We start from the raw sequence: 57,671 nt of genomic DNA, 5'->3' as shown, positions 1-57,671 counted from the left end.
ACGCTGGCGCGTGAAACCAGCCAAATGCCACCGGAGCAGCCGCCCCATGACTGACCTCAGTAACCGTCGCCCACTAAAGATTCGCGATCAGCAGATAATGCGCCGCTTTGCCGCCTGGCTCAGCCGACGCAGCGTGACGCCAAACCAGATCTCGGTGCTCAGCGTGGTCTTTGCCCTGGGTGGCGGCGCGGCGCTGGTATTGGCTGGGCAAAGTCTGGGGGGTGAACGCTCCCTGTGGTTTATTGCTGCTGCGCTGCTGATTCAGCTACGGCTGCTGTGCAACCTGTTCGACGGCATGGTCGCCATGGAAGGCGGCAAGCAGACGCTGGCCGGCGAGCTGTTCAACGACGTGCCCGACCGCATTGCCGATCCCCTGCTGATCGTTGCCTGCGGCTTTGCCCTGCCGCATTATCCCAGCGCCATGTGGCTGGCCTGGCTGGGCGCCCTGCTGGCGGTGATGACCGCCTACATCCGCGTACTGGGCGTTTCGCTTGGCCTGCCCGCGGACTTTCGCGGCCCCATGGCCAAACAACAGCGCATGGCGCTATTGACCCTGGCGGCGATCGTTTCGGCGCTGGAAATATTCTGGGGCCATTACGGCATGGTGCTCTGGATCAGCCTGATCGTACTGGTGGTGGGCAGCGCAATGACCGCGTTGCGCCGCCTGATTGGCGCCTATCTGCGCCTGCAACAACGTGGAGCCAACTGAGATGGATATCGGCCTGCCCTTCATGCTCGATCTCACCCCCAATGCGCTTGGGGCCATGCTGGTAGTGCTGGCCATGCTGGTCGCTGCGTCCATCATCCAATGGCGGCTGCGCTCACGCTTAAGCCCCGAAGCGCATCTGGAGCTCAAGCAGCGCATCAACTCCTGGTGGGTGATGGTCGCGGTGGTCTTTACCGCCTTGATGATTGGCCAGGTCGCCTCGCTGATCTTCTTCGCCATCCTCAGCTTTATCGCGCTGCGCGAGATTTTCTCGATCCTGCCCGTGCGTATCAGCGACCGCCGCCTGATCCTCGCGCTATACCTCATGGTACCGCTGCAGTACTACTGGATTGCCAGCGACTGGTACGGCATGTTCATCGTGTTCATTCCGGTCTACCTGTTCCTGCTCATCCCCTTCGGCCTGCTGATGCTGGGTGAAACCAAGGGCTTCATCCGCGCGGTAGGCTCTTACCAGTGGGCGATCATGACCACGGTATTCGCCATCAGTCATGTCGCCTACCTGCTGATGCTGCCGGCAGACCAGAATTCCTCGGGCGGCGGCGTCGGCCTGGTGCTCTACCTGGTCTTCCTGACCCAATTCAACGACGTGGCGCAGTACATCTGGGGCAAGAAATTTGGCCAGCGCAAGATTGTGCCCACCATCAGCCCCAACAAGACCTGGGCCGGCTTCCTCGGTGGCGTTGCCACCACCACCCTGCTTGGTGGCCTGCTCGCCCCCTGGCTGACGCCACTGAGCTTCTGGCAGGGCCTGGCCGCCGGCCTGCTGATCGGCATCGCCGGCTTCATCGGCGACCTGACCATCTCGGCGGTCAAGCGCGATCTGCGCATCAAGGACACCAGCCAGTTGATTCCCGGCCACGGCGGTATTCTCGATCGCATCGACAGCCTGATGTACACCGCGCCGCTGTTCTTCCACTTCCTCGTTTACACCAGCTACTGAGGCCGCCATGCCGTTCTTTCAACGCCTGCCCAAGCGGCTGTTTTTTCTACTGGTCGTCAAACCCGTGGTCTACCTGCTGCTGGGGCTCAACATCTACTCGCCCCAACGTCTGCCCGCACGCGGCCCGGCGATTCTGGCCGCCAACCACAACAGCCACCTGGACACCCTGGTGCTGATGGCGCTCTACCCACTTAGCCAACTGCACCGCGTACGCCCGGTCGCCGCAGCCGACTACTTTCTGCGCAACCGCTTTACCAGTTGGTTGTCACTTAACGTGATTGGCATCATCCCGCTGGATCGCCAGGGCCAGGTCGACAAGGAAAAGGTGTTTGACCTCTGCCAACAGGCACTGGCCAACGAAGAGATACTGCTGCTGTTCCCCGAGGGCAGCCGCGGCGAAGCCGAGCAGCTGCAACCGCTACGCAAGGGCATCTATCACCTGGCCCGCAGCCACCCCGGCACCACAGTCACCCCCATCGCCATGCACGGCCTGGGCCGCGCCCTGCCCAAAGGCGAATCCATGCTGGTACCGTTCAACTGCGATGTGGTGATTGGTGAGGCGCTGGTGCCGGGTGAGGACAGCAATGTGTTTATGCAGGAATTGCAGGCGTCGTTGGAGGAGTTGTTGGCTGCTTGTATTACCCGACGGGATGCGCAGTGGGAGGATTGAGGGCTTAAAGGCCGCCAATGCGGTCTTGAGCCATAGCCGAGAGAGATTTGCGCCTTAGCCAGCTTCCCCCTCACACCCACCACAACACTCACCCCAGCCCCGCTGCCGTGACGTATGGCCAATACCCGGATTAAAGCTGTTGGTCGGGTCGAGTTCGCGGTAGAAGCCGGCCAGCGCGGGTTTGGCGACATAAAGGTGGCCGACGTTGTGCTCGGCCGGATATTCGGCGCGGCGCTCGTCCAGTAGCGCCCACATGCGGTGCTCCATGGCGAGCGGGTCGACGCCCTTGCGTACGATGTAATCCTGATGAAAGACGTGGCAGAAGAAGTGCCCGTAGTACAGCTTGTGCACCATGTCCTTTTCCATCTCGGGCGGCAGGCTTTCTACCCAGTCGCGGTCGTTACGGCGCAGGGCGATATCCAGAGCGACTATGTCTTCCACTTCGTTGCGGTGCACTTCGCGGTAGCGAATGGCGGCGCCGGCGACGGCGAAGCGGTGCAGGAAGGCGCGGCGGCCTTCGTCTTCATCACACTCAAAGAAGCTGCCGCTGTCGCGTCCGGCGAAAAAGCGGTTGAGGTGCTCGCGGGTCTGCTCGGCAGTGTCGTTGTCGACGCGCAGCAGCAGGTGATGCTCAAAGCGGTCGCGGTACTCGCGCATGCGGGCGGGCAAGTGGCTGGGCAGCAGGTCCATGGCTTTCTGGATGATGCGATCGCTTACGCCACGCAGGCCAATGCGCTCGAACAGCCCATCAACACGGCTCTTGAGCGCAAAGGCGGCGGGCACCTTGGCGGTGCCGAAACGGTCGATGATCAGATAGGTATCCTTGCCGTAGCGCTCGCCAATGTCGAAGGCGGTGCGGTGGATGTACTCCCCGGCAATCGGCAGGCTGGGCAAGCTGGTCAGCAGATGGCGGCGCAGCTCGGTCAGGTTCTGGGGGTCGTTGCTGCCGATGTAGAACACCGTGCTGGCTTCCTTGACGAAGGTATCCAGGCGCACGGCAAACAGGCACAGCTTGCCGGCCGAGCCCGAGGCTTCAAACAGCCGTGAGGGGTCAGCGTTGAAGCGCGCGGGCGTGTCGGCATCCACATCGCGCACATGGTTGGCGTAGCCGCCATCGGAGGCGTTGGCGGCTTCGTTGCGTACAGCGGCCGGGCTGTAGTCACCGTTTTGCAGACGCGTCAGTATTTCTTCCGGGCTGTCGCCCAGCTCGATACCCAGATGGTTGACCAGGGCCAGGCTACCGTCGGCCTGCATCTGGGCATAGAGCGCCAGCTCGGTATAAGCCGGGCCACGGCGTACCAGGGCGCCGCCGGAGTTGTTGCACACGCCGCCGAGCACCGAGGCGCCGATGCAGGAGGAGCCGATGACCGAGTGCGGCTCGCGGCCCAGCGGGGCCAGTTCGCGTTCCAGCCGGTCCAGGGTGGCGCCGGGCAAACAGACTACCTGCTCGCCCTGGTTGACCAGCTGCACGCCATCCAGCCGCCGGGTGCTGATCAGCACTATGTCGCGATCATAATTGTCGCCATCCGGTGTGGAGCCGCCGGTCAGCCCCGTGTTGGCGGCCTGCATGATAACGATGCAATCGGCCGCCACCGCCGCCTGCAATACCTGCCACTGCTCCAGCAGCGTGCCCGGTTGCACTACCGCCAGCACCTGTCCTTCGCCGGTGCGATGACCCTTGCGAAAGCGCCGCGTCTGTTGCTCGCCGGTCAGCACATGACGCCGACCGACCAATGCACGAAAGCTTTCCAGCAGTTGGCCGCGTTCGCGGTTCCCGGCAGTATTCATAGCTCGCGCACCAGCATCTCGGAGGTAATATCGGCGATGGATTTGGCCCCGGTCAGCACCATGGCCACGCGCATTTCCTTCTCGATCAGCTCAAGCAGGTTGCTCACGCCGGCTTCACCGTCGGCCGCCAGGGCGTAGATGAAAGCACGGCCGAGCATGGCGCAGTCGGCGCCCAGCGCCAGCATGCGCACCACATCAAGCCCGGTGCGCACACCTGAATCGGCGAAAATTTTGATCTGCCCCTTTACCGCGTCGGCAATCGCCGGCAGCGCGCGGGCGGTAGAGAGCACGCCGTCGAGCTGACGGCCGCCGTGGTTGGAGACGACAATACCGTCGGCGCCAAAGCTGACGGCGTCGCGCGCGTCGTCGGCATCGAGAATGCCCTTGATCACCATGGGGCCGTCCCAGAATTCGCGGATCCACTCCAGGTCCTGCCAACTGATGGAGGGGTCGAAATTGGCGCCCAGCCAGCCGATGTAATCGGCAAGGCCGGTCGGGTTGCCGCGGTAGGTCGAGATGTTGCCCAGGTCGTGCGGCTTGCCGAGCAGGCCCACGTCCAGCGCCCAACGCGGGTGAGTTGCCGCTTGCAGCATGCGCCGCACCGCAGCATTGGGGCCGCTCATGCCCGAATGCGCATCGCGGTAGCGCGCGCCCGGCACCGGCATATCGACGGTAAATACCAGGGTGGTCACCCCGGCAGCCCTGGCGCGCTCCAGCGCGTTCTTCATGAAACCGCGATCCTTCAGCACATAGAGCTGAAACCACATGGGCCGGCTGATCGCCGGGGCCACCTCTTCGATAGGGCAAACCGAGACGGTCGACAAGGTAAAGGGAATGCCCTTGGCGTCTGCGGCGCGCGCTGCCTGCACCTCCCCGCGCCGCGCATACATGCCGGTCAGCCCGACCGGCGCCAGCGCTACCGGCATGGCCAGGGTTTCATTGAACAGTTGGGTCTGCAGGTTCAGCTCGGACATGTCGTTCAGCACCCGCTGACGCAGCGCGATGTCGGCCAGGTCTGCAACGTTGCGCTTGAGCGTGTGCTCGGCGTAGGCGCCGCCATCGATGTAGTGGAACAGGAACGGCGGCAGGCGGCGTTTGGCTGCGGCGCGGTAATCGGTGGAGGCAGAAATGATCATCAGGTATATCCCGTAAGGTTCTGTTGATGCCGGGCCTGCGCATTGCAGAGCCCGGTCACTAGCGCAATCAGCCGACCTGCAGCGGATCGCTCACGCCCAGCCAGTACACGGCAATCAGCGCGATGATGCCGGTCATCAGCACATAGTAGAGCGTTGGCCATACAGTGCGGCGCAGCGTGGTACCTTCGCGGCCCAGCAGGCCGACGGTAGCAGAAGCGGCAACCACGTTGTGAATGGCCACCATGTTACCGGCTGCCGCGCCAATCGCCTGGGCCGCCACTATCAGCGCGGTCGACAATCCCAGGTTGCTGGCCACGCCAAACTGGAACTGGCTGAACATCATGTTGGACACGGTATTGGAGCCAGCCAGGAAGGCGCCCAGCGCGCCGATGGCCGGAGCAAACAGGGGATAAATACTGCCAACGCTGTCGGCCACGTAACGCGCCATCACGATAGGCATGCTCGGCAGGTCGGCGGCGTTGACCCCGGAATTGATCAGAATGCGCACCATGGGCACGGTGAACAGCAGTACGAACCCGGCGCTCAGCAGCACGCCGCCGGATTCCTTCATCGCCTTGCCCAGATCGCGCAGCTGCATGCGGTGCAGGAAGAAAGTCGCCAGTACCACCATCACCAGAATACCGCCCGGCAGGTACAGTGGCTGGATCCCCGCGCTTACGCCGGTTTCACCCAGCAGATCGTTGAAGTTGACGGCAACCGATTTGAAAGCAGCGGTCACCGGGGGGAATACCCGGCTGATCACCAGCAGCAGACCTACCAGCAGGTAAGGCAGCCAGGCGCGTAAGCTGCCCATCGGGCGCGCAGTCAGCTCTTCGAGCTTCATCTCGATGCTGCCCATCCACGCTGCTGGCCACTCTGCGCGCGGAGCAAAATCCCAAGTGGTTTTGGGGACCAGAAAGCCGAAGCGTGCGGCGGTGGTCACCACGGCCAGCCCCACCAGGCCACCCATCAGCGCCGGGAACTCGGGGCCCAGCAGCATGCCGGTGAGCATGTAGGGGATGGTCACCGAAACGCCGGCAAAGAGCGCAAAGGGCAAGACCTCGAACACCGCACGCCAGCTCCTGTCCTTGCCGAAGAAGCGCACCAGCATGATCACCATGACCAGCGGCATCACACTGCCGACCAGTGCGTGAATGACCGCCACCTGGCTGGTGATCAGCTGCAGGTACGCCTCCCAGCTGGAGCCATTGGCGGCCAGTTGCTCGCCGATGGCGACGTGATCCAGTCCGGTGCTGACGCCAACGATGATCGGCGTACCCACTGCACCAAAGGACACCGGCGTACTTTGCACCAGCATCCCCATGAGCACCGCCGCCATCGCCGGAAAGCCGATGGCCACCAGCAGCGGCGCGGCAATCGCGGCGGGCGTGCCAAAGCCGGAGGCACCTTCGATAAAGCAGCCGAACAGCCAGGCAATGATGATGGCCTGGATGCGCCGATCCGGGCTGATGGTGGTAAAGCCGGCGCGAATCGCGGTGATACCGCCGGAATGCTTGAGCGTATTGAGCAGCAAAATGGCGCCGAAGATGATCCACAACAATCCCAGGGTGACGACCAACCCCTGCAGGGTGGAGGCCAGCACCCGGTTGACGCTCATGTCCCAGCCGAACAGGGCGATGGCCGCGCTGACCAGGTAAACCAGTGGCATGGCGCGGCGTGCGGGCCAGCGCAAGCCGATCAGCAGAATGCCGGCCAGCAGTATGGGAGTGAAGGCCAGCAAGGCCAGAAATCCGGATGACATGGAGCGCTCCTGTGGTGGTTCTAGTTGTTGTTTGTCGCGGTTTGCGCCAATTGGTAATACCAATTTACAATTCAGGGCAGTCAGATTATGAAAGCCGTGGCCTGCTGTCAAACCCGGGGGACTAGACTTTGGTATACGCTGATCTATCGGCGGGTTGCAGATGCGGCCAGGGATGGCCACAATTCCACAATTGGTAAGACCAAAAGGAACGCAGATGGAAGTGGGGCAGATACGTCAGCGCAGGCTGGCAGACAACATCGTTGAGCAGCTGGAAACCATGATTCTAGAGGGCACGCTGCAGCCGGGCGAGCGCCTGCCAGCCGAGCGTGTGCTGGCCGAGCAGTTTGGCGTATCGCGCCCGTCGCTGCGCGAAGCGGTGCAAAAACTGGCCGCGCGCGGATTGTTGGTCAGTCGTCAGGGCGGCGGCAATTACGTCAGCGAGAATCTGGGCTCCAGCTTCAGTGATCCACTGCTGGGGCTACTGGAAGGGCGTCCGGAGGCGCAGCGCGATCTGCTGGAGTTTCGCCACACGCTGGAGGCCGATTGCGCCTACTACGCCGCCCTGCGCGCTACCGACCTGGATCGCCAGCACCTGCAGAGCGCCTACGAGTCGCTGCAGGCCTGCTACGCCCCCGAGAGCAAAGCCAGCCGCGCCGAGGAAGGCGCCGCCGATGCGCGCTTTCACCTGGCCATTGCCGAGGCCAGCCACAACATGGTGCTGCTGCACACCATTCGCGGCCTGTTTGACCTGCTCAAGCGCAACGTGGTGACCAATATCGGCGGAATGTACGCGCTGCGCAGCGAAGCCCGGCTGATGCTGGTGGAGCAGCATCAACAGCTGTTCGACGCCATCATGCAGGGCCACGCCGATGATGCAAAACGCATCGCCAGCGAACACATCACCTACGTTCAGGGGGTTTTGGCGCAGAGTCACGAAGAAAGCCTGCGCCTGGCGCGCGCGCAGCGCCGCGACAAGCCGCAAAATCGCTAGAAGCCGACCGACAGGACTGCCGCGCCTACTCCGTCGGCTGCTCGCCCAGCCAATCGGCCAGCACCTCGGCGTTATGTTCGCCCAGTAACGGCGGCGCCTTGCGATATTCCACTGGCGTACGCGACAGGCGAATGGGGTTGGCCACCAGTTTCACCTCCCCGGCCAGCGTGTGCGGCAGGCTGATTTCCACCCCACGCGCCTTGATCTGCGCATCATCAAACACTTGCGCCAGATCATTGATCGGCCCGCAGGGCACACCGGCCTGCTCCAGCTCGGCGATCCATTGCGCAGTGGTACGAAACACCGTGGCCTGACGAATCAGCGGAATCAACAGCTCGCGGTTGGCGACCCGCTGGGCGTTGCTGGCAAAGCGCGCATCGCTGGCCCATTCAGGGTGGCCGGCCACCTCGCAGAAACGACGAAACTGACCGTCGTTGCCGACGGTGAGAATAAAGTCGCCATCGGCCGTCGGGAAGTCCTGGTAAGGCACAATGTTGGGATGGGCGTTGCCCAGGCGCTGTGGCGGCTTGCCGGTGGTCAGGTAGTTGAGCGCCTGGTTGCCCAGACAAGCCACCTGCACATCCAGCAGGGCCAGGTCGATATGCTGCCCCAGGCCGCTGCGCTCACGCTCATTCAGCGCCGCCAGAATGGCGTTGCTGGCATAAAGACCGGTGAGAATGTCGGTGAGCGCCACACCCGCCTTGACCGGGCCGGCACCTTCTTCATTCTCAGCCCGGCCGGTGATGCTCATCAGGCCACCCATGGCCTGAATCATGAAGTCGTAGCCGGCACGCTTGGCGTAAGGGCCATCCTGCCCGAAGCCGGTTACCGAGCAGTAGATCAACCTTGGGTTGAGTTGCCGCAGGCTGGCGTAATCCAGCCCGTAGGCGGCCAACCCGCCGACCTTGAAGTTCTCGATCAGCACATCTGCCCTGGCCACCAGCTCGCGCACCTGTTGCTGGCCTTCGGGCAGGGTGAAGTCGATAGTGACCGAGCGCTTGTTGCGGTTGGCCGAGAGGAAATAGGCCGCCTCGGAGGTGTCCCGCCCCTCGGCATCGCGCAGGTAAGGCGGCCCCCAGGCGCGGGTATCATCCCCTACTCCCGGCCGCTCCACCTTGACCACATCCGCCCCCAGATCCGCCAGCATCTGCCCGGCCCAGGGGCCGGCGAGCACGCGGGACAGGTCAAGGACGCGCAAACCAGACAGGGCGCTCATGGGGTTAGCTCCAAGCGGCAAGCTTCAAGCAGCAAGCTGGCCGTGCAGGTTTAAGGAAGTTAGACGAGAGCTACTCTCGAAGCGGCTTAAGGCTGAGCAAGCGGCAGCCAATACCAGGGCGACAAACCAGAACCCGCGAGGCCCGGCTTGCCGCTTGTGGCTTGCAACTTGAAGCTGCTTGCCGGCGTTAGAAAAACGCCTGCAAGCCCGTCTGCGCGCGGCCGAGAATCAGCGCGTGCACGTCGTGGGTACCTTCGTAGGTGTTGACCACTTCCAGGTTGACCACGTGACGGATCACGCCGTATTCGTCGGAGATGCCGTTGCCGCCGAGCATGTCGCGGGCTACGCGGGCAATATCCAGCGATTTGCCGCAGGAATTGCGCTTCATGATGGAGGTGATTTCCACCGCAGCGGTACCTTCATCCTTCATGCGTCCCAGACGCAGGCAGCCTTGCAGCGCCAGGGTGATTTCGGTCTGCATGTCGGCCAACTTCTTCTGCACCAGCTGAGTCTGGGCCAGCGGGCGACCGAACTGCATGCGGTCCATGGTGTACTGCCGCGCGGTGTGCCAGCAGAATTCGGCGGCGCCGAGCGCACCCCAGGAGATGCCGTAACGGGCCGAGTTCAGGCAGGTGAAGGGGCCTTTGAGGCCAGTCACGTGCGGCAGCATGTTTTCTTCCGGAACGAATACATCTTCCATCACGATTTCACCGGTGATGGAGGTACGCAGGCCAACCTTGCCCTTGATCGCCGGGGCGCTCAGGCCTTTCCAGCCTTTCTCCAGAATAAAGCCGCGAATCACGTCGTCATCGGTCTTGGCCCAGACTACAAACACATCGGCGATGGGGCTGTTGGTGATCCACATCTTGGCACCCTTGAGCAGATAACCGCCCTCGGTGGTGCGCGCGCGGGTGACCATGGAACCCGGATCGGAGCCGTGGTTGGGTTCGGTCAGACCAAAGCAGCCGATGTGCTCACCAGATGCCAGCTTGGGCAGGTATTTCTGCTTCTGCTCTTCGCTGCCGAATTCGTTGATCGGCACCATCACCAGCGATGACTGCACGCTCATCATCGAGCGGTAGCCGGAATCCACCCGCTCCACTTCGCGGGCAATCAGGCCGTAGCAGACGTAGTTCAAGCCGCTGCCGCCGTACTGCTCGGGAATGGTTGCGCCCAGCAGGCCCAGCTCACCCATCTCACGGAAGATCTCGACATCGGTCTGCTCGTTGCGGAAGGAGTTGAGCACACGCGGCATCAGCTTGTTCTGGCAGTACTGGCGCGCACTGTCGCGCACCATGCGTTCTTCTTCGGTCAGTTGCTGGTCCAGCAACAACGGATCTTCCCAGTTGAAACTTGCTTTGGATGCGGCCATGAGCACTCCGATATTCAAGGTGTAGGAACAATGCCCCCTGCGGGGCCCTTTAATGGCGATAACTGTACGCACAGGGGAATAGGCTAACAAGCGTCTTTTGCGCAGACATCTGTGCTAAATTGGAACTCCAAAACCCAGCTGCAGGCTACAAGCAGCAAACCACAAGCTAGCCTGCGGCGCCCACACATGCTTGCAGCTTTAAACTTATAGCTTATAGCTGCTCCGAAGGAGCCTTCGTGCGCCGCAAAATTCCCCCTACCCAGGCCCTGATCTGTTTCGAATCCTCGGCCCGGCATGAAAGCTTTACCAAAGCCGCCGAGGAGCTGTCACTGACGCAAAGCGCGGTTTGTCGGCAGATTGCCAATCTCGAGGAGTTTCTCGATATTCAGCTGTTTCGCCGCACCCGGCGTGGCGTCAAGCTGACGGATGCCGGGCAGACCTATAGTCGGCGTATTGCCAGCCGGCTGGATGCAGTGGAGCGCGATACATTATCGGTCATGGGTAATCAGGGCACCGCGACCCTGGAGCTGGCACTGGTGCCGACCTTTGGCACCCAGTGGCTGCTGCCGCGTCTGGGCGAGTTCTTGCGCCAGCACCCGCAGATCACCGTCAACCTGACCAACCGCACGCGGCCCTTCCTGTTTGCCGATACCGAGTTTGACGCCGCCATCTATTTTGGCGACGGCGACTGGTCGGGTACCCAGACCGACTTTCTGATGAAGGAGTCGCCCATCCCCGTGTGCAGCCCCGCGCTGATCGCGCCGCAACTACAACTCAGCCCCGAGCAGATCGCCAACCTGCCGCTGCTGCAGCAAACCACCCGGCCCTACGCCTGGCGGCAATGGTTTGCGGCGGTGGATATGCGCGTTGAGCACGACCTCAACGGCACCCGGCTGGAATTGTTCTCGATGCTCGCGCAGGCCGCCATGCATGGCTTGGGGGTGGCGCTGATCCCGCCCTTCCTGATCCGTCAGGAGCTGGCCGACGGCCGCCTGATCAGCCCTTGCGCGCGCAGCTTTGACAGTAACAACAGCTACTTTCTGGTGATTCCCGAACGCAAAGCGGAGTCGGCCGCCCTGCTCGCATTCAGGGACTGGCTGGTAACTGAAGCCGAGCGCTATCGCCTGAACCCTGAGGGCGCCAGCCACTGAGCCATTCCCTTTCCCTCCCGCTGGTGCTGCCTCCGCAAGTCGTGAATTGTGAGCAAAAAAAGGGCCTCCGAAGAGGCCCCGAGCACAACTTGAAATCACTTCACCAGCCTTACTGGCGCACACCCTCGACACTGATGATCAGCTCGACATCCTGCGACGCCGGCCCCAGATCCATGGAGATGTCGAAGTCCTTCAGCGTCAGCGTGGTGGTTCCGGAGAAACCGGCACGATAGCCGCCCCAGGGATCTTCGCCCTCACCAATGAACTTGGCGTCCAGCACCACGGGCTTGGTCACGCCGTTGAGGGTCAGGTTGCCGGTAATATTGGCCGTGTCGTCACCGGTCATTTCCACCTTGGTCGACTCGAAGGTCGCAGTAGGATGCTCCGCCACGTTGAGGAAGTCGTCGCTGCGCAGGTGCTTGTCACGCTCGGCGTGATTGGAATCGACACTGGTGGTATCGATGCTCACCTTCACCGCACTGGCTTCGGGCTTGTCGGCATCCCAGCTGAAGTTGCCGCTGAAATCGTTGAAGCGACCGTAGATCCAACTGTAACCCAGGTGGCTGATCTTGAAATTGATTGAGGCGTGCTGTCCCTCCTGATCGATTACATAATCCGCCGCGTAAACTGAGCCCGAAAGAGCCATCAAACCGCTCAGTGCCAACCCTGCAACTGTCTTTTTCATGCTAACTCTCCTTGGTGTTTTTCAGCCGCATGCCCAGCATGCGGCGCAGTGTGTCGTCACGATCCAGCAGGTGGTGCTTGATTGCGCCCAGCGCATGCAAGGCCACCAGCCCAAGCACGCCCATGGCTACCCAGTAATGCACGGCGCCAGCACGATCTGCCTGTTGCGGCAGCCCGGTTACCAACGCCGGCACCTCGAACCAGCCAAACAGGCTGATGCCCTGCCCCTTGGCGGTGGATATCAGGTAACCGCTAATCACGATAATAGCCAGCAACAGATACAACAGCAGGTGCACCAGCGCCGACAGAGCAATTTCCCATGGCTTGTGGCCGGGGATTGCCTCTGGTTTGCGATTGATCAGCCGCCACCCCAGGCGCACCAGCAGCAATGCCGCCAGCAGCAGACCAATACTCTTGTGCCAAAACGGCGCGCTGGTGTAGTAGGGGCTGTAATAGGTTAGATCAGTCATCCACAAACCCAAGGCAATCAGTCCGAACACAGCCAGCGCCATCAGCCAATGCAGGCAGACGCTGAGGGTTCCGTAACGCTGGGCGGTATTACGCAGGGGCATGAGTGGCTCCGAATACTGTGGGCACATAATCCCATCGAAGTTAACTGACTATAAGCGCAATATTTGGTTCTAATACATCAGGTTTCCATATGTTTCAGTTACAAAAAAGCCTCCCTATGCGGCGCATGAGAGGCTTGCAAACCCGCCTTTATCTACCGAACCGGGCTCAGAAGAACAAACGCTTGAGCTCGTGCCCCGGATCACTGGCGCGCATGAAGGCTTCACCCACCAGAAACCCGTAGATTTCGTGAGCGAGCATCAGCTCCACATCGGTACGATGCAAGATGCCGCTTTCGGTGACCAGGGTCTTGCCGCGTGGAATCTGCGGCAATAGCTCCAGCGTGGTATCCAGGGTTAACTCAAAGGTATGCAGATTGCGGTTGTTGATGCCGATCAGCGGTGTATCCAGCTTCAGCCCCCGCTCCAGCTCGGCCGCGTCGTGCACTTCTATCAGCACGTCGAGCCCGTTCTGCTTGGCCGTGCTAGCCAACTCGTTCAGTTGCGCATCGTCCAGGCAGGCGGCGATCAGCAGAATACAGTCGGCGCCCAGCGCACGAGCTTCCACCACTTGATAGGGATCAACCATGAAATCCTTGCGAATGACCGGCAGCGAGCAGGCGTTGCGGGCCAGCTGCAGGTAATCGTCGTGGCCCTGGAAGAAATCGACATCGGTCAGCACCGAGAGGCAGGCAGCGCCGCCCTGCTCGTAGCTTTGCGCAATGGCTGCCGGATCAAAGTTCTCGCGCAGCACGCCCTTGCTTGGCGAGGCCTTCTTGATCTCGGCGATCACCGCTGGCTTGCGGGCAGCCGCTCGGCTCTGTATTGCCGCAGCAAAGCCGCGTGTAGCCGAGGCCGCGGCAGCCAGTGCCTCAAGCTCCTGCAGGGAAACCCGCGCGCTGCGTTCGGCCACTTCCTCGTGCTTGCGCGCGACGATGTTCTGCAAAATGGTTGGCACCGTCATTGCGCAGCCTCCTCTCTGAACACCTCGGTAAAGGCGATCAGCTCGTTTAGTTTTTCCCGGGCGAGCCCGGAGTAGAGCGCATCGGAGGCCAGCTTGACGCCCTCCTGCAGCGAGGTGGCGTGATCTGCCGCGTAGAGCGCGGCGCCGGCATTGAGAATGATGATATCGGCCGCCTTCTCGCCCGCTTCGGTGGTACGTTTGCCCAGGGCGTCGCGAATCAGCGCCAGCGAGGCTTGCGGGTCCTCGACGGTGAGGCCAATCAGGCTGCGACTCTTGATACCCAGCTCTTCCGGACTGACATCGTACTCGCGCACTTCGCCATCCTTGAGTTCGGCAATATGGCTGGTGGAGGCCAGGCTCAGCTCATCCAGCCCGTCCTTCGAATGCACCACCAGGACGTGCTCGCTACCCAGACGCTTGAGCACTTCTGCAATCGGCCGGCACAGGGTTTCGGTAAATACGCCAATCACCTGATGCTTGACGCCGGCCGGGTTGGTCATCGGCCCCAACATATTGAAAATGGTGCGCAGTCCGAGTTCCCGCCGTGGGCCTATGGCGTGCTTCATCGCGCCGTGGTGCGCCGGGGCAAACATGAAGCCCACCCCCACCGTCTCGACACAGCGGGCGACCTGTTCAGGCGTCAGATCCAGATTCACGCCGGCCGCTTCCAGCAGATCGGCACTGCCACTCTTGCCCGATACCGCGCGGTTGCCGTGCTTGGCCACCTTGCCGCCAGCAGCAGCCACAACCAGGGCAGCTGCGGTGGATACGTTGAAGATGTTGGCGCCGTCGCCGCCAGTGCCGCAGGTGTCGACCAGACGTTCGGCATTGATGTTGACGCCCGCAGCCAGCTCGCGCATGACCATGGCCGCGCCGGTGATTTCATCCAGGGTTTCGCTTTTCATGCGCAGGGCGACCAGAAAACCGCCAACCTGCGCATCGGTGCACTGGCCGGTCATGATCTGGCGCATCACGTCCTGCATTTCTTCGGTACTCAGATCGAGCTGATCTACCGCCTTGGTGAGGGCTGTCTTGATGTCCATAGACTCTCCTTTGCTCCGCATCAGCCGCGCAGGCCACCTTGCTGCCTGAGAAAATTATCCAGTAGTTCGTGACCCTGATCCGACAGAATCGACTCGGGGTGGAACTGTACGCCCTCAATCATGAACTCGCGGTGACGCACGCCCATGATCTCATCTACATTGCCCTGCTCGTCCTGAGTCCAGGCGGTGAGCTCCAGGCAATCGGGCAGCGTCTCACGGCTGATCACCAGCGAATGGTAGCGGGTGACCGTCAGGGGGTTGTTCAGCCCGGCAAATACGCCCAGACCTTCATGGTAGACCGGGCTGGTCTTGCCGTGCATGACTTGACGTGCACGCACCACATCACCGCCAAAAGCCTGGCCGATGCTCTGGTGCCCCAGGCAGATGCCCAGAATCGGCAGCTTGCCGGCAAAGTGCTTGAGCACTGCGACAGAAACGCCCGCCTCGTTGGGCGTGCAGGGGCCGGGTGAGACCACAATGCGCTCCGGGGCCAGTGCTGCAATCTCGGCAACCGTCAGCTCATCATTGCGGATCACCTTGACCTCGGCACCGAGCTCGCCCAGGTACTGCACCACGTTGTAGGTAAAGGAGTCGTAATTATCGATCATTAACAGCATGCTTCTGCTCCTTTACCGGGCGGCCTGTTCGGCCAGGGCGATAGCGCGAAACATCGCGCGGCGCTTGTTGATGGTTTCTTCCCACTCCAGCGCGGGGACCGAGTCGGCGACAATGCCGGCGCCAGCCTGCACATGCAGCTCGCCGTCCTTGATCACCGCAGTGCGGATGGCAATCGCGGTATCCATGTTGCCGTTCCACGCCCAGTACCCGACGGCTCCACCGTAAACGCCACGCTTGACCGGCTCCAGCTCGTCGATGATTTCAATGGCGCGAATCTTGGGCGCACCGGACAGAGTGCCGGCCGGCAGTATGGCGCGCAGTGCATCCATGGCATTGAGCTCCGGCTGCAGATGCCCCTGTACGTTGGACACTATGTGCATCACGTTGGAGTAGCGCTCGATCACCATTTTCTCGGTCAATCGCACCTTGCCGATCTCGGCAACGCGGCCCACATCATTGCGGCCCAGGTCGATCAGCATCAGATGCTCGGCAATTTCCTTGGCATCCGAGAGCAGGTCCTGCTCCAGGGCCAGATCTTCTTCCTCGGTGGCACCACGCGGACGGGTGCCGGCAATCGGTCGCACCGTGACTTCACCCTCTTCCACCCGCACCAGCACTTCGGGCGAGCTGCCAACCACATGGAAGTCGCCAAAGTTGAAAAAGTACATATAAGGCGTGGGATTCTGGCTACGCAGCGCGCGGTACAGATCAATCGGCTCGGCCTTGAATTGAACGCTCATGCGCTGCGAGGGCACCACCTGCATGCAGTCGCCGGCCAGAATGTATTCCTTGACGGTCTCGACCGCGCGTTCGAAATGCTCGCGGGTAAAGCTGGCGCGGTAGTCCAGGTCGATATCCACCGGCGCGTTCAGGTCCAGCAACTTGCGCGGCTGCATGGGCTGGCGCAGTTGCTCCAGCAGCTCGTCCAGGCGGGTGTTGGCCTGGGCGTAGGCGTCGCTCTGCGCCGGGTCGGCCAGCACAATGGCGTGCAGCTTGCCGGCCAGGTTGTCGAAGACCACCACCTCATCGGACACCATCAACAGAATGTCCGGCGTGCCCAGCACATCGGGGTTAACGCTCTTGGCCAGCCGCGGCTCGACATAGCGCACGCAGTCGTAACCGAAATAACCTACCAAACCGCCGTTGAAGCGTGGCAGGCCGGGAATGGAAGGTACCCGGTAGCGCGCCTTGAACTCTTCGACAAAGGCTAGCGGGTCGGCGCACTCGTGGCGCTCCTGCTCTACGCCGGCGGTGAGCACCGTAGCAGTGTGGCCATCCACACGCAGTACGGTACGCGCCGGCAGACCGATGATGGAATAGCGCCCCCATTTCTCGCCGCCCTGCACCGATTCGAGCAGGTAGGAGAAGGCGCCATCGGCCAGCTTCAGATAGGTAGAAAGGGGTGTTTCCAGGTCGGCCAGCACCTCGCGCACTACGGGTACGCGGTTACAGTCCTGAGCGGCCAGGCGAAGAAATTCGTCTTGGGTCATGATCAGCCTCATGGGCAAAAATTGTTGTCACACACAAACCAGGGGTGCCCGCGTATCACGCAGGCGAGCGCACATCAGACACGCCAACGCCAGCGGGCGAGCGCCTTGATAACTCTCATCAGTTTGCGGTTGCTGACAAACACGGCTGATCCATCTTGCAGAAGGGATAACGCAGCAAGACTATATGAGCGCATCGAGTGAATCAACCAGCAAGTCCGGGTTTTCCACGGCGATGGGCTGGCCGTGGTTGTAGCCGTAGGTGACTGCCACCACAGGCACGCCGGCGGCTTTGGCCGCTCTGACGTCATTGCACGAATCGCCGACAAAGAGCGCCTGAGCCGCCGTTACGCCGGCCTGCTGCAACACCCAGTGCAGGGCCGCTGGGTCGGGTTTCTGTACCGCCAGGGTGTCGCCGCCCACCAGCCAGTCGAAGCTGCCGGCCAGCCCTTTCTCGGCCAGCAGCCCGGGCAGAAAGCGCTCGGGCTTGTTGGTCACCAGCGCCAGCTTGACGCCCTCGGTCCGCAAGGCGCTTAGCAACTCGGCAGCCCCCGGATAAAGCTCGGTGCGCTCGTGGGCGCCGGAATAGCAGCGCAGAAAGTCCGCCAACGCCTGCTCGGCCTCGGCATCACCTACGCCCTCGTGCTGCAGATCGCCAGCCAAAGCGCGACGCACCAGTACCGCTGCGCCGTTGCCGACCCAATTGCGCACCCGCTCGATGCCGGCCGGCGCCCTGCCCCTGGCCGCCAGCATCTGATCTACCGCGGCCGCCAGATCCGGCACCGAGTCCATCAGGGTGCCATCCAGATCGAACATCACCAGCTGCGGCAGCTCGCCGGCAAACAGCGCGCGCAAAGCCTGCATGATCAGCGCGCGGCCTGCGCCAGTTCGCTGCGCATGCGCTCGATCACCGCCTTGTAATCAGGCGCATTGAAGATGGCCGAACCGGCCACGAAGGTATCGGCACCGGCTTCGGCAATACCGCGAATATTGTCAGCGGTCACGCCCCCGTCGATCTCCAGGCGAATATCACGACCACTGGCATCAATCAGCGCGCGCGCCTCGCGCAGCTTGTCGAGCGTGCCGGGAATGAACTTCTGCCCGCCAAAGCCAGGGTTCACGCTCATCAGTAACACCATGTCGACCTTGTCCATCACGTACTTGAGCGCATCCAGCGGGGTAGCCGGGTTGAACACCAGCCCAGCCTTGGCGCCACCCTGCTTGATCAGTTGCAGCGAGCGATCAATGTGCTCGGAGGCTTCCGGATGAAAGGTAATGTAGGAAGCGCCAGCGTCAATGAAGTCGCCGATGATGCGATCTACCGGCTTGACCATCAGATGCACATCGATGGGCGCGGTGACGCCGTGTTTACGCAGTGCCGAGCACACCATGGGGCCGATGGTCAGATTGGGCACGTAGTGATTGTCCATCACATCGAAGTGCACTATGTCCGCGCCGGCGGCCAGCACGTTGTCGACTTCTTCGCCCAAACGCGCGAAGTCAGCGGACAGAATGGAAGGGGCGATGGCGTAATCAGGCATGACGGACCTCAGCAACAGAGCAATGGAAATGCCGGCCAGTTTACCCCAAGCACGCCGCGCCTGCGCTGTTATACTCAGGCCGAAGTCGCCATAGGAGCCTGCCAGATGCGCGCCATGCTGTTGTCACTCGTTCTGTTGCTGCCGCTGTGCGCGTCGCCCGCCCACGCCCAGACGCAGGACGAGCAAGGGCCATCCAGCGATGCAACCGGGGCGCCCGCTGAAGCGACCACGCGCGGCGACCCACCTTCGCGCCGCGCGCTCTATGAACAGGTACTCGAGCGCGAACTGCCAACCCAGCAGCAGCGGCAACTGGACTTTGGCGGCGAGTCGCAACTCGGCTTGTTTCTGCCCGCCGCCAGACCCAAGGCCTTGGGTGGCATCTTGCTGATTGCCGGGCCGGGCGAGCATGCCGATTGGCCACAACTGATAGCACCAGCGCGGCGCCAGCTCAGCGATGCGGGCTGGAATACGCTCTCGATCAGCCTGCCGGATGCACCGGCACCGACCGAGACGCGGCTATTGGTTAGCGCTCCGGATAGCGACCAGGCCAAGGTAGATGAACAGCAACCTGCCGAGACTGGTTTGCAGTCCCCCGATAACCAGCCGGATCAACCGCCCACCGAAGCCGACGCCGCAGCCAGCGCAACCGCCTACGCCCAGCGCTGCACCCAGCTGATTCAGGCTGCGTGGCAAGTGCTTACCGCCGAGGGCGACAAGTACGTGGCCGTGATCGCTCGCAACGAGGCGGGTTATTGGGCATTGCGCGCGGCCAGCCCGCCAGCCAACGGTCAGCCGCCGCACAGCATGGTGATTTTTGCCCCCAGGGATCCCGGTCTGACGGCGCAGCCCGCGCTCGGCCAGATGCTGGAGGGCTGGGACAAGCCGCTGCTGGAAATGGTCAATACCGGCAACCCGCAGGGCGCAAGCCAGGCCAAAGAGCACCAGCGCATTGCCCAGCGCAAGGGCTACCCGGCTTACCAGCAATGGGATATCGACTACCTGAAGGACTCGGTGCTGGCTGATGCGGTTCTGCAGAAGCGGCTACAGGGTTGGGTTGAGCGCGCCCTGCTGCAGCAACCTGTCCCGGCTATCGACTTACCGGAATCCACGGTAGCGCCTTAGCGTCTCGTAGGCTTCCTGAATGCGCCGGATCTGCTCGCCTGCGCCCGACAGCATCGGCTCGCCCTCGCCCCGGGCAATCAGCTTGTCGGGATGGTGCTTGCTGAGCTGCCGGCGGTAGGCTCGCTTGATCTGCTCGGGGCTGGCATCCAGTTCCACCTTGAGCAGCGCCGCAGCCTGGTGCAGGCGATCCTGGCTGGCGACCGGCGAGCGTCCTCCGGCACTGCTCCCTGAGTTACTACCCGCTGAGCGCTGTTGTCGCTGATGCTTCTGGTGCATGCGCTGCTGCTCGGCGCTGCCCACTCCGGCCTTGCTTGACCAGGCGTCAAGCAGTGCACGCGCCTCCGCGCTCAACTGGCCAGGTAACACCGCCATGCGCCAGCAGCTATCGAGCAACTCGGCGGCGCGCCCAGGCTCGCGACGGCAGAACTTGCGCACCAGACGGGTCAGCTCGGGCCCGGCGTTCTTGCCGGCATTGAAGTCACGCATGGCGGCCAGCCGCGCCGGCTCATCGAGGCGGTATTGCTGCATCAGATCGCGAGCCAGTTGCAGGTGCGCCTGGGTCACCCGACCATTGGCGCGCGCCAGGCGCCCCATGCAGCGGAACAGTACCTGCTCGAAACGGCTGCCCTGGCTGCGCAACTCGGCCAGCTTGCGCGGCAGATCAGCCCAGCGACGCAGACGCCAATGGCGATCCAGGGCGTGTCCCAGCACAGCGCCCAGCATGGCGCCAGGCAGCCCACCGGCAAAGCCCCCTACCGCCGCCCCCAACACTGTCACTGGCCAAAGCATGTGCTTAACCTGCCGCCAGTCGGTCGGCGTCGGCCAGACGCTGCGGGGTGCCCACATCGATCCAGTCGCCGGAGAAATATTCGCCACTGACCAGCCCCTGCTTTGCCGCGTCACGCAACAACGGCGCCAGCTTGAAAGCAGCAAGCGGCTGCTCGGCCAGCAAGGCCGGATGCAATACGGCAATGCCGCTGTAGGTCAAACCCTGCTCGCCCCCCTGGGGGTTGCTTATCAAACCGTCGCGCAGGATGAAATCGCCCGCGCTGTTGTGTTCGGGATTGTCGATCAGTACCAGATGCGCCAATGTGCCGGGCGGCAATGCCAAACCGGAAAAATCGTAGCGCGTCCAGATATCGCCATTGACCAGAATGAAGGGTTGCTCACCCAGCAAGGGCAGCGCCTGACGAATACCGCCGCCGGTTTCCAGCGCTTCGCCCTCGGCAGACCATTGAATCTGCACGCCCAGCGCTTGACCGTCGGCAAAGCGTTGCTGCAGCTGTTCTCCCAGCCAGGCGTGATTGATCACCAACTGATTGATACCGGCCTGTGCCAGCGCCTCGATATGCCACTGGATCAGCGGCTTGCCGGCGACCGGCAGCAGGGGTTTGGGCGTGTGCAGCGTCAGCGGGCGCATGCGCTCGCCCTTGCCGGCAGCGAGAATCATGGCTTTCATGCGGGTAACCCGAGGCTATCCAGCAACTGCGCCAGCGGCTGCAGACGCGCATCCTCGGCGCACGCCTGGCGCAGGTAGGCGATAAAGCGCGGCGCATCTTCCAGGTAATGCGGCTTGCCATCGCGATGACAGATACGGGCAAAAATGCCCAGCACTTTCAGATGCCGCTGCACGCCCATCAGCCGCGCGTGATCCAGAAACTCGTCCAGACTAGATGGCACCGGCACGCCGGCGGTCGCAGCCTGCTGCCAGTAACGCGTGAGCCAGGCCTTGCGCTCGCTCGCGGTCCAGCTGAAGAAGGCGTCGGCGAACAGCGAGGTGGCGTCGTAACTGACCGGACCATAGAGCGCATCCTGAAAGTCCAGCACGCCCGGCTCACCTTCGGCGGTCATCAGATTGCGCGGCATGTAATCGCGGTGCACATAGACCTGGGCTTCACCCAGATTGCTGTCGAGCAGCAGGGATTGCAGCTGTTGCCATTGCTGGCTCTGCTCGGCGCTGAATTCCCGGCCAAGTTCACGCGCGACGTACCAGTCAGGGAACAGTGCCAGCTCACGCCTCAGCACCGTTTCATCATAAGGCGGCAGCACATCCGGCCGGCTGGCCAGCTGCCAGCGCACGAGCACGGCGATGGCAGCCTCGAACATGCGCTCCAGCTCCTCCGGCGCCACGCCGGCCTGGATGCTCTGCAGATAGGTGCGACTGCCCAGATCCTCGAGCAGCAAAAAGCCCTGTTGCAGATCGCTGGCCAGAATGCGCGGCACCCGCACGTCCGCGTCCTGCAGCAAGCAGGCAATACGCACGAAAGGGGCGCTGTCTTCATGCTCGGGTGGCGCATCCATCACAATCAGGCTGCGCTCTGCGGACTGCCACCGGAAATAGCGGCGAAAACTGGCGTCTGCGCTGGCCGGTGCCAATTCACCTTCTGCGACCGCCCCCCAACCCTGTTGGGCAAAGGCCTGAGCCAGGGCGTCGGGCAGCCAACTTTGCATTTGTGCACGTCTTGTATCCATTTAGGCTCTTCTTCTCGTCACTATTTCTGATCGCTATAACCAGATCATAACCACATCATGCCCGCCAGGCCGCACCCTGGCCCCGGCTCGGCCGAGGCCCATTCTCTATCGAGTGGCACCGTCCACCAAGCGTTCCGCCCAATGGGGGACTTTTTCCGCGCTTTCCTAGCTCTGGCAGCGCCCTATGCTTTATTATCCGGTATCTTGCTGGTTAGACACAGCATGCAGATCGCAATCTCCTCGCACAAGGCGTCGCGAGCACGCACCGACTGGAAGCCCGGATAACTACATAATGGCCTACCGTACTCCTCCTTTTCGCTCTTCGTTCCCCATGCTGCTGGCCAGCTCGTTGCTGCTTGCTCAACCCATCAGCGCCGTTGCTGCCAATCAGGTGCAGTGCCGTGCCAGTGGCGCCAGCTGGAGCTGTGAACCCCTGCCGGCACGCGGCGAAGTACCGCCACGGCCGCCGCAGGCCGCCCCGGTGCAGACCGCGCCCGCTCCGGAGCCTACCGGCATGGCGGCACCAGCAGTGGCAACCACCGCGGCTGCCGCTGGAGTTGCCGGTACGCGCAGCAATGATTTCAGCCATCTGGACTGGGTCCCGCGCGAGCAACTGAGTGCTGAGCAGCAGGCCGCCATCGCGCCCTACTGCGGCGGCACCTACGTGGAGCCCGAGCGCAGTGGTCGCGATGACGAAACGCCCTTCGCCGAGCTGCCGATCTACGCCTCCGCCGACTCCAGTCGCTTCGAACAGGGTAGCCAGACCGGCGTTCTGGAAGGCGATGTGCTGCTGCGCCAGGGGCGTTTGCAGGCCAGATCAGACCAGGCCAGCTTCGACCAGCCCAACAGCACCGCCCGCCTGCAAGGCAACGTACAGCTGCGCGATCAGGGCGTTCTGGTATTGGGCGATGAGGCCAGCATGCGTATCGACAACGGCGAAACCCGTATCGACAATGTCGAGTACGTAGTGCATGCCGCCCACGCCCGTGGTACCGCAGACAAACTGATGCGCCGCGATGACGCCGTGATCGTGATGACCGATGGCAGCTATACCACTTGCGAGCCGGGCCAGAACACCTGGTCGCTGCACAGCAAGGACATCGAGCTGGACCGCGAAAAGGGCTGGGGCGAAGCCAAGCACGTGACCCTGAAGGTCAAGGACGTGCCGGTGTTCTACTCCCCTTACCTGTACTTCCCGCTGGATGACCGCCGCCAGACCGGCCTGCTGGTCCCCTCGATCAGCCATTCGACCGACAATGGCACAGAGATCGAGACGCCTTACTACATCAACATTGCGCCGGAGTACGACGCCACTCTCTATCCGCGCTATCTGTCCGAGCGCGGCATGCAGATGGAAGGCGAGTTCCGCTACCTCAAGCCTGACAATGAAGGCAGCCTGTCGGCAGCCTTCCTGAACGACACCCAGTACGACGACAATCGCTGGCTCTACGGCTGGCAGCATCAGGGCGGCATGAGCAGCCGCTGGACCACCGAGGTCGACTATACCGACATCAGCGATCCCTTCTATTTTCAGGACCTGAACTCCGCCCTTGATGTGCGCAGCGATACTTACGTCAATCAGCGCGCCGGCGTTACCTACCGCGGCGACAGCTGGCGCCTCCAGGCTGCCGTGCATGGCTACGAGCTGGCCACCATCACCGCGCTGACGCCTTATGAGCGGCTGCCGCAATTGCGCCTCGACGGCGCCGACTGGCTGGGTGACAGCGGTCTGCGCTTTGGTTACAAAGCCGAATACACCTACTTTGATCGCGATCTGGACGATGGCTTCATCACCGGTGAAGACGGTATCCAGCTCGATAATCTGGGCAATCCGATTCTTACGCCGGACGAGAATCTGGTGGGTCTGCAGCGGGCTACCGGCCATCGCGTCATGGTCAGCCCCAGCCTCAGCTATCCCTGGCGCAACAACTGGGCCTTTGTTACCCCCAGCGTGCGCACCCAGAGCACTTATTACGACCTGAGCTTCGATGAAAAGCAGTCGCCAGACTACGACCCGATACTCAACCCGGATGTCTACTTCGACTACGACCAAGCCAATAAAAACCCATCCAGCACCATTCCAGTGGCCAGTCTCGACAGCGGCCTGTACTTCGACCGACAGACCAGCTGGTTCGGCAACAACCTGCGCCAGACCCTGGAGCCGCGTGCTTTCTACCTGTACGCGCCCTATGAGAATCAGGACGATCAACCGCTGTTCGACACCAACCAAAACACCTTCAGCTACAACTCGCTGTTCCGTGATGACCGTTTCAGCGGCAACGACCGCGTCGGCGATGCCAACCAACTATCCCTGGGCGTGACCAGCCGCGCCCTCGAAAGTGATGGCACCGAGCGCGCCCGCGGCAGCTTCGGCCAGGTGTTCTATTTCCGCGATCGCGAAGTGCAATTGCTGGAAGCCGACGGCAGCGCTTCGGAAGCAGAAACTTCATCCTCTTCGGCCTACGCGGCCGAGCTGATGTATCAGGTCAGCGATGCCTGGCGCCTGAACGCCGATGCGCTCTGGGATCCGGACAACAATGACAGCAACGCCGGCAGCTTCATGGCCAATTACCAGCCCGAGCCGCGCAAGATCCTCAACATGGGCTACCGCTATCGCAACAACGTGAATACCTTCAATGCCTTGACCGGCACCTTTGATCGCGATGTGGATCAGCGTATCGACCAGTCCGACCTGTCGTTCATGTGGCCGCTCAATCCCCAGTGGAGCCTGATCGGTCGCTGGCAGCACGACTTCGCCGAAGATCGAACCCTCGAGGCGTTTGGTGGTCTGGAGTACGACAGCTGCTGCTGGAAACTGCGCGTGGTCAACCGCTACTGGGTCGACTACAACGAGTTTGAATCGGTCGCACAGGATGAAACCAACCGCGGTATCTTCCTGCAAATCGTCCTCAAGGGCCTTGGCAACGTGACCGGCAATGACGTCGAAAGTCTTCTCGACGATGGAATCCCAGGCTATAGAGAGCGTGAAAATAATGCATTGTAAGTTCATACCGGCCATTTTCAGCCTCTGCGCTGCCATGCTGTTTGGTAGCGCGGCGCAGGCCGATGTCGTACCTCTGGACCGAGTGGCCGCCATTGTCGACAACGACGTGGTCATGGTCAGCCAGGTAAACGAGCGCATGCAGGCGGTACGCCAGCAGTTGCGCCAGAACGGCACCGAACTGCCGCCCGAAGACCAGTTGCAATCGCAGGTACTGGACCGTCTGGTGCTCGAAAGCATTCAGCTGCAGATGGGTGAGCGCGCCGGCATTCGCATCGACGATGCCGCGCTGAATCAGGCCATGCAGCAGATTGCCGCCCGCAACAATGTAACCCTGGAGCAGTTCCGTGCCGCCCTTGAGCGCGACGGCATCAGCTACAACCAGGCGCGCGAGCAGATCCGCCGCGAAATGATCATCAACCGGGTACGTCAGCGTCGCGTGCGCGACACCATCCAGGTCACCGATCAGGAAGTACGCAACTTTCTCAACTCCGAAGTGGGCAAGTATCAGACCTCTGCTGATTTCCGTCTGGCGATGATAGTGCTGCCGCTGGCTGAAAGTGCCAGCCAGGCTGACGTGGAGAAGGTCGCCAAGGCTGCGGGTGATATCTATCAACAGCTGAGCAGCGGCGCCGATTTCAACGCGCTGGCCGCCAGCCGCTCTGCCGGTGACACGGCCCTGGAAGGCGGCGAACTGGGTTGGCGCAAGGCCGCTCAACTGCCAGGCCCCTTTGCCAATGCGGTAGGCCAGCTTGAAGTAGGTGAGGTCACTCAGCCGATGCGCTCTCCGGCCGGTTTCCACATTCTCAAGCTGCTCGAGAAGCGCGGTGGCGACGGCATGCTGGTGCGGGAATACGAGGTACGTCACATTCTGATCAAGCCCAGCGAAATCCGCTCCGAAGGCGAAGCTGCTCAACTCAGTCAACGCTTGTATGAGCGCATCAAGGCAGGCGAACCCTTTGCCGAGCTGGCCAAGGCCTACTCGGAAGATCCCGGCAGCGCACTCAACGGCGGCAGCCTCAACTGGGTTACCGCCGATAGCCTGGCACCTGAATTTGCCGAAGTCATGACCAGCATCCCGGAAAACCAGGTGTCAGTGCCCTTCCAGAGTCAGTACGGCTGGCACATTCTTGAGGTTACCGGCGAACGCGAAGTCGACATGACCGACGAGATGCGCGAGCAACAGGCCATCAATCTGATCCAGAGCCGCAAGTATGAAGAAGAGCTGCAGACCTGGCTGCTGAAGATCCGCGACGAAGCCTACGTCGAGACCAAAATCTAGTGAGTCTGCCCTGCCTTGCGATAACCGCCGGCGAGCCGGCGGGTATCGGTCCTGACCTCTGCATTCAGATTGCCCAGCAACCCAGCGCCCTGCAACGCGTGGTCATCGCCGATCCGGAGTTGCTGCGTAGCCGTGCCGCCCTGCTCGGGCTACCGCTGGAAATCGACATTTACGATCCCGCAGCCTTGGCCACCCCGCAGGCCGCAGGGCAACTGAGCGTACTGCCGGTGGCGCTGGCAGCCCCCTGTCAGCCCGGCAAGCTGGACCGTCGCAATGCCGAGTATGTACTCAACACCTTGACGCTGGCCGGGGAAGGCTGTGTTGCCGGGCGCTTTGCCGCCGTGGTAACCGCCCCGGTGCACAAGGGCATCATCAACGAGGCTGGGGTGCCCTTTTCCGGCCACACCGAGTTCTTCGCCGAACTGACTCACACCGAGCAGGTGGTGATGATGCTTGCCTGCCCCGGCCTGCGGGTTGCCCTGGCAACCACCCACCTGCCACTGCGCGCGGTCGCGGACAGCATCAGCGGGCCGCTGTTGAAGCGAGTCATCGGCATTCTGCACGCCGACCTGGTCAGCAAGTTCGGCATAGTCGCGCCACGTATACTGGTGTGCGGCCTGAACCCGCACGCCGGTGAAGATGGCCACCTGGGCCGTGAAGAGCTCGACATTATCATTCCGGCACTGGACGAGCTCCGTGCCCAGGGCATCGACCTGACAGGTCCGCTGCCGGCCGACACCCTGTTCACCGCCAAGCACCTGGACCAGGCTGACGCGGTACTTGCCATGTACCATGATCAGGGCCTGCCGGTACTCAAACACAAGGGCTTTGGCCAGGCAGTGAATATCACCCTGGGCATGCCGATCATTCGCACCTCGGTGGATCACGGCACCGCGCTCGACCTGGCCGGCACCGGCCTGGCAGATGCCGGTAGCCTGCTGGTCGCGCTGGATACCGCCGCGCAGATGATCGCCGCCCGGAGAGACTCATGAATCAGTTTCCGCAACACAAGGCGCGCAAGCGCTTCGGCCAGAACTTTCTGCACGACGCCGGCGTCATCGATCGCATCATCCGTGCCGTCGCCCCCCGCGAGGGGGAGCATCTGGTCGAAATCGGTCCCGGCCAGGGCGCCATCACCTCCGGCTTGCTGGCCAGCGGCGCTCAGTTGGATGTGGTCGAGCTGGACCATGACCTGCACCCTATCCTGATGGGGCAGTTCGGCTTCAACGAGCGTTTTCGCCTGCACAAGGGCGATGCCCTCAAGTTCGATTTCAGCCAACTGGCCGAAGACGACCGCAAGCTGCGCGTGGTCGGCAACCTGCCCTACAACATCTCCACACCGCTGATGTTTCATCTGCTGGCACAGTCGCACTGCATTGGCGATATGCATTTCATGCTGCAGAAAGAGGTAGTGCAGCGCCTGGCTGCCACCGCCGGCATGAATCACTACGGCCGCCTGGGCATCATGGTGCAGTACCACTGCGCCGTTGAGCATTTGTTCGACGTTGGCTCCGGCGCCTTCAAGCCGGCGCCCAAGGTCGACTCGGCGATTGTGCGCCTGACCCCGCACAGCAGATTGCCGCACCCGGCCGACGACGTAAAAGTGCTTGAGAACATCGTGCGCGAGGCCTTCAACCAGCGTCGCAAGACCCTGCGCAACACACTCAAGCCATTACTCAGCGCCGAGCAGATCGAAGCCGAGGGGCTGGACCCGAGCATTCGCCCCGAACAGGTGGATTTGGCCGGCTTTGTGCGCCTGGCGAACCACCTGGCCCGCCTGGAGGCAAACGCATCATGAGCAACGCCGCAACCTATGCCATCGAAGTCACTGTGCAAACCCGCTACCTGCGCGAGCAGTCCGACCCCGCCGCTCAGCGCTTCGCCTTTGCCTACACCATTACCATTGCCAATCAGGGCGTGCTGCCGGCGCAACTGCTCAGCCGCCACTGGCTGATCACCGACGGCAACAGCAAGGTGCAGGAAGTGCAGGGCCCTGGCGTGGTAGGCGAGCAGCCCACCATCGCCCCCGGTGCCAGCCACACCTACACCAGCGGTTGCCTGCTGGACACTCCAGTCGGCACCATGGAAGGCAGCTATGAGATGCGCGCCAGCGACGGCCACGAGTTTGTGGCAGACATTGCTCGCTTTCGCCTGGCCAAACCCAACGCACTGAATTGAGCACGCGGATTCCGGTATGACGACTTACGCCGTTGGCGACATTCAAGGCTGCCTCAAGCCACTCCAATGCCTGCTGGCAGAAGTCGACTTCAATCCTTCCAGGGACGTGCTCTGGTCGGTAGGCGACATGGTTAACCGCGGCCCCGACTCCCTCGCGACCCTGCGCTATCTGAACAGCCTGGATAATGCCTGTATCGCCGTGCTGGGCAACCATGATCTGCACCTGTTGGCAGCGGCCTACGACGACCGCCGCCTGCGCAAGTCCGATACCCTCAAGGCGCTACTCAAGGCGGATGATCGCAAGCAGTTGATCGAGAGCCTGCGCCAGCGCCCGCTGGTGCATCACGACGCTGAACTCGGTTATGTGATGAGCCATGCCGGCATTCCGCCGATCTGGAGCGTGAAGCAAAGTCTGGACCTGGCGAGCGAAGTGGAAACCGTATTGCGCTCGGACAAGCGTCTGCCGGGCTTTCTGGCTGAGATGTACGGCAACGAGCCGTCCCGCTGGAAAGACAACCTGAAGGGCATGGCCCGGCTGCGGGCGATCACCAACTATCTGACCCGCATGCGCTTCTGCAAACCCGATGGCACCCTGGATCTCAAGTCCAAGGAGGGGCTGGAAACCACACCGAAGGGCTACGCACCCTGGTTCCGTTACCCGCGCAAGGATGCCGGGGTGAAGATCCTGTTCGGCCACTGGGCCGCTCTGGAAGGGCGCACCGGCACTCAGGGCGTACATGCGCTGGACACCGGCTGCGTCTGGGGGGCACGCATGACCCTGATGAATCTCGACACCCAGGAACTGCACTACTGCGACTGTGGCAAATAGCCTGAGCGTAGGGCCTGATTTCAGGCGTATGCAGACTGGCGAGCCCTCTGCGATAGAATGGCAACAGACCCTGACACGACGGAGCCAGCAGTATGAGCGACTTTCAACGTATTGATCCTGCCACCGCCAGCAATCTGCTGCAGGACGGCGCACAGCTCGCCGACATCCGCGACCCGCAAAGCTATCAGGCCGGACACATACCGGGGGCGGTGCGCCTGGACAACGACAACATCGCGCAGTATGTGGCGGCAGCCGACAAGGCCACGCCGCTGGTTGTCTGTTGTTACCACGGCAACTCCAGCCAGCCGGCAGCGGCCTATCTGGCCAGCCTCGGTTTCAATGCGGTTTACAGCCTGGACGGCGGCTTTGAGCTGTGGCGCCAGCAGTTTCCCGATCAGGTCAGCCACGACTGAGCGCGCCGCGAAAAAAAACTCGCTTTCCCCTTTCCCTGCCAGCCGGTATGCATCTATCCTGAATTCAGGAGATTCACAAAGAGCAAGTCGGTCTGCCGGCTTCCGATAACTACGGGAGCCTGCCGGATCCGTCGTCCGGCCAGCCATACTGGTCGCCCGGTGCCTCCGACAGACTCCCCGACCATGCCCGTCGTCTCTGCGTTTTGGGGGAATCACGCATCAGGATATGCCGTCGCCCGGTAAAGCGCGTCAGGCGGGCTGTTGCCCGGAAGTCCAGACCTCATCCCTGGTAACAGCGAGGTCGTGTCATGAGCATATTCAGTCATTTCCAGAACCGCTTCGAAGCCACCCAACAAGAAGAGTACAGCCTTCAGGAATACCTGGATCTGTGCAAGACCGACCCCTCTGCCTACGCCTCTGCTGCCGAACGCCTGTTGATGGCGATTGGCAAACCCGAACTGATCGACACCGCGCTGGACCCGCGCTACTCGCGCATCTTTTCCAACAAGGTGATCAAGCGCTATCCGGCCTTTGCCGACTTTCACGGCATGGAAGACGCCATTGAACACATAGTGTCCTTCTTCCGTCACGCCGCCCAGGGCCTGGAAGAGCGCAAGCAGATTCTCTACCTGCTGGGCCCGGTGGGTGGCGGCAAATCCTCGCTGGCGGAAAAGCTCAAATCGCTGATGCAACAGGTGCCCTTCTACGCCATCAAGGGCTCACCGGTGTTCGAATCCCCGCTGGGGCTGTTCAATGCCGAAGAAGATGGCGACATTCTGGAGGAGGACTTCGGCATTCCTCGCCGCTACCTCAACAGCATCATTTCGCCCTGGGCGGTAAAGCGCCTGCACGAATTCAATGGCGATATTTCGCAGTTCCGCGTGGTCAAGCTCTACCCCTCGATACTGCAGCAGATTGCCGTGGCCAAGACCGAGCCGGGCGACGAAAACAATCAGGACATCTCCTCGCTGGTCGGCAAGGTGGACATTCGCAAGCTGGAGGAATTTCCGCAGAACGATCCCGATGCCTACAGCTACTCGGGCGGCCTGTGCCGCGCCAACCAGGGCCTGCTGGAATTTGTCGAGATGTTCAAGGCGCCGATCAAGGTGCTGCACCCGCTGCTGACCGCCACCCAGGAGGGCAACTACAACAGCACCGAGGGCATGGGCGCCATTCCTTTCAATGGCGTGATTCTGGCCCACTCCAACGAATCGGAGTGGCACACTTTCCGCAACAACAAGAACAACGAAGCCTTTATTGATCGTATCTACATCGTCAAGGTGCCCTACTGCCTGCGCGTCAGTGACGAGATCCAGATTTATCAGAAGCTCCTTAGCAACAGCTCACTGGCTGCCGCCCACTGCGCGCCGGACACGCTGAAGATGCTGGCCCAGTTCACCACGCTGTCGCGCCTCAAGGAGCCGGAGAACTCCAATCTCTACTCCAAAATGCGCATCTACGACGGCGAAAATCTCAAGGACACCGATCCCAAGGCCAAGTCGATTCAGGAATACCGCGACTCCGCCGGCGTGGACGAGGGCATGAATGGCCTCTCGACCCGTTTTGCCTTCAAGATTCTGTCCAAGGTATTCAACTTTGATACCACCGAAGTGGCCGCCAACCCGGTGCACCTGCTCTACGTACTGGAGCAACAGATCGAGCAGGAGCAGTTCCCCAGCGAGGTGAGCGAGCGCTATCTGCGCTTTCTCAAGGAGTACCTGGCGCCGCGCTACGTCGAATTCATCGGCAAGGAAATCCAGACCGCCTACCTGGAATCCTACAGCGAGTACGGCCAGAACATCTTCGACCGCTACGTGCTCTACGCCGACTTCTGGATTCAGGATCAGGAATACCGCGACCCGGAAACCGGCGAGATTCTCAACCGCGCCTCGCTCAACGAGGAGCTGGAGAAAATAGAGAAACCCGCCGGCATCAGCAACCCCAAGGATTTCCGCAACGAGATCGTCAACTTCGTGCTGCGGGCGCGCGCGCAGAACAACGGCAAGAACCCCAGCTGGCTGTCCTACGAGAAACTGCGCGTGGTGATCGAGAAGAAGATGTTCTCCAACACCGAAGATCTGCTGCCGGTCATCAGCTTCAACGCCAAGGCCTCCAACGAAGACCAGAAGAAGCACAACGACTTTGTCACCCGCATGGTCGAGCGCGGTTATACCGAGAAACAGGTGCGCCTGCTGTCGGAATGGTACTTGCGCGTGCGTAAGGCGCAGTAACGGCGGCGCGTTACTGCGCAGCTTCAAGCCGCAAGCTCCAAGCGACAAGCGGATCAGCGCGGTCCTGGAGCTGCGAAGGAGTTGAACTCAGCACAGTCAGCGCTTTTGTTTGCAGCTTGAGGCTTGTCGCTTGAAGCTCGCCGCAAGGCGCTGGCCCCGGAGGGGCCCAATGAGTTACGTGATTGACCGACGTTTGAACGGCAAGAACAAGAGCACCGTGAACCGCCAGCGGTTTCTGCGGCGCTACAAGTCGCATATCAAAAAGGCCGTTGAGGAGGCGGTAGGACGGCGTTCGATCACCGATATCGAGCACGGCGAAAACATCAGCATCCCTGGCCGCGATATCGACGAGCCGATCTTCCATCACGGCCAGGGCGGCCGCCAGACCCAGGTACACCCCGGCAACCGGGAGTTTTCCACCGGCGACCGTTTTGCCCGCCCGGATGGCGGCGGCGGGGGTGCTGGCGGCAGCCAGGCGGGTGACAGTGGCGAAGGCATGGACGAGTTTGTGTTCCAGATCACCCAGGACGAGTTTCTCGACTTCATGTTCGAAGACCTCGCCCTGCCCAACCTGATCAAGCGCCAGCTTACCGGCACCGACACCTTCAAACCGGTACGCGCCGGCATCAGCCAGCAAGGCAACCACTCGCGCATCAACATAGTGCGCTCGATGCGCGCCGCCCATGCCCGGCGTATCGCCCTCAGCGGTAGCAGTCGCAAACGCCTGCGCGCTGCACGCGAGGAACTGGAAGCACTGCGCCAGGACAGCCCCGACGACCTGATTGCCATACAGCGCCTGCAGGAAGAGATCTCGGTGCTGCGTACCAAGGTGGAACGCATCCCTTTCCTGGACACTTTCGACCTGCGCTACAACCTGATCGTCAAACAGCCCAACCCCTCCTCCAAGGCGGTGATGTTCTGCCTGATGGACGTCTCGGGCTCCATGACCCAGGCTACCAAGGATCTGGCCAAGCGCTTCTACATACTGCTCTACCTGTTCCTGCGGCGAAATTACGAGCGCATCGAGGTGGTATTCATTCGTCACCACACCAGCGCCAAGGAAGTGGACGAAGAAGAGTTTTTCTATTCGCGCGAGACCGGCGGCACCATTGTCTCCAGCGCCCTGCGCCTGATGCAGCAGATCATCGAAGAACGCTACCCGGTCAACGAATGGAATCTCTATTGCGCCCAGGCCTCCGATGGCGACAACTGGAATGACGATTCGCCCATTTGCCGCGACCTGCTGGTCAACAAGATCATGCCGGCCATGCAGTACTACTGCTATGTGGAGATCACCCCGCGCGAGCACCAGACGCTGTGGCACGAGTACGAAGCGGTTGCCGAACACTTCAATGACAGTTTCGCCCAGCAGCAGATAGTCGATGCCGGCGACATCTACCCGGTGTTTCGCCAGCTGTTCCAGAAGAGGATGGCCACATGACCCGGAACCCCATTTCCACCGGTTCGGAGTGGAGCTTCGAGCTGATTCGCGAATATGATCGGGAGATCGGCCGCATCGCCCGTGACGTGTACGGACTGGACACCTACCCCAATCAGATCGAAGTCATCACCGCCGAGCAGATGATGGATGCCTACGCCTCGGTCGGCATGCCGCTGGGCTATCACCACTGGTCCTACGGCAAGCACTTTCTGGCCACCGAAAAGGGCTACAAGCGCGGCCAGATGGGCCTGGCCTACGAGATCGTGATCAATTCCGACCCCTGTATCGCCTATCTGATGGAAGAGAACACCATGTGCATGCAGGCGCTGGTGATCGCGCACGCCTGCTATGGTCACAACTCCTTCTTCAAGGGCAACTACCTGTTTCGCAGCTGGACCGACGCCAGCGCCATCATCGATTATCTGGTGTTTGCCAAGCAGTACATCAGCGAGTGTGAGGAACGCTACGGCATAGACGCGGTGGAAGATTTACTCGACTCCTGCCACGCGCTGATGAATTACGGCGTGGATCGCTACAAGCGCCCCTACCCGATCTCCGCCGCCGAGGAGCGCCAGCGCCAGCAGCAACGCGAGGAGCACCTGCAACGTCAGGTCAACGAACTGTGGAAAACCATCCCGATCAGCCACCACGCACACGAGGATGATGAGCCCAGCCGGCGCTTCCCCGCCGAGCCGCAGGAGAACCTGCTCTACTTTATCGAGAAGAACGCGCCCCTGCTGGAACCCTGGCAGCGCGAGATAGTACGCATCGTGCGCAAGATAGCGCAGTACTTCTATCCGCAGCGCCAGACCCAGGTGATGAACGAAGGCTGGGCCACCTTCTGGCACTACACCCTGCTCAACCATCTGTACGACGAAGGCAAGGTCACCGATGGCTTCATCATGGAGTTTCTGCAATCGCACACCAGCGTGATCCATCAGCCCGCCTTCGACAGCAACTGGTACAGCGGCATCAATCCCTACGCGCTGGGCTTTGCCATGATGCAGGACATCCGCCGCATCTGTGAGCAGCCGACCGAAGAAGATCGCCGCTGGTTCCCCGACATTGCCGGCAGCGACTGGCTGGAAACCATCAAGTTCGCCATGCGTACCTTCAAGGACGAGAGCTTCATATTGCAATACCTGTCGCCCAAGGTGATCCGTGACTTCAAACTGTTTGCCATAGTCGACGACGAAACCGACGACCATCTGGAGGTCGCCGCCATTCATGACGACAGCGGCTACCGTGCGGTGCGCGAACTGCTGGCCGCGCAGTACAACCTGGGTAACCGCGAACCGAACATCCAGGTCTGGTCGGTTGATCGGCGTGGCGACCGCTCCCTCACCCTCAGACACCAGCGCCACCAGGGCAAACCGCTGGGCAAGTCTACCGAAGAAATGCTCAAGCACCTGCACCGACTATGGGGTTTCGATATCCATCTGGAGAGCCACGACGGCGACCGCCTGGTCAGCGAAGCCCACATCCCACCCCGCCCGCAACCGGAGGAGGAGCGGCTTCCGCGGTTTGATCTCAACATACCGCCCATCTGAAAGCGGCAAGCCGCAAGCTGCAAGCTGCAAGCTGACCGTGCAGAAACCACGCCACCTGCTTAGGAAAGGTTCTGGGTTCTGGGTTCTGGGTTCTGGGTTCTAGGTTCTAGGTCCTGCTTGTAGCTTGTAGCTTGTAGCTTGTAGCTTGCGGCTTGCGGCTAACACCGTCAAGCTTGCAGCTCAAAAGGCAGCGTGATATCCGAGGTTTCATGTCCCCCACATATTCCACCTACCTGGTCGGCGGCGCGGTGCGCGATCAGTTGCTTGGGCGCGAGGTAACCGAGCGTGACTGGGTGGTGGTGGGCGCCACCCCGGACATCATGCTGCAGCAGGGTTTTCAGCCTGTAGGCCTGGACTTTCCCGTATTCATCAACCCCAAGAACGGCGAGGAGTACGCCCTGGCCCGCACCGAACGCAAGAGCGGCCAGGGCTATGGCGGGTTCACCTTCCACGCCAGCCCGGATGTCACCCTGGAACAGGATCTGATTCGCCGCGATCTCACCGTCAATGCCATGGCGCTGGATCCCGATGGCAGCATCATCGATCCCTATGGCGGTCAGCAAGACCTGGAGCAGCGGTTGCTGCGCCACGTCTCACCTGCCTTTGCCGAGGATCCGCTGCGGGTGTTGCGGGTGGCGCGTTTTGCCGCGCGCTATGCCGGGCTTGGCTTCACTGTCGCGCCGGAAACCCTGGCACTGATGCGCCAGTTATCGGAGTCCGGCGAATTGCAGGCGCTGACGCCCGAGCGCAGCTGGAAAGAAATCAGCCGCGCGCTGATGGAGCCCAACCCCGAGGTCTTCGTTCAGGTACTGCGTGACTGTGGCGCACTGGTGGAGCTACTGCCGGAAATCGATGCGCTCTTTGGTGTGCCGCAACCCGCCGCCCATCACCCTGAAATCGATACCGGCGTGCATGTGCTGCAGGTATTGCAGATTGCCGCCCGCGATCAACTGCCGCTACCCGCGCGCTGGGCCTGCCTGCTGCATGACCTGGGCAAAGGCTTGACGCCGGAAAGCGACTGGCCGAAACACCACGGCCACGAGCAGAAAGGCGTGAAAGCGGTAAAGGCAATCAATCAGCGCTGCAAGGCACCGCGCGACTGCCAGGAGCTGGCGCTACTGTGCTGCGAGTATCACACCCATTGCCACCGCGCACTGGAGCTGCGCCCACAGACGCTGATCAAGCTGTTCAAGGCGCTGGACATCTACCGTCGCGCCGAGCGCTTCGAGCTGTTTCTCGCGGTGTGTCGCGCCGACGCCCAGGGGCGCACTGGCCGCGAGCACAGCGACTACCCGCAAGCCGAATACCTGCGCGGTGCGGCACAGGCCGCACGCGAGGTGGCTATTCAGCCGCTGCTGGAGAAGGGTTTGCAAGGGGCAGAACTGGGCAAGGCGCTGGAGCAAAGCCGCCTGCAGGCGTTAGCCGATTACAAGGCAGCCCGCGACTGAGCGGCCTGCAACAGGGCATCTGGAGTCAGGCTGCGCTCGTGCCAGATAAAAGCGACCGGCCAGAGTTGCTGCGCCCCCTGCCAGGCAGCCCAGTGCTGGGCATGCGTCAGCTTGCTACCGGGTAAAATCACATCGGGGGCCAGCAAGGCCAGCGGCCAGAGTACAAAGGCATTACGCAGCACTTCCGGGCGCGGCAGCTGCAGACCGGCCTGCACACCGGTGAGCTCGCCGTAGGTGAGTATGTCGATATCCAGGGTGATGCGGCCCGGCACCTTGGCTTCGCGCCGGCCGCAAGCGGCTTCGATGGCCTTCAGCGCGGCGTTGAGGTCGGCCAGTGACAACCGCGTGTCCAGCGCTGCCACAAGATTGTAGAAGCGCTTGCCGAGCATCCCCACTGAATCGCTCTCGAATACTGGCGAAACCTGCAGGTTGCTGCCCAACTCGTTCAAGGCATCCAGGCCGCGCTGCAGGTGATAATCCCGCGCGGCGTTACTGCCCAAGCCAAGGTAAACACGCGTCACGACGGCAGCACCCCACGCTCGATCACCACACCCACGCCGCCGGCAGCCTCTTTCACCGCCGCCGGCTTGGTTACGCGCAAGCGCAGCCAGGGAATATGAAACTCCTTGCGCAACCGGGCAGCCAACTGCTCGGCCAGGGTTTCAACCAGCAAAAAAGCGCTACCTTCGACAAAGTTGATGATGTACTCACTGATGGCCGCGTAGTTCAGGGTGGCCGCAAGGTCTTCGTCGGCCGCGGCGGGGCGTATGTCCCAGGCCATGTCGAGATCGAAAATCAGCGGTTGGCGAATCGTACGCTCCCAGTCGTATACGCCGATCACCGCCTCGGTGGTTAACCCTTTGATAAAAACCTGATCCACTCCAAGCTCCAGTGTCGACTACAATCTTCATTTTCGTTTAGGTCAGCGCCATGCCCGCCAACCTGCTGCTCTGGTGTTGCGTCGCCTATCTGCTCGGCTCGATCTCCTTCGCCGTGCTGATCAGCCGGCTGCGCCATCTGCCCGACCCACGCCAACTGGGCTCCCGTAACCCCGGGGCCAGCAACATGCTGCGCCTGGGCAGCCGTTCCATGGCGCTGGCCACCCTGCTCGGAGACCTGGGCAAGGGCGCGCTGGCAGTGGCCCTGGCATGGCGCGCTGGCCTGCCACTGGCGGAACAGGGCTGGGTCGCCCTGGCCGCTGTCTGCGGTCACGTGCTGCCGATCTTCCATCGACTGCAGGGCGGCAAGGGCGTTGCCACCGCCGCCGGGGTCATGCTGTTTCTGGCCTGGCCGGCCGCCCTGCTGGCCGCACTGGTGTGGCTGGCGGCCTTTTACTGGCAACGCATGGCGTCGCTTGCATCAATGCTGGCCAGCCTGGCACTGCTACCCTGCCTTGCCTGGCAGGCGCCCACCTTATTGTTGCCGGTGACGCTAATGGTGACACTCATACTCCTGCGTCACCGCGTCAATATAGGCCGCCTGCTGAACGGTCAGGAAAACCGCTTCAAGCCTTGACCGACAGCGGTGGCAGCTGATCCATCGGCCAGCGCGCCCGCGCTTCGATACCGGCCACATCCTGCTGCCCCGCCAGCAGCCGCTGACAGCCAGCGTAGGCAATCATGGCGCCGTTGTCCGTACAGAAGGCGGGCCGGGCGTAAAACACCTCGCCTTTCAGACCGGCGGTCATGTTCTCGAGGCGCTCGCGCAAACGCTTGTTGGCGCTCACGCCGCCGGCAATCACCAGGCGCTTGAGGCCGGTCTGCTTGAGTGCGCGTCGGCACTTGATGGTGAGCGTCTCAACCACCGCGGTTTCAAACCCCAGCGCCAGATCGGCCTGCGTCTGCTCGTTGATCTGCCCCGCACTACCGCATTGCTGCCAGGCATTGAGCACCGAGGTTTTCAGGCCGCTGAAGCTGAAGTCCAGCCCCGGGCGGTCAGTCATCGGCCGCGGAAAGACAAAGGCGCCAGGCGTGCCACTTTCCGCCAGCCGGGCAATTTCCGGACCGCCGGGATAGGGCAAGCCCATCAGCTTGGCAGTCTTGTCGAAAGCTTCACCGGCAGCGTCATCCAGCGACTCGCCAAGCAACTGGTACTCGCCAATGCCATCGACCCGCACCAACTGGGTGTGACCGCCGGAGACCAGCAAGGCAACAAAGGGAAATTCCGGTGGCCGCTCTTCCAGCATGGGCGCCAACAGATGACCTTCCATGTGGTGCACCCCGAGCGCCGGCACGCCCCAGGCGAAGGCCAGCGCGCGCGCGCAGGCGCCGCCGACCAACAAGGCGCCGACCAGGCCGGGGCCAGCGGTATAGACCACGCCGTCTACGTCTCCCGGTTGCAGACCGGCGCGCTCGAACACCTCGCGCATCAGCGGCACCAGGCGCTTGACGTGATCGCGCGAGGCCAGCTCGGGCACTACGCCACCGTACACCCGGTGCAGGTCGATCTGGCTGAACAGCGCGTCCGCCAGCAATCCCCGCTCGCTGTCGTACAGCGCAACGCCGGTTTCATCACAGGAGGTTTCTATACCCAGAACGCGCATGCTTTACCTTGAGTCATCGGTTACGAAGAAAGTCGCATTAATGCAACAAGTCGCGCATCATAATCAGCCCCGCGCCCACAGGCCAGTTTTTTACCTTTATGGGCGTCATAGGCTTTGCTTTTTGCCGAGGGAGGCGGTAACATCCGCGTCCCTTGAAATGCAATCGCCGCAGGCAATATCGCCTCCGGCTACGACTACAACGTTTGAGAAAGGTACGAAATGCCTAACGTCAAAGTTAAAGAGAACGAACCCTTCGACGTGGCCCTGCGTCGTTTCAAACGCTCCTGCGAAAAAGCAGGCGTTCTGGCTGAAGTGCGCCGTCGTGAGTTTTATGAAAAGCCCACTACCGAGCGCAAGCGCAAGGCTGCTGCCGCTGTTAAGCGTCACGCCAAGAAGATCCAACGCGAACAGCGTCGTCGCGAACGTCTGTACTGAGTTCCGACCCTCAGCTCTGTCGGGCCTGATCGCAGGCCCAACCAGCATCGCCTCTTCTGGCGTCCTGCGGGGCTGAAGAACATCAGAAGCACGCACTTTTCCGGCCTTCCGCTTTCGGAACGGGCTGGATTTTTGCGTCTTCGCTTCTTTCGGATACTATAGCGCGCTCAACCGACTTGCGTCCGGCTGCATGGCCTGCGCAGCGGCTTTCTTTCGCTGGTGCAAGGCAGAACATGGCCGGGCTGATTCCTCAGGGCTTCATAGACGACCTCCTTGGACGAACCGATATCGTCGAAGTCGTGGGTGCGCGCCTGAAACTGAAGAAGACCGGCAAGAATTATTCGGCCCTGTGCCCGTTTCACAACGAAAAGTCGCCGTCCTTCAGCGTCAGCCCGGACAAGCAGTTCTATTACTGCTTCGGTTGCGGTGCCGGTGGCAACGCGCTCAGCTTCGTGATGGACTTCGAGCGCCTGGATTTTCCCGAGGCTGTCGAAGACCTGGCCAAGCAGGCGGGCGTTGCCGTACCGCGCGAAGAGCGCAGCGACCGCCGCCAGAGCAGCGCCCCGCGCAAGGACAGCCCGCTCTACGCACTACTTGAGCAGGCCGCCGCCTACTATCGCCAGCAGCTGCGCCAGCATCCCAAGAAGCAGCGCGCCGTCAGTTACCTGAAACAGCGCGGCCTGACCGGACACATCGCCAAGACCTACGACATCGGCATGGCGCCGCCGGGCTGGGACAACCTGATGGCGCACCTCGCACGCGACAGCAGCGAAGTTAAGGCACTGATTGACGCCGGCCTGGTGGTGGAAAATGAAGACAGCGGCAAGCGCTACGATCGCTTCCGTGACCGCATCATGTTTCCTATTCGTGATAGTCGCGGCCGGGTGATCGGCTTTGGTGGCCGAGTGCTGGGCGACGACAAACCCAAGTACCTCAACTCCCCGGAAACTGCGGTATTTCACAAAGGCCAGGAGCTGTACGGTCTGTATGAAGCCAAGCAGCAGAACCGGCAGCTGCAGGACATTCTGGTAGTCGAAGGCTATATGGACGTGATTGCCCTGGCCCAGCACGGCGTCACCAATGCCGTGGCCACCCTGGGTACCGCCACCAGCGAAGATCACCTCAAGCGACTGTTTCGCCTGGTGCACAGCGTCACGTTCTGCTTTGACGGCGACAAGGCCGGGCGTCAAGCCGCGTGGCGCGCACTGAATTCGGCGCTACCAGTACTGGAAGATGGCCGTCATGTGCGCTTTCTGTTCCTGCCCGACGGACAGGACCCCGACAGCATGGTGCGCGAGGAAGGCCAGCAGGCCTTTGAGCAGCGCATCAGCAGCCAGGCTCAGCCGCTGACCGAATATCTGTTTCGCCACCTGAGCGAAGAGGCCAATCCAAGCAGCCTGGAAGGCAAGGCGCACCTGGCTGCATTGGCCCTGCCGCTGATTGAAAAGGTCCCGGGCAGCCTGCTGCGCCGACTGCTGCGCCAGTCGCTGGCACAAATCACCGGCATGGATCTGAACAGCGTCAAGCCCGAACCGCACAAACCCGGCCCGGCGCCAAGCGAAGCAGCGCCGCCGGCAGACCTGGACGATGCGCCGCCGCACTGGGACGAAGCCGATTGGCAACCGCCCTCTGATGACTATGCTCCGGTTTATGAACCGAGCATGCCAAGCAGACCCGAACAACCGCGCAGAGCTGCACGCAGCAATGGCCGCAAAGGCGTCGACAGTCCTTTGTTGCAGGCTACGCGCACCCTGCTGCACCACCCCCATCTGGCGGCGCTGGCATTGCAGGCCAACGAACTGGCCGACGAGGACGAAGACGAGGCGCGACTATTGGTCGCACTGCTGGACGCGGCGCAGAAAAACCCCGCTTTGAGCAGCATAGAACTGCTCGCCAGGTGGCATGGTACGGCGCTTGGCGAGCAGCTGAGCCGTCTGGCCGAGCAGGAATGGCTACTGAATAATCCCAGCGCCAACCTTGAACAACAGTTTTTCGACACTATAAATAGGTTATCCGCCGAACAAACCGAGCGGCGCATCGACAAACTCCTCGCAAAATCGGCGAACCAGCCGCTTAGTGCCGAGGAGAAGCAACAGCTGCGGGATCTTCTGGGGCGCCAAAGGGCGCCGAAAACCGACAGGTAACGCGGCCTCAACTGGCGCGGAGCCCGGAGTTCAGGGTATAATCCGCAGCTTACTTTTTTGCACACCAAGGCATCCACAAGGGTTGTTATGTCCGGAAAAGCGCAACAGCAATCCCGTCTCAAAGAGCTCATTGCCCGCGGTCGCGAGCAAGGCTTTCTGACCTATGCGGAGGTCAACGATCACCTGCCCGAGGATATATCCGATCCGGAGCAGGTGGAAGACATCATCCGCATGATCAACGACATGGGCATCACCGTGTTCGAAACGGCACCGGATGCTGACGCTCTGCTGCTGGCGGACAATGATGCCGATGAAGCAGCTGCCGAAGAGGCCGCTGCCGCCCTGGCGGCGGTTGAAACCGACATCGGACGCACCACCGACCCGGTGCGCATGTACATGCGCGAAATGGGTACGGTCGAGCTGCTGACCCGCGAAGGTGAAATCGAAATCGCCAAGCGCATCGAGGAAGGTATCCGCGAAGTCATGGCGGCTATCTCGATGTTCCCCGGCACCGTCGATGACATCCTCGCCGACTACGCTCGGGTCACCGAAGAAGGCGGCCGCCTGTCCGATATTTTCAGCGGTTATATTGACCCTGATGATGACGGTCTGTCTGGTACCGACAACGCCGAAATCCCCACCGCTGCCGCCAAGGACGAGAAAAAGTCCGACGACGACAACGATGATGATGACGACAGCGATGACGACGACAGCTCCGACGACGAAGGCGATGGCGGTCCTGATCCGGAAGTGGCGCGCATGCGCTTCACCGCGATTGGCGAGCAGCTGGAAAAAGTCAAAAAGGTACTGAAGAAGAACCCGCGCAACAGCAGCAAGGTTATTGCCGAGCTGGATGCGCTGGCGTTGCTCTTCATGCCGATCAAGCTGGTACCCAAGCAGTACGAAGCGCTGGTGACCCGCGTGCGCAGCGCGCAGGAACAGATCCGCAAACAGGAGCGTGTGATCATGCAACTGTGCGTGCGGGATGCGCGCATGCCGCGTGCCGACTTCCTGCGCAACTTCCCTGGCAATGAAGTCAACGACGGCTGGGTCGACAGCCTGCTGGCCGAAAAGCCACGTTACGCTGAAGCACTTGAAGCAGCCAAGCCCGATATTCTGCGCGCTCAGAAGAAACTGGTCGGCCTGGAGCAGGAAGCCCAGTTGACCATTTCCGAGGTCAAGGACATCAACCGTCGCATGTCGATCGGTGAAGCCCGCGCCCGACGCGCCAAGAAGGAAATGGTCGAGGCCAACCTGCGTCTGGTTATCTCGATTGCCAAGAAGTACACCAACCGCGGCCTGCAGTTCCTCGATCTGATCCAGGAAGGCAATATCGGTTTGATGAAAGCGGTAGACAAGTTCGAATACCGCCGTGGCTACAAGTTCTCCACCTATGCCACCTGGTGGATTCGTCAGGCCATTACCCGCTCGATTGCCGACCAGGCGCGTACCATCCGTATTCCGGTACACATGATCGAAACGATCAACAAGCTGAACCGGATTTCGCGTCAGATGCTGCAGGAAATGGGCCGCGAGCCCACGCCTGAAGAGCTGGGCGAGCGCATGGAAATGCCGGAGGACAAGATTCGCAAGGTGCTGAAAATCGCCAAGGAGCCCATCTCGATGGAAACTCCGATTGGCGACGATGAAGACTCCCATCTGGGTGACTTTATCGAAGACGGCACCATGGAATCGCCGATCGATTCGGCCACTGTGGAGAACCTGAAAGAGGCGACCCGCGAAGTGCTTTCCGGTCTGACCGCGCGTGAAGCCAAGGTGCTGCGCATGCGTTTTGGTATCGACATGAATACCGATCACACGCTGGAAGAGGTCGGCAAGCAATTCGACGTCACCCGTGAGCGGATTCGTCAGATCGAGGCCAAGGCGTTGCGCAAGCTGCGTCATCCTACCCGTAGCGACCACCTGCGCAGCTTCCTCGACGAGTAAGCCGCTGCTAGTAACCGCACGACCAATGCCCAGCCATGCTGGGCATTTTTATATCCGAAGCGCTACACTAGCGAAATAATATCGTATAGCCATGGATATAGGTTTCAGCGGAATGAATGCAGCCGCAAGAGCAGGCTTGCTCGGTACTCTGGCATTGATCGGCAGCGGCTGCCGCAGTGTCGGCAACAGCCCACAGATCGCCGATCTGCAGCTTACCCAGGTGGGTGTTTTGCTGCTCTCCTGCCTGTTGTTGCTAGCCGCCCATGGCCTCAACCAGCTACGGCGCCGCGCCAACTCCGAACGCCAACAGGCGCTCAGCCTGCTCAATCAGCAACAACACCGCTATCGCACACTGGTAGAGAACCTGCATGTGGTGACATGGGAAATGTCGCTACCCTCCATGCGCTTCATTTATGTATCACCCCATGCCAAGGACCTGCTCGGGATAGATCCCGATCTCTGGCTGCGCCCCGACTTTTTCAGCCAGCAGCTGCACCCGGATGATCGTGAACGCGTGACCGCACTGCTGCATGCCCAGGCCAACACCAACACCAGCCAGAGTTTTGACTTCCGCCTGCTGCATCAGGACGGCAGCGCCTGCTGGGTGCGCGCTATTATCAACAGTGTCAGCAACGAGGAATACGAAGCCATCGCCCTGAATGGGCTGCTGGTGGATATCCAGGAACAGAAAGCCAGCGAAATGGCGCTGCGGCATTCGGAGCAGAAATTCGCCTCGGTTTTCCACCATTGCCCCGACAGCATAGTGCTCGCCGACGCCAGTGACGGCACCCTGCTCTCGGTCAACCAGACCTTCGAGGAGCAGTTCGGCTTCAGCGCCGCCGAAGCCGTGGGCAAAACCTCAACCCAGCTTGGCGTATGGACCCAGCCCGGTCTGGGCGCCACGCTGTTGAAACAATTGAGCAGCCAGACCCAGAGCAATCTGGAGGTCTGCTTCCGCCGCCGCGACGCCAGTGAATTTACCGGCCTGATCTCATCACGCATGGTGGAGCTCAATCAGCAGCGCATTCTAGTCGTGGTGATTCGGGATATTTCCGCGCTCAAGGTTACTCAGCAGCAGCTGGAGCTGTCAGAACAGAAATTTTCCAGCGCCTTCCATGCTTCGCCCGACGGCCTGCTGATAACCCGTCGCAGCGATGGCAAGCTGCTGGATGTCAACGAAGGCTTTACCCGCATCACCGGCTACGATCGCGATCAGGCCGTGGGGCGCTCCACCCTGGAACTGGGTCTTTGGAGCAATCTCGACGATCGCGAGCGCATGTTGACGATGCTCGGCTCGCAGGGCACGGTACGTGACATGCTGTCTCAGGTGACCGATATCCACGGCAACATTCGCGATGTGGAAATCAGTACCGAGGCAGTGGTGGTCAACAGCGAGGACTGCATGCTCAGCATCGCTCGCGATGTAACCGAGCGCCTGAAAATGGAAAGCTCGTTGCGTCAGGCTGCCACCGTGTTCGAGAACACCAACGAGGGTGTCATCATTACCGACGGTGAGGGCATGATCCTTGGGGTCAACAAGGCCTTTACCCGCATCACCGGGCACCCCGAAGACTATCTGCTGGGCAAGCCCATGAGCATCCTCGGCGAAATGACCGAAGACACCCATCTGATAAAGGAAGTCGCACGCACCCTGCGCGACGAAGGCCAGTGGCAGGGCGAGGCCTGGAATCGCCGCCAGAACGGCGAACTCTACGCCGCCTGGATCAATATCAGCCAGGTGCTCAACGTCGACGGCAGCCTCAATCACCTGGTGGCGGTGTTCAGTGACATTACGCCGCTCAAGCATACCCAGGCCCGACTCGACCATCAGGCGCATCACGATCCGCTGACCGACCTGCCCAACCGCACCCTCTTTGAAGCTCGCCTGCGCGAGGCCCTGCACAGCCAGCGGCTCGCCGATCAAACAGGTATTGGCGCGCTGTTGTTCATTGACCTGGACAGGTTCAAACAGATCAACGACAGCCTTGGTCACCCGGTGGGCGACATACTGCTGAAATCGGCCAGCCAGCGCTTGCGCGCGGTATTGCGTGACATTGATACCGTTGCACGCCATGGCGGCGACGAGTTCATAGTGTTGCTGCCCAATCTGCACAGCGAAGAAGACGCCGCCGCTGTGGCCGACAAGCTGTTGGCCGTGTTCCGCCAGCCCTTCCTGGCTGCCGGCCATGAATTCTTCGTCAGCGCCAGTATCGGCATCAGCCTGTTCCCTACCGACGCCAACGACGTCAACAGTCTGATCAAGCACGCTGACGCAGCCATGTACCGGGCCAAGAACCAGGGTCGCAATCGTTACGCCTTTTATACCCGCGAGCTTACTGCCAACGCGCATCAGCGCATGGAGATGGAAAACGACATGCGCCGCGGCCTGGAGCGCAACGAGTTCTCGCTCTATTACCAACCCAAGTTTGATCTGGCAGCGCACCAGCTCTGCGGCATGGAAGCCCTGGTGCGCTGGCATCATCCTCAGCGCGGGCTGGTGGAGCCTGATCAGTTCATCCCCCTGGCTGAGGAAACCGGACTCATTGTCGAGCTCGGCAAACGCATCCTCGACCTCGCGTGCACCCAACTGGCCGCCTGGCGGAACCAGGGCTTGAAGCCACCGCGTATGGCGATCAACGTCTCAGGCGTGCAATTGGTCGGCAATAAACTGGTCGGCGATATTCGCCGCGCGCTGGAGTGGCACGACCTGCCCGCCTCCCTGCTGGAGCTGGAAATCACCGAAGATTTTGTGATGAACCAGAACCGCGAGGCCATCCAGTTGCTCGATGTCTTCAGCAAGATGGGCATTCATCTTTCGATCGATGATTTCGGCACCGGCTATTCATCGCTCGCCTACCTCAAGGAAATGCCGCTCGACACCCTGAAGATCGACCGTAGCTTCGTCTCCGGCCTGCCCGACAGCCATCACGACGCTGCCATCAGCCAGACCATCATCGTGTTGGCGCACAACCTCGGCATGACGGTGGTCGCCGAGGGCGTGGAGACTGCGGCGCAGCTCGCGCTACTCGGCGAGCAGGGCTGCGATATCGTGCAGGGCTACCACATCAGCCCGCCACTGCCGGCCGAACAGTTTTCCTCACGCTTCCTGCAATGTGCGCCTAGTCAGAGACCGTCACAGCCCGTATAATTCCGCCCTGTTATAAAAGCGTGGGCCTATAGCTCAGTTGGTCAGAGCAGGCGACTCATAATCGCTTGGTCGTAGGTTCAAGTCCTACTGGGCCCACCACTTCTTCTTCTGCTCAATCCTGCCGTAACCCCGTATCCGCTCGCCCGGTGATCACACACCATCGCTGCCGCCAATTTGTTAAAACTTCTCTTGCGCTACCCCTGTCGAACCCTGTGTCGCTGATGTTACAGCCGGCCTCCACTTAACTCTGACAGGAGACAACAACGATGACAGCCCCATTCGAATCCTGCATCCAGGCCTGCAGCAACTGTGCAGTAGTCTGCCAGACCTGCGCTTCGGCCTGCCTTGGTGAGAGCGATGTAAGCAAGATGGCGCAATGCATCACACTTGATCTGGATTGTGCCGAGCTGTGCCAGAGTGCCGCCAACCTGATGGCGCGCGACAGCGCCTATGCCAGGGAGCTCTGCCGCCTTTGCGCGCAGGTCTGTCGCGCCTGTGGCGAGGAATGCCGCAAGCATGAAGCCGACCATTGCCAGCGCTGCGCTGAAACCTGCCTGGCGTGCGCGCAGGAATGTGAGCGCATGGCCGCCTGAGCACAGCGCCGCGCGTGTCGGCCAGGCATCTGCCCTGCCTGAACGGCGCGTGCGGCGCCCTTTCTGATTCCCGGTCGTAACCCATGCAGCAGCAACTCCCCCTGTCCGATATCACCCTCCTCCAACTGTCATATGCGGTCTACACTCGTAGGACTATCAACCCGCTTTTCTCTGATCCGGGCGGTGCAGCAAAATTGCCTGAAAACAATGGCTATTGTCAGATCGGGAGCGCAGGTGCCTTTACTTCTTACCATCAGCCTTTATCTCTGGACGCTGCGCGGCTGCGCCCAGGTCGTGACGGCGCTCTGGTTGTTGTGGCTTGGCGCTGCGCCGGCTCAGGCGGCCTTGCCGGTGCTGGTGATCGCAACCAGTGAGCTGCCGCCCTACGTGAGCGCCACCCCGCAAAACAGCTTTCTTACCGACCTGCTGCAAGAAATCGGCAAGGAAATGGATGTCCGTTTCGAGTTTCGCTTCATGCCTTGGCCGCGCTGCGAACTGGCTGTGGAAACACACCAGGCCTGGGCCACCATGCCCTACGTACCCACGGCGGAGCGCAAGCAGAAGTTCCTGTTCTCGCAGCCGCTGTATGCCAAGCGAACAATGCTGTTCTACTACCACAGCCAAGCCGGCAAACCCGACACCCGTCAGTTGCCCACCCGCTTTCAGCAGCTCAGCGAACTCAGCCCCTACCGACTGGGAGGTGTGCGCGGCTACTATTACGAGAAGTTGTTTGCCGAAGCCGGCCTGAGCCTGGAGCTGGCATCCAGCGAAGAGCTCAGCTTTAGAAAACTGCACGCCGGGCGAGTAGATCTGGTGCCCGCAGTGGAGACGGTTGGCTGGGACATAATACGTTCGAACTTCGCGCAGGAACAATCGGCGTTCAGTGTGCTGGATACGCCCCTGGATGTGGGCCACAACTATCTGATGACATCACGCTACTACCCCAATGCCGAGCACTTGTTGGAGCAGTTCAATCAGGCGCTGCAAACGCTGCGGCGCACCGGCATGTATAGTCAAATTGCAATGCGCCACGGCGTGCCGGAAAACGACTGAGGCGATTCAGCGCAAATGCGCGGACAGGGCACTCAATGCCTCCTCAACGCTGCGACTGCAGCCGGCCCAGCTGCAGGCCAGCATGAGGTTTCTGGGCAGATCAAAATCCTCTACCTGATAGCCCTGGGCACAATAGCCCTGATTATGCTCGACCTGCTCCCGCATTGACCTGTGATCTGGAAAATACGCCCATACGGGCTTACCCAGCGCACAGGCAAAACCGACCTCGAATACAGTGCCGGAATCGGGTTCGGGACCACGAAAATGATCGAGATTGGCGAGAACCGCATCGGCGCGGCGAAGCTTGTCGAGATTAGCCTGGCAGATCCACTGGGCGATGTCCGCAGCCTCGGCCGGCGGCTGATCATCCAATGGATAGAGGCCGAGCAACCCGTGCCTGGCGCAAAGGCGCTTGAGCACATCACCGTGCTCGATTGCATCAACTCGGAACACATCAAATCCCGCCAGATATACCGACTTCACGTACTCACTCCTCGCTGCTTCAGGTTGTCGCTGACCACAGTCCGGCAAGCGCTTCACTGTCATCGATATCGATGCAGACCCCGGGGTCCTGCACCTGCAGCACCTTAACGCACTCGCGGTGCTGGCGCACAATTTCGCGCGCACCGGCATCCCCCGCTAGCGACATAAGCTCCGGCCAGAAGGCTCGGCCAAAGATCACCGGATGGCCACGCTGGCCCTGGTAACTGGGCACCACTATGCTCTCGGGCGAGGCCAAAGCAGCCAGATTATTCAGGGTGGTGCGCTCGATGCAGGGCATGTCGGCCAGCAGTATGGCGACCGCATCAGGGCCAGAGATTGCCTGAGCCGAGAGCATCCGCATGCCGGCTACCAGGCTGCTGGCCATCCCTTGAGCAGCCTGAAGATTGCGCACTACCTGGACCTGCGCAGGCACGCCCAGCGCAACGGGGTCGTCCTGCGCGCGCAGCACCAGAATGAGCGGGCTGAACACCCCAATGGCATTGTGCAGACTCGCGTTGAGCAAGCTGCGGCCATCCGCCAGGAGGGCTTGACGCTTGTCGCCGCCGAAACGCCGGGAGTCGCCTGCCGCCAGCATCAACCCCAGCACGCTGGACAGGGTCTGGCTCAGGGTTGCGCGTCCAGCAGCATCACCTCGCGCTCGGCAATCAGGCCTGCCAGCGCCTGCCCCATGGCCTTGTAGTGCGGCGCCTGCCGGTGGGCTTCGATGGCCTGCATGTCGGCCCACTGTTCCACAAATACAAACCGGTGCTCGTCGCTACGATCACGGTGCAACTGGTAACCGCGGCAGCCGGGCTCGGCGCGCGAAGGCGCAACAGCCGCCTGCAGCACTTCGGCGACCTGGGCAGCGCTGCCGTCAATGGCGCGCAATACCGCAACAACGGTAATGGTATCGGTCATCTGTCGAATCTCCTGGAATCTGAAGGAATCGGCCGCTGCGCAGGCGCGTCGGCGGAATGAAAATGCGTAGGTGCCATATCATGAATCGCAGCGGCGCGATGTTTCAGCATGCCGCCCTCACGCGCGTTCAACACGGCGGTGACTTCGGCCAGCACTGCCATTGCCACCGTTTCTGGCGTGTCGCCGCCGAGGTCCAGCCCCATGGGATAATGCAGCCGCCTCTTGTATTGCTCGATTTCGACAGCAGCTGGCATGCCGCGCAGCAGGCGCTCGGTGCGTTCACGCGGGCCGAGCTGGCCGATATAGGCTGCCTGCGAGCGCAGGGCGCAGCCCAGCCAGTGGGCATCCTGCTGAAGGCTGTGGGTCATGACTGCCACGGCGGCGCCTTGCAACAGGGGCAACGGGTCGAAGCTGTCATCCAGCCGGCCTAGCAATACATCATCGGCCTCGGGGAAGCGACTTTCGCGGGCAAAATGGGCACGGCTGTCGACAACGGTAACGCGCCAGCCCAGCTGTTTGGCCATGCGCGCCAGCGGCTGAGCATCGTGGCCACCGCCAAAGATCACCAGCCGGCGTACTGGCGAGAGGTACTCCACCAGCACCTCAGCGTGGCCGCCCTGCCGCGAAAAGCCGTGCAGACTGCTGCGTTCCTGCTCCAGCGCTTGCTGCAGCACGGCTGCCACTGCGGCCTGCAGTGGCGCTGGCACCTCGCCTTCCAGCGCGCCGTTTGACGCCAATAGCAGGCGTTGCCCGAGGACGGCTTCAGGGCTCAGTAATGTTGCGACGGCCCTGGGTTGATCGTCTGCCTGCAACGCGCGCAAGCCATCAAGCAGCAAACCGGTCACCGGTGCACTGATGCGTTCGAAAAGGATATGCACGGTGCCGTTGCAGCCCAGCCCGAAGCTGACAGCTGCGTCGCCGTCTTCCTCGTCTTCTGCGGTACTGTAACTGCGTAATGCCGGACCCTGCTCGGTCAGCCAGAAGGCTGTGCGAGCCACCTCGGACTCCAGGCAACCGCCGCTGAGGGTGCCCTGGGTCTGTCCCAGTGCAGTAATCAGCATGCGCGCCCCGGGGCGGCGATAGGCAGAACCTTCTACTTTCACTACCGTCGCCAGGACCGCATCTTCACCCTCGCTTTGCGCCATGGTCACCGCCTTCAGCAGGTGTGCAAGCTCAGCCATGGGCAGCCTCCACTGACTTGATAGCCACTAAACCCACGATCAATGCCCCGTATTGCCGCGCTTGGCGGCCACATCCGCCGCGGTCACGGCGCCGCCGCTCTGGCCAAAATGCTGCAGTACAAAACTGCTCACCGCGGCCAACTCGGGATCGCTGTAGGCCTGGGCAAAGCTGGGCATGCGCTGATCTACCGCTTGTGCCGCCTCACTATGGCCTTTGAGCAGGATGCCGAGCAGGTTGGTGGCCGCCGGATCGTTCACGGTTTTCAGCCCCGCCAGGGTGGCAACGGGGCTCTGGTTACCGGCGCCATCCCAACGATGACAACTGACGCAGGCATCGGCAAACACCTTGCTGCCCAGGCTCGCTTGCGCTGCACCAGGCATGTGCTGCTGGCGGATTTCGGGCCGCGCGACGCCGGACTGTTGCGCTGGCGTGCTCAACAAATACGTGGCAATGGCCGAGAGGTCATCCTGCTCAAGGTGGCGCAGGCTTTTGCTTACCACCTCTGCCATGGGGCCCGCCGCTACGCCCTTGCCTGGCGCGTGTCCCTGACGCATATAGGCCACCAGTTCCGCCTCGCTCCAGGCACCGACGCCATACTCCGAATCCGAGCTGATGTTGTACGCCTGCCAGCCCTGCACCAGATTGCCGGCCAGCGACTCACTGCTTTTGAGTGCCTGGAACAGATTGCGTGGCGTATGACATTCGGCGCAGTGGCCCGGCCCCTCTACCAGATAGGCGCCGCGATTCCATTGTGTCGATTGCTGTGGGTCTGCGCTAAAGCGCTCGTTGTCATGAAACAGCAGATTCCAGAACACCATGCCCCAGCGCTGGTTGAACGGGAAGCTCAGCGTGTTTTCCGGCGGCGTCTGCTTCACTGGCTGCAGGCTCGCCAGATAGGCTCGGATAGCCAGCACCTCCTCTTCCGGCATCAGCGTATAGGAGGTGTAGGGAAAGGCCGGGTAATAGCGCTTGCCGTCCTTGCCAACGCCGGCGTGCATGGCACTGACAAAGTCGTCATCCGTCCAGTTGCCAATGCCGGTTTCCGGGTCAGGCGTGATATTGGGCGAGTATAGCGAGCCAAAGGGCAGCTTGAACTCGACGCCACCGGCAAAGGGCTTGCCCTCAGGCGTAGTGTGGCAGGCCACGCAGTCTGCAGCGGTGGCCAGATACTTGCCACGCGCAATCAGCTCGGCGTCATCAGCCAGCACCGCAGCAGGCAAGATGCCCAGCCCCAGACAGAGCGCAACCGCAATTTTCCATTCCATCAAGGCTCTCCTCAGACCGGGTAATAACCGGCGCGACTCAGTGGCAGGCGGCGCAGGCGCGTTCCGGATGCAGCCTGTAATGCATTGACCAGCGCTGGACCGATGAGTGCGGTGCCGGTTTCCCCAACTCCGCCGGGGGCCTCCATGCTTGGCACTATATGTACCTCGACCTGCGGCGCCTCGCTGATACGCAGTTGACGGTAGTTGTGGAAATTGCGCTGTTGCACCACGCCCCGCTCAATCAGGATTTCGTTGAACAGCGAGGCCGACAGGCCGAACAGCGTGCCGCCCTCTATTTGCGCCTGCACCGAGGTGGGATTGGTCACCAGGCCGCAATCGATGGCGCACACCAGCCGCGTGATGCGGTAGCCCCTGCCGCCATGCATCGCCATCTCCACTACCGTGGCCATATAGCTGCCGAACACGGCACTGACGGCCACGCCGCGCCCTTGGCCCGCCGCAAGCGTACTACCCCATCCCGCCTTGGCTGCAGCCAGACGCAATACCGCCTGAGCACGGGGCTGCTCACTCATCAGCCCCAGCCGGTAGTCCACCGGATCGGCGCCAGCGTTGCGCGCCAGCTCGTCAATAAAACATTCCAGCGCGTAGGTGCTGCGCAACGGCCCAACGCCGCGCCACCAGGACACCGGCACCACACCGGGCTCCTCGCGAATGTAGTTCACCTGCAGGTTGGGCAGTTGATAAATCGGCTCTATGGCCACTTCAACCGCATCGGCATCTACGCCGTTCTCCGGCAGGCTGCCCATATAGCGGCCCAACACCGAGGCGCCAGCAATACGGTGCTGCCATCCTAAAAGTTTGCCATCGGCATCCAGTGCGGCGGTCAGCCGGTCGGCGTACTGCGGGCGATAGAGGTCGTGCGTCATATCCTCTTCGCGGCTCCAGATCAGCTTGATCGGATAAGCCACCTGCCGCGCGATATCCACGGCCTGGGTAATGAAGTCATAGTCCAGTCGCCGCCCGAAAGCGCCGCCGATCAACTGGTTGTGAATGGTGATCCTGTCTGCTGGCAAGCCACTGATCTTGGCCGCCGTCTGCTGGGCAAACACCGGTACCTGGGTGCCAACCCAGAGCTCACAGGCGTCCGGCCGCACATGGGCTACGCAGGTCATCGGCTCTAGCGGGGAGTGCGATAGGAACGCCTGCTCATAAACGGCCTCAAAGCGACTGGCGGCACCTGTCAGCGCCTGGGTGATGTCACCATGGCTCTGCGCAATCACACCTTCGCGTGAGCTGGCCTGCTGCAATGCTGCATCCAGTTGTGGTGAACTGACAGCGGCGTGCTCGCCCAGATCCCACTCGACCTCCAACGCCTTGAGGCCCTGCTGGCAGGCCCAGTAGTTGGAGGCGGTCACAGCCACCGCATTCTCCAGCGTGATCACATCGCGCACGCCAGGTACCCGCCGGGCATTCGCGGCATTGACGCTGCGCAGCTTGCCGCCGTGCACTGGGCAGGTCAGGGTCGAGGCGATCAACATGCCGGGGACTTGCAGGTCGATGGTGAACTGCGCCTTGCCGTTGACCTTGGCCGGCGTGTCAAGCCGCGGCGCGGCAGTGCCCAGCAATTTGAACTGGTCTGGTGTCTTCAGCACTACCTCGGTGGGCAGCGGTAGCGTGCTGGCGGCATCGACCAACTCGCCGTAGGCCGCTTGCTGCCCTGCCGGGCCAAAAACCTTGCCGTTGTTCGCGTGGCACTGCACCGTTTCTACTCCCCAGCGCGCGGCTGCGGCCTGAATCAGCAACATCCGCGCTGTGGCCCCGGCTTCGCGCAGCGGTCGCCAGGCATGACGAGTGGAGGTGGAGCCACCGGTGGCCTGAAACTGCATCAGCGAATCGGCATAGAGCTCAGTGTCCGGTGGCGCGTCCTCCACCGTCACTGCCGACAACGGCACTTCCAGCTCCTCGGCGACCATCATCGCGATGCCGGTATGCGCGCCCTGCCCCATCTCGATCTTGGGTGAAATCACTGTTACCTGGCCGTCGTGCCCGACCCGTACGTAGGCGCCATAGGCCCGCGGCGATTGATCGCCCAGACGCCCGGCAGCCGTGGCTTCGGCCGCCACACTCTGTGGCACAAAGGCCGGCAGCCAGGTGCTGAGCACCAATCCGCCCAAGGCGACACTGGAGCCCTTTAGAAAGCCGCGCCGGGAGAGTGCCATTGTCGAATCTTCCATCAGTTGCGCTCCTCAGGCCCGGCCAACGTCTTTGATTGCCGCACGAATGCGCGTGTAGGTGCCGCAGCGGCAGATGTTGCCCGCCATGCCTGCGTCGATTTGCGCATCGTCGGGGGATGGAGTCTGTTGCAGCAATGCAGTAGCCGACATGATCTGGCCGGATTGGCAGTAACCGCACTGCACTACCTCATGCGCCAGCCAGGCTTGCTGGACCTTGGCTCCCAGCGCACTGCTGCCAATGGCTTCAATGGTGGTGATGGGCCTATCCCCCACCGCACTGACGGGCAACACGCAGGAACGCACTGCAGCACCGGCCATATGCACGGTGCAGGCGCCACATTGCGCGATACCGCAACCGTATTTGGTGCCCGTCAGGCCCAATACATCGCGGAGCACCCAAAGCAGGGGCATATCGTCCGGCACATCGAGTTGGTGTTGCTCACCATTGATGGATAGCAGCGGCATGGAAACCTCATCAGGGTACGGAATAATTGTTTTTCTACACTCTAGCAGCAGCTTGCACTACGAGACGCGAGGTGCCCGCAGGCGCGCAAGAATAAACGACTCAATACAGAGACATTCACGCAGCAAGAGACAGCAGCATTCATTCGAAGTGATGCGAACTATGGAATCAGGGTAGCGCCAAACCGGCGCAGAGCGATAGAACAAAACCCCGACTCACGAATGCAAACAAGGGAGGGGATAGAAGATAGCAGCAACCGACAGATACCGTCGGTTGCTGCCAGGCACAGGCGAGCCGAATCGCGCGGTCCGGCTCGCCATATCATCAGCGCGCGATCAAGGCGTAAGCACCGTCCTGATCCAGACGCGCCCAAGCATAGCCAGTGCCCACCGCGACCATGCCGGCAGCGGCAGAGCAGCTATCCTCTACATCGTCCGGCAACTCGTCCAGGTAAGCCTCGTTGTAATCGTCCGCACTGAGACATTCCGACGTTACTACCGGTTCCCAGGCTGCGGTTTCGGTGTTCCAACGCGCAAGGGTCAGCTTGCTGGCATCGGCATCACCCGGCAGGTTGAACTGCAGCACATAGTCATCGCCGCGCTCGTCGTCATCCAGTATCCAGTTGCTGTTCACGCGGCCAGCCGGCAGGGTAACCGGTTGCTTGGCCTGCTCACTGCCGTCACCAAAACTGCCGGCCAGCCCAACATCGGTCTGAATATCCTTCATAATGCCTCTGGCGCTGCTGAAAGTACCGTCCTGTCCCTGAATGCCACTGACAATGAGTACATCCGACTCCGCGCCATCACGGGCGGCGATCCAACTCAGAGAAACCTGTTTTTTCAAATCGATGGTGGTCTCGCGGATTTCCACTTCCTCGTCGGCGGTCCCGGCATTGATCAGGCGTACGCGCTGACTGTTGTTGAGGTTGGGCGAGAAGCTCTCATGCGGAATGTGCAGATAGCGGAAATAGCGCGCGGCCAGCTCCGCATTGCTTTTTGCGGTAGAAACACCAGGCTCGAAGTTGGTGGTTCTGGTGCGGGTTTCGTAACGGTTGAAGATGTTGTTGTCACCGTCGAGAATCCGCGCCGAAAAGCCATTGCTCGATGCGCAGGCGCTGGTGCGATAGCTCTTGTCATGCGTCATGTTCAACTGGTTGTTGGCGGGAATGCTGGAGGGATAGACAATCTTGTCGCAACGCTCGGCGGTGCGGGTGAAACGGTCTATCAGCTTCCATTGCGGGTTGGCCAGCTCGCGCATGCCATCCTCGTTGCTGGTAATGGTGTGGGCCTCGTAGTAAGAGCGGTAGTCCACCAGCTCACCATTGAAGCTGAGGATGGATGCGTTGACATCCAGCGTGCCGCTGCTGCCATCGTTCACTTTCACCATGACCATGTCCTGAATCAGCTCACTCTCGCCGTAGCGCGAGTCATAGCCTTTGTAGGAGGCACTGCCACTGACCAGCTCGGTATAGTGACCGCCGTAATAGCCCTTGATCAGGCTGCGCAGATACTGGTGTTCGTGCCCGGCCACATAGATAACGTCATTATCGGCGAACAGTTGCCGGTAATCGTCGTGCACCAGCAGAAACTGCTGGTCGCCTTCGGAGGTATCGTAAGCTTCCACTACGCGTTCGCGAATATTGCCGTAACGCGAGCCGACCATGGTGTTATGGGTAGAGACTATGATGTGCTCCACCTGGTCGCGGTAAGTCTCGATCATCTCCCGCGTGAAATCATAGGCAAAGGGTAGTTGGCCGTAGGAAAGCGACACAATCAACACATTGCCCCGAACCAGAGCGTAGTTCTTGTCGCGCTGGCCGGTCATCTGAATGGCATCGCTCGGAATCAGGTCGCTGACGTTGTCGTACCAATCCTGGTCGGTGCCTTTGATATCATGATTGCCCTGTACCGGCAGCATGACGAAATCATCACGATATTCATCCACCACGCTGCGCCACTGGGCGTACTCTGCCGGCGTAGCCTCTTCAGACAGGTCACCCACCAGCAACAGCAGATCAACCTCCTGCTCGCGGTAGAATTCCATCAGTGCGCGCATCGGCATGATGGACGAGTTCTGGCCACCGCCCTGGGTATCCGGAATGACCCCTATCTTCAACGCCTGCGCCACCGGCGGCTCGGGCGGTGGTGCAGCGGTATCATCATCGCTGCTATCACTGGAAGACAAACAACCGGTGAGCATAAGACCGGCAACTAATGACACAACTCCAGTTCGAATAAACATCTCAATTCCTTTTCAGACAACATTCATGGAGCCTGAAAAGCTATAGCGCATGCGTGAACGCCCCGAGACAGAGGCGTTAAACAAAAAAGACGAAAGGTAACAAGAAGTGTCAAACCCGCCCTGTGCACGGCGGTGATAACCCCGCGTATAGCGCTTCACAACCCTTGATTTGGCAGGATACGCCGATGGCCCGGTTGAATCATGAGTTTGCGAGTTTTCCAAATCGCAATGGCTGCCGCGCAGCCGCGAATGAAGGCGCCGCCATCTTTTTTGATGAAAAATGCATGACAAGGTCGCAGAGTCACACCAGGGCGGGCAACGGCGGTGCACTAGGGCGCACCGCCGGAGGGTTTAGGGTTAGCGGAAAGGGGGCTCGTCGAAGCTGCGCAGCTTGCGCGAATGCAGCGAATCCAGCTGGCTGCGCAACAGCTCCAAC

53 protein-coding genes and 1 tRNA gene (2 of these 54 cut by a window edge) are annotated in these 57,671 nt (G+C 61.4%); 26 read left to right on the top strand and 28 right to left on the bottom strand.

Annotation, left to right across the window (positions count from 1 at the left end):
- The 4 genes in view from V7756_RS01010 to V7756_RS00995 are tightly spaced (at most 7 nt apart) and all read left to right on the top strand, a layout consistent with a single transcriptional unit that may run on beyond the window.
- A protein-coding gene (locus V7756_RS01010) for a hypothetical protein (protein WP_335608302.1) crosses the window boundary here: on the top strand, window positions 1-54 show its 3' portion. The gene continues 363 nt to the left of window position 1, outside the view; only the last 54 of its 417 coding nucleotides appear in the window; the start codon falls outside the window, past its left edge; it ends in the stop codon at window positions 52-54.
- On the top strand, window positions 47-709 hold the full coding sequence (locus V7756_RS01005) for a CDP-alcohol phosphatidyltransferase family protein (RefSeq protein WP_335608301.1): 663 nt from the start codon (window positions 47-49) through the stop codon (window positions 707-709). The genes V7756_RS01010 and V7756_RS01005 overlap by 8 nt, the downstream gene beginning before the upstream one ends.
- Before the next feature lies 1 nt (window position 710).
- The gene (locus tag V7756_RS01000) at window positions 711-1,667 is read left to right on the top strand and encodes a phosphatidate cytidylyltransferase (RefSeq protein ID WP_335608300.1); all 957 of its coding nucleotides are present in this window, start codon (window positions 711-713) and stop codon (window positions 1,665-1,667) included.
- Between the two features lie 7 nt (window positions 1,668-1,674).
- On the top strand, window positions 1,675-2,337 hold the full coding sequence (locus V7756_RS00995; protein ID WP_335608299.1) for a lysophospholipid acyltransferase family protein: 663 nt from the start codon (window positions 1,675-1,677) through the stop codon (window positions 2,335-2,337).
- A gap of 54 nt (window positions 2,338-2,391) precedes the next feature.
- Here the strand turns inward: V7756_RS00995 and dld are convergent, their stop codons facing one another.
- The 3 genes from dld to V7756_RS00980 form a co-directional block, all read right to left on the bottom strand.
- On the bottom strand, window positions 2,392-4,125 hold the full coding sequence (dld, locus tag V7756_RS00990; protein ID WP_335608298.1) for a D-lactate dehydrogenase: 1,734 nt from the start codon (window positions 4,123-4,125) through the stop codon (window positions 2,392-2,394).
- Window positions 4,122-5,261 (bottom strand): FMN-dependent L-lactate dehydrogenase LldD, encoded by a 1,140-nt coding sequence (gene lldD / locus V7756_RS00985; RefSeq protein ID WP_335608297.1) that lies wholly within the window; start codon window positions 5,259-5,261, stop codon window positions 4,122-4,124. Before lldD ends, dld begins: the two co-directional genes overlap by 4 nt.
- A gap of 67 nt (window positions 5,262-5,328) precedes the next feature.
- Window positions 5,329-7,023 carry an L-lactate permease gene (locus V7756_RS00980; RefSeq protein WP_335608296.1) on the bottom strand — a complete coding sequence of 565 codons (1,695 nt, stop codon included), beginning with the start codon at window positions 7,021-7,023 and terminating at the stop codon, window positions 5,329-5,331.
- 214 nt (window positions 7,024-7,237) lie between these two features.
- On the opposite strand from V7756_RS00980, the gene V7756_RS00975 reads away from it, so the two are divergent.
- A complete protein-coding gene (locus tag V7756_RS00975; protein WP_335608295.1) occupies window positions 7,238-8,014 on the top strand; it encodes a GntR family transcriptional regulator in 777 nt (258 codons plus the stop codon).
- A gap of 25 nt (window positions 8,015-8,039) precedes the next feature.
- Here the strand turns inward: V7756_RS00975 and V7756_RS00970 are convergent, their stop codons facing one another.
- Window positions 8,040-9,230: a CaiB/BaiF CoA transferase family protein gene (locus tag V7756_RS00970; RefSeq protein ID WP_335608294.1), complete on the bottom strand. Its 1,191-nt coding sequence runs from the start codon at window positions 9,228-9,230 to the stop codon at window positions 8,040-8,042.
- Window positions 9,231-9,417: 187 nt separating this feature from the next.
- Window positions 9,418-10,602, bottom strand: coding sequence for an acyl-CoA dehydrogenase (locus tag V7756_RS00965; protein ID WP_335608293.1), 1,185 nt, complete (start codon window positions 10,600-10,602; stop codon window positions 9,418-9,420).
- A 236-nt stretch (window positions 10,603-10,838) separates the two neighbouring features.
- Between V7756_RS00965 and V7756_RS00960 the strand changes: the two genes are divergently transcribed.
- Window positions 10,839-11,753 (top strand): LysR family transcriptional regulator, encoded by a 915-nt coding sequence (locus V7756_RS00960; protein ID WP_335608292.1) that lies wholly within the window; start codon window positions 10,839-10,841, stop codon window positions 11,751-11,753.
- Window positions 11,754-11,862: 109 nt separating this feature from the next.
- On the opposite strand, the gene V7756_RS00955 is transcribed toward V7756_RS00960, so the two are convergent.
- From V7756_RS00955 to rpe, 8 genes are all read right to left on the bottom strand, one after another.
- Window positions 11,863-12,438, bottom strand: a complete 576-nt coding sequence (locus V7756_RS00955) for a YceI family protein (RefSeq protein WP_335608291.1) — start codon at window positions 12,436-12,438, stop codon at window positions 11,863-11,865.
- Window position 12,439: 1 nt separating this feature from the next.
- Window positions 12,440-13,009: a cytochrome b gene (locus V7756_RS00950; protein ID WP_335608290.1), complete on the bottom strand. Its 570-nt coding sequence runs from the start codon at window positions 13,007-13,009 to the stop codon at window positions 12,440-12,442.
- A 166-nt stretch (window positions 13,010-13,175) separates the two neighbouring features.
- Window positions 13,176-13,970, bottom strand: a complete 795-nt coding sequence (gene trpC, locus V7756_RS00945; protein WP_335608289.1) for an indole-3-glycerol phosphate synthase TrpC — start codon at window positions 13,968-13,970, stop codon at window positions 13,176-13,178.
- Window positions 13,967-15,013: an anthranilate phosphoribosyltransferase gene (gene trpD, locus V7756_RS00940; protein ID WP_335608288.1), complete on the bottom strand. Its 1,047-nt coding sequence runs from the start codon at window positions 15,011-15,013 to the stop codon at window positions 13,967-13,969. The genes trpC and trpD overlap by 4 nt, the downstream gene beginning before the upstream one ends.
- Before the next feature lie 20 nt (window positions 15,014-15,033).
- Window positions 15,034-15,630 (bottom strand): aminodeoxychorismate/anthranilate synthase component II, encoded by a 597-nt coding sequence (locus V7756_RS00935; protein ID WP_335608287.1) that lies wholly within the window; start codon window positions 15,628-15,630, stop codon window positions 15,034-15,036.
- A gap of 12 nt (window positions 15,631-15,642) precedes the next feature.
- Window positions 15,643-17,121 carry an anthranilate synthase component I gene (gene trpE / locus V7756_RS00930; protein ID WP_335608286.1) on the bottom strand — a complete coding sequence of 493 codons (1,479 nt, stop codon included), beginning with the start codon at window positions 17,119-17,121 and terminating at the stop codon, window positions 15,643-15,645.
- A gap of 180 nt (window positions 17,122-17,301) precedes the next feature.
- Window positions 17,302-17,982, bottom strand: coding sequence for a phosphoglycolate phosphatase (locus V7756_RS00925; RefSeq protein ID WP_335608285.1), 681 nt, complete (start codon window positions 17,980-17,982; stop codon window positions 17,302-17,304).
- Window positions 17,983-17,984: 2 nt separating this feature from the next.
- Window positions 17,985-18,659, bottom strand: a complete 675-nt coding sequence (rpe, locus tag V7756_RS00920) for a ribulose-phosphate 3-epimerase (RefSeq protein WP_335608284.1) — start codon at window positions 18,657-18,659, stop codon at window positions 17,985-17,987.
- A 105-nt stretch (window positions 18,660-18,764) separates the two neighbouring features.
- On the opposite strand from rpe, the gene V7756_RS00915 reads away from it, so the two are divergent.
- Entirely contained in the window at window positions 18,765-19,781 is a 1,017-nt protein-coding gene (locus tag V7756_RS00915; protein ID WP_335608283.1) for a DUF3530 family protein, read from the top strand.
- Here the strand turns inward: V7756_RS00915 and djlA are convergent.
- From djlA to V7756_RS00900, 3 genes are read right to left on the bottom strand one after another with little or no spacing between them, the layout of a single operon-like run.
- Complete coding sequence (gene djlA, locus V7756_RS00910) at window positions 19,755-20,570, bottom strand: co-chaperone DjlA (RefSeq protein WP_335608282.1); 816 nt, start codon at window positions 20,568-20,570, stop codon at window positions 19,755-19,757. The genes V7756_RS00915 and djlA overlap by 27 nt on opposite strands.
- A gap of 4 nt (window positions 20,571-20,574) precedes the next feature.
- A complete protein-coding gene (murU, locus tag V7756_RS00905; protein ID WP_335608281.1) occupies window positions 20,575-21,240 on the bottom strand; it encodes an N-acetylmuramate alpha-1-phosphate uridylyltransferase MurU in 666 nt (221 codons plus the stop codon).
- Window positions 21,237-22,253, bottom strand: coding sequence for an aminoglycoside phosphotransferase family protein (locus V7756_RS00900; RefSeq protein ID WP_335608280.1), 1,017 nt, complete (start codon window positions 22,251-22,253; stop codon window positions 21,237-21,239). Before V7756_RS00900 ends, murU begins: the two co-directional genes overlap by 4 nt.
- Before the next feature lie 292 nt (window positions 22,254-22,545).
- On the opposite strand from V7756_RS00900, the gene V7756_RS00895 reads away from it, so the two are divergent.
- From V7756_RS00895 to V7756_RS00845, 11 genes are all read left to right on the top strand, one after another.
- The gene (locus V7756_RS00895) at window positions 22,546-25,257 is read left to right on the top strand and encodes an LPS-assembly protein LptD (RefSeq protein ID WP_335608279.1); all 2,712 of its coding nucleotides are present in this window, start codon (window positions 22,546-22,548) and stop codon (window positions 25,255-25,257) included.
- On the top strand, window positions 25,247-26,536 hold the full coding sequence (locus tag V7756_RS00890) for a peptidylprolyl isomerase (RefSeq protein WP_335608278.1): 1,290 nt from the start codon (window positions 25,247-25,249) through the stop codon (window positions 26,534-26,536). Before V7756_RS00895 ends, V7756_RS00890 begins: the two co-directional genes overlap by 11 nt.
- The gene (pdxA, locus tag V7756_RS00885; RefSeq protein ID WP_335608277.1) at window positions 26,536-27,528 is read left to right on the top strand and encodes a 4-hydroxythreonine-4-phosphate dehydrogenase PdxA; all 993 of its coding nucleotides are present in this window, start codon (window positions 26,536-26,538) and stop codon (window positions 27,526-27,528) included. The genes V7756_RS00890 and pdxA overlap by 1 nt, the downstream gene beginning before the upstream one ends.
- Window positions 27,525-28,334, top strand: a complete 810-nt coding sequence (gene rsmA / locus V7756_RS00880; protein WP_335608276.1) for a 16S rRNA (adenine(1518)-N(6)/adenine(1519)-N(6))-dimethyltransferase RsmA — start codon at window positions 27,525-27,527, stop codon at window positions 28,332-28,334. Before pdxA ends, rsmA begins: the two co-directional genes overlap by 4 nt.
- Window positions 28,331-28,714, top strand: coding sequence for a Co2+/Mg2+ efflux protein ApaG (gene apaG / locus V7756_RS00875; RefSeq protein ID WP_335608275.1), 384 nt, complete (start codon window positions 28,331-28,333; stop codon window positions 28,712-28,714). The genes rsmA and apaG overlap by 4 nt, the downstream gene beginning before the upstream one ends.
- Window positions 28,715-28,730: 16 nt before the next feature.
- Complete coding sequence (locus V7756_RS00870) at window positions 28,731-29,543, top strand: symmetrical bis(5'-nucleosyl)-tetraphosphatase (protein ID WP_335608274.1); 813 nt, start codon at window positions 28,731-28,733, stop codon at window positions 29,541-29,543.
- Window positions 29,544-29,635: 92 nt separating this feature from the next.
- Window positions 29,636-29,956 carry a thiosulfate sulfurtransferase GlpE gene (glpE, locus tag V7756_RS00865; RefSeq protein WP_335608273.1) on the top strand — a complete coding sequence of 107 codons (321 nt, stop codon included), beginning with the start codon at window positions 29,636-29,638 and terminating at the stop codon, window positions 29,954-29,956.
- A gap of 308 nt (window positions 29,957-30,264) precedes the next feature.
- Window positions 30,265-32,187, top strand: a complete 1,923-nt coding sequence (locus tag V7756_RS00860; RefSeq protein WP_335608272.1) for a PrkA family serine protein kinase — start codon at window positions 30,265-30,267, stop codon at window positions 32,185-32,187.
- A gap of 169 nt (window positions 32,188-32,356) precedes the next feature.
- A complete protein-coding gene (locus V7756_RS00855) occupies window positions 32,357-33,628 on the top strand; it encodes a YeaH/YhbH family protein (protein ID WP_335608271.1) in 1,272 nt (423 codons plus the stop codon).
- Window positions 33,625-35,178, top strand: a complete 1,554-nt coding sequence (locus tag V7756_RS00850; protein WP_335608270.1) for a SpoVR family protein — start codon at window positions 33,625-33,627, stop codon at window positions 35,176-35,178. Before V7756_RS00855 ends, V7756_RS00850 begins: the two co-directional genes overlap by 4 nt.
- Window positions 35,179-35,387: 209 nt before the next feature.
- Window positions 35,388-36,626 carry a multifunctional CCA addition/repair protein gene (locus V7756_RS00845; RefSeq protein WP_335608269.1) on the top strand — a complete coding sequence of 413 codons (1,239 nt, stop codon included), beginning with the start codon at window positions 35,388-35,390 and terminating at the stop codon, window positions 36,624-36,626.
- On the opposite strand, the gene folK is transcribed toward V7756_RS00845, so the two are convergent.
- Together folK and folB are read right to left on the bottom strand one after the other, a co-directional pair.
- Window positions 36,605-37,147 carry a 2-amino-4-hydroxy-6-hydroxymethyldihydropteridine diphosphokinase gene (gene folK / locus V7756_RS00840; protein WP_335608268.1) on the bottom strand — a complete coding sequence of 181 codons (543 nt, stop codon included), beginning with the start codon at window positions 37,145-37,147 and terminating at the stop codon, window positions 36,605-36,607. The two genes, V7756_RS00845 and folK, sit on opposite strands and share 22 nt — an antisense overlap.
- The gene (folB, locus tag V7756_RS00835; protein WP_335608267.1) at window positions 37,144-37,506 is read right to left on the bottom strand and encodes a dihydroneopterin aldolase; all 363 of its coding nucleotides are present in this window, start codon (window positions 37,504-37,506) and stop codon (window positions 37,144-37,146) included. The genes folK and folB overlap by 4 nt, the downstream gene beginning before the upstream one ends.
- Before the next feature lie 50 nt (window positions 37,507-37,556).
- Here folB and plsY point away from each other — a divergent pair, with 50 nt between their 5' ends.
- Window positions 37,557-38,141, top strand: coding sequence for a glycerol-3-phosphate 1-O-acyltransferase PlsY (plsY, locus tag V7756_RS00830; RefSeq protein WP_335608266.1), 585 nt, complete (start codon window positions 37,557-37,559; stop codon window positions 38,139-38,141).
- Here the strand turns inward: plsY and tsaD are convergent.
- A complete protein-coding gene (gene tsaD / locus V7756_RS00825; RefSeq protein ID WP_335608265.1) occupies window positions 38,131-39,168 on the bottom strand; it encodes a tRNA (adenosine(37)-N6)-threonylcarbamoyltransferase complex transferase subunit TsaD in 1,038 nt (345 codons plus the stop codon). The two genes, plsY and tsaD, sit on opposite strands and share 11 nt — an antisense overlap.
- 219 nt (window positions 39,169-39,387) lie before the next feature.
- Between tsaD and rpsU the strand changes: the two genes are divergently transcribed.
- The 7 genes from rpsU (at window position 39,388) to V7756_RS00790 (ending at window position 48,488) form a co-directional block, all read left to right on the top strand.
- On the top strand, window positions 39,388-39,603 hold the full coding sequence (gene rpsU, locus V7756_RS00820; protein ID WP_092286121.1) for a 30S ribosomal protein S21: 216 nt from the start codon (window positions 39,388-39,390) through the stop codon (window positions 39,601-39,603).
- A gap of 233 nt (window positions 39,604-39,836) precedes the next feature.
- Window positions 39,837-41,747, top strand: a complete 1,911-nt coding sequence (gene dnaG / locus V7756_RS00815) for a DNA primase (protein WP_335608264.1) — start codon at window positions 39,837-39,839, stop codon at window positions 41,745-41,747.
- Between the two features lie 87 nt (window positions 41,748-41,834).
- Window positions 41,835-43,694, top strand: a complete 1,860-nt coding sequence (gene rpoD, locus V7756_RS00810; RefSeq protein ID WP_335608263.1) for an RNA polymerase sigma factor RpoD — start codon at window positions 41,835-41,837, stop codon at window positions 43,692-43,694.
- 112 nt (window positions 43,695-43,806) lie between these two features.
- A complete protein-coding gene (locus V7756_RS00805) occupies window positions 43,807-46,842 on the top strand; it encodes an EAL domain-containing protein (protein ID WP_335608262.1) in 3,036 nt (1,011 codons plus the stop codon).
- A gap of 22 nt (window positions 46,843-46,864) precedes the next feature.
- Window positions 46,865-46,941, top strand: a tRNA-Ile gene (locus tag V7756_RS00800).
- Between the two features lie 167 nt (window positions 46,942-47,108).
- Window positions 47,109-47,435: a four-helix bundle copper-binding protein gene (locus tag V7756_RS00795; protein ID WP_335608261.1), complete on the top strand. Its 327-nt coding sequence runs from the start codon at window positions 47,109-47,111 to the stop codon at window positions 47,433-47,435.
- Window positions 47,436-47,669: 234 nt separating this feature from the next.
- Window positions 47,670-48,488: a substrate-binding periplasmic protein gene (locus V7756_RS00790; protein ID WP_335608260.1), complete on the top strand. Its 819-nt coding sequence runs from the start codon at window positions 47,670-47,672 to the stop codon at window positions 48,486-48,488.
- A gap of 6 nt (window positions 48,489-48,494) precedes the next feature.
- Here the strand turns inward: V7756_RS00790 and V7756_RS00785 are convergent, their stop codons facing one another.
- The 9 genes from V7756_RS00785 to amn form a co-directional block, all read right to left on the bottom strand.
- Window positions 48,495-48,971, bottom strand: a complete 477-nt coding sequence (locus tag V7756_RS00785; protein WP_335608259.1) for a nucleoside 2-deoxyribosyltransferase — start codon at window positions 48,969-48,971, stop codon at window positions 48,495-48,497.
- 19 nt (window positions 48,972-48,990) lie between these two features.
- Window positions 48,991-49,578 carry a nucleotidyltransferase family protein gene (locus tag V7756_RS00780; RefSeq protein WP_335608258.1) on the bottom strand — a complete coding sequence of 196 codons (588 nt, stop codon included), beginning with the start codon at window positions 49,576-49,578 and terminating at the stop codon, window positions 48,991-48,993.
- A gap of 17 nt (window positions 49,579-49,595) precedes the next feature.
- The gene (locus V7756_RS00775; RefSeq protein ID WP_335608257.1) at window positions 49,596-49,889 is read right to left on the bottom strand and encodes a putative quinol monooxygenase; all 294 of its coding nucleotides are present in this window, start codon (window positions 49,887-49,889) and stop codon (window positions 49,596-49,598) included.
- Complete coding sequence (locus V7756_RS00770) at window positions 49,886-51,070, bottom strand: XdhC family protein (RefSeq protein ID WP_335608256.1); 1,185 nt, start codon at window positions 51,068-51,070, stop codon at window positions 49,886-49,888. Before V7756_RS00770 ends, V7756_RS00775 begins: the two co-directional genes overlap by 4 nt.
- Before the next feature lie 39 nt (window positions 51,071-51,109).
- Complete coding sequence (locus V7756_RS00765) at window positions 51,110-52,336, bottom strand: cytochrome c (RefSeq protein ID WP_335608255.1); 1,227 nt, start codon at window positions 52,334-52,336, stop codon at window positions 51,110-51,112.
- Window positions 52,337-52,347: 11 nt separating this feature from the next.
- Window positions 52,348-54,531, bottom strand: a complete 2,184-nt coding sequence (locus V7756_RS00760) for a xanthine dehydrogenase family protein molybdopterin-binding subunit (protein WP_335608254.1) — start codon at window positions 54,529-54,531, stop codon at window positions 52,348-52,350.
- A 12-nt stretch (window positions 54,532-54,543) separates the two neighbouring features.
- Complete coding sequence (locus V7756_RS00755) at window positions 54,544-54,996, bottom strand: (2Fe-2S)-binding protein (RefSeq protein ID WP_335608253.1); 453 nt, start codon at window positions 54,994-54,996, stop codon at window positions 54,544-54,546.
- 322 nt (window positions 54,997-55,318) lie between these two features.
- A complete protein-coding gene (locus tag V7756_RS00750) occupies window positions 55,319-57,235 on the bottom strand; it encodes a metallophosphoesterase family protein (RefSeq protein WP_335608252.1) in 1,917 nt (638 codons plus the stop codon).
- 357 nt (window positions 57,236-57,592) lie between these two features.
- On the bottom strand, window positions 57,593-57,671 hold the 3' portion of the coding sequence (gene amn / locus V7756_RS00745; protein WP_335608251.1) for an AMP nucleosidase. The gene runs 1,394 nt beyond the window's last position; 79 of the gene's 1,473 nt are visible here — the last part of the coding sequence; its start codon lies beyond the right edge, outside the window; the stop codon is at window positions 57,593-57,595.

Source organism: Halopseudomonas sp., assembly GCF_036961105.1.
Taxonomy (GTDB): Bacteria; Pseudomonadota; Gammaproteobacteria; order Pseudomonadales; family Pseudomonadaceae; genus Halopseudomonas.
This window is presented reverse-complemented; position numbering and strand designations above follow the sequence as displayed.

Coding starts and splice junctions, on each gene's coding strand:
- V7756_RS00980 (WP_335608296.1), bottom strand. CDS start 7,023: ATGTCATCCGGATTTCTGGCCTTGCTGGCCTTCACTCCCATACTGCTG.
- V7756_RS00860 (WP_335608272.1), top strand. CDS start 30,265: ATGAGCATATTCAGTCATTTCCAGAACCGCTTCGAAGCCACCCAACAA.
- V7756_RS00900 (WP_335608280.1), bottom strand. CDS start 22,253: ATGGATACAAGACGTGCACAAATGCAAAGTTGGCTGCCCGACGCCCTG.
- V7756_RS00970 (WP_335608294.1), bottom strand. CDS start 9,230: ATGAGCGCCCTGTCTGGTTTGCGCGTCCTTGACCTGTCCCGCGTGCTC.
- V7756_RS00760 (WP_335608254.1), bottom strand. CDS start 54,531: ATGGAAGATTCGACAATGGCACTCTCCCGGCGCGGCTTTCTAAAGGGC.
- V7756_RS00915 (WP_335608283.1), top strand. CDS start 18,765: ATGCGCGCCATGCTGTTGTCACTCGTTCTGTTGCTGCCGCTGTGCGCG.
- V7756_RS00775 (WP_335608257.1), bottom strand. CDS start 49,889: ATGACCGATACCATTACCGTTGTTGCGGTATTGCGCGCCATTGACGGC.
- murU (WP_335608281.1), bottom strand. CDS start 21,240: ATGAAAGCCATGATTCTCGCTGCCGGCAAGGGCGAGCGCATGCGCCCG.
- rsmA (WP_335608276.1), top strand. CDS start 27,525: ATGAATCAGTTTCCGCAACACAAGGCGCGCAAGCGCTTCGGCCAGAAC.
- V7756_RS00850 (WP_335608270.1), top strand. CDS start 33,625: ATGACCCGGAACCCCATTTCCACCGGTTCGGAGTGGAGCTTCGAGCTG.
- V7756_RS00795 (WP_335608261.1), top strand. CDS start 47,109: ATGACAGCCCCATTCGAATCCTGCATCCAGGCCTGCAGCAACTGTGCA.
- V7756_RS00965 (WP_335608293.1), bottom strand. CDS start 10,602: ATGGCCGCATCCAAAGCAAGTTTCAACTGGGAAGATCCGTTGTTGCTG.
- trpE (WP_335608286.1), bottom strand. CDS start 17,121: ATGACCCAAGACGAATTTCTTCGCCTGGCCGCTCAGGACTGTAACCGC.
- dld (WP_335608298.1), bottom strand. CDS start 4,125: ATGAATACTGCCGGGAACCGCGAACGCGGCCAACTGCTGGAAAGCTTT.
- V7756_RS00805 (WP_335608262.1), top strand. CDS start 43,807: ATGAATGCAGCCGCAAGAGCAGGCTTGCTCGGTACTCTGGCATTGATC.
- V7756_RS00935 (WP_335608287.1), bottom strand. CDS start 15,630: ATGCTGTTAATGATCGATAATTACGACTCCTTTACCTACAACGTGGTG.
- V7756_RS00845 (WP_335608269.1), top strand. CDS start 35,388: ATGTCCCCCACATATTCCACCTACCTGGTCGGCGGCGCGGTGCGCGAT.
- V7756_RS00750 (WP_335608252.1), bottom strand. CDS start 57,235: ATGTTTATTCGAACTGGAGTTGTGTCATTAGTTGCCGGTCTTATGCTC.
- V7756_RS00765 (WP_335608255.1), bottom strand. CDS start 52,336: ATGGAATGGAAAATTGCGGTTGCGCTCTGTCTGGGGCTGGGCATCTTG.
- djlA (WP_335608282.1), bottom strand. CDS start 20,570: ATGCTTTGGCCAGTGACAGTGTTGGGGGCGGCGGTAGGGGGCTTTGCC.
- V7756_RS01005 (WP_335608301.1), top strand. CDS start 47: ATGACTGACCTCAGTAACCGTCGCCCACTAAAGATTCGCGATCAGCAG.
- V7756_RS00855 (WP_335608271.1), top strand. CDS start 32,357: ATGAGTTACGTGATTGACCGACGTTTGAACGGCAAGAACAAGAGCACC.
- rpe (WP_335608284.1), bottom strand. CDS start 18,659: ATGCCTGATTACGCCATCGCCCCTTCCATTCTGTCCGCTGACTTCGCG.
- apaG (WP_335608275.1), top strand. CDS start 28,331: ATGAGCAACGCCGCAACCTATGCCATCGAAGTCACTGTGCAAACCCGC.
- V7756_RS00950 (WP_335608290.1), bottom strand. CDS start 13,009: ATGCCCCTGCGTAATACCGCCCAGCGTTACGGAACCCTCAGCGTCTGC.
- V7756_RS00890 (WP_335608278.1), top strand. CDS start 25,247: ATGCATTGTAAGTTCATACCGGCCATTTTCAGCCTCTGCGCTGCCATG.
- trpC (WP_335608289.1), bottom strand. CDS start 13,970: ATGACGGTGCCAACCATTTTGCAGAACATCGTCGCGCGCAAGCACGAG.
- glpE (WP_335608273.1), top strand. CDS start 29,636: ATGAGCGACTTTCAACGTATTGATCCTGCCACCGCCAGCAATCTGCTG.
- V7756_RS00770 (WP_335608256.1), bottom strand. CDS start 51,070: ATGGCTGAGCTTGCACACCTGCTGAAGGCGGTGACCATGGCGCAAAGC.
- V7756_RS00995 (WP_335608299.1), top strand. CDS start 1,675: ATGCCGTTCTTTCAACGCCTGCCCAAGCGGCTGTTTTTTCTACTGGTC.
- trpD (WP_335608288.1), bottom strand. CDS start 15,013: ATGGACATCAAGACAGCCCTCACCAAGGCGGTAGATCAGCTCGATCTG.
- lldD (WP_335608297.1), bottom strand. CDS start 5,261: ATGATCATTTCTGCCTCCACCGATTACCGCGCCGCAGCCAAACGCCGC.
- tsaD (WP_335608265.1), bottom strand. CDS start 39,168: ATGCGCGTTCTGGGTATAGAAACCTCCTGTGATGAAACCGGCGTTGCG.
- V7756_RS00975 (WP_335608295.1), top strand. CDS start 7,238: ATGGAAGTGGGGCAGATACGTCAGCGCAGGCTGGCAGACAACATCGTT.
- rpsU (WP_092286121.1), top strand. CDS start 39,388: ATGCCTAACGTCAAAGTTAAAGAGAACGAACCCTTCGACGTGGCCCTG.
- dnaG (WP_335608264.1), top strand. CDS start 39,837: ATGGCCGGGCTGATTCCTCAGGGCTTCATAGACGACCTCCTTGGACGA.
- V7756_RS00925 (WP_335608285.1), bottom strand. CDS start 17,982: ATGCAGGCTTTGCGCGCGCTGTTTGCCGGCGAGCTGCCGCAGCTGGTG.
- V7756_RS00755 (WP_335608253.1), bottom strand. CDS start 54,996: ATGCCGCTGCTATCCATCAATGGTGAGCAACACCAACTCGATGTGCCG.
- V7756_RS00955 (WP_335608291.1), bottom strand. CDS start 12,438: ATGAAAAAGACAGTTGCAGGGTTGGCACTGAGCGGTTTGATGGCTCTT.
- V7756_RS01000 (WP_335608300.1), top strand. CDS start 711: ATGGATATCGGCCTGCCCTTCATGCTCGATCTCACCCCCAATGCGCTT.
- rpoD (WP_335608263.1), top strand. CDS start 41,835: ATGTCCGGAAAAGCGCAACAGCAATCCCGTCTCAAAGAGCTCATTGCC.
- V7756_RS00895 (WP_335608279.1), top strand. CDS start 22,546: ATGGCCTACCGTACTCCTCCTTTTCGCTCTTCGTTCCCCATGCTGCTG.
- plsY (WP_335608266.1), top strand. CDS start 37,557: ATGCCCGCCAACCTGCTGCTCTGGTGTTGCGTCGCCTATCTGCTCGGC.
- V7756_RS00870 (WP_335608274.1), top strand. CDS start 28,731: ATGACGACTTACGCCGTTGGCGACATTCAAGGCTGCCTCAAGCCACTC.